The sequence below is a fragment of the Streptomyces sp. NPDC127177 genome (genome assembly GCF_042672475.1).
GTDB lineage: Bacteria > Actinomycetota > Actinomycetes > Streptomycetales > Streptomycetaceae > Streptomyces.
Map to the genome: position 1 here is coordinate 1 of NZ_JBHXUW010000015.1, position 56,842 is coordinate 56,842.

At 69.7% G+C, this 56,842-nt stretch carries 48 protein-coding genes, 1 tRNA gene and 5 pseudogenes (1 of these 54 cut by a window edge); 28 read left to right on the top strand and 26 right to left on the bottom strand.

All coding sequences use genetic code 11. The annotated features are described in order from the left end of the window. Positions 1-105: 105 nt before the first annotated feature. The gene (locus ACFVJX_RS11765) at positions 106-2,436 is read left to right on the top strand and encodes an ATP-dependent RecD-like DNA helicase (RefSeq protein WP_384127205.1); all 2,331 of its coding nucleotides are present in this window, start codon (positions 106-108) and stop codon (positions 2,434-2,436) included. 128 nt (positions 2,437-2,564) lie between these two features. Beyond that, positions 2,565-3,854, top strand: a complete 1,290-nt coding sequence (locus ACFVJX_RS11770; RefSeq protein WP_384127203.1) for a citrate synthase — start codon at positions 2,565-2,567, stop codon at positions 3,852-3,854. 567 nt (positions 3,855-4,421) lie between these two features. On the opposite strand, the gene ACFVJX_RS11775 is transcribed toward ACFVJX_RS11770, so the two are convergent. The 3 genes from ACFVJX_RS11775 to ACFVJX_RS11785 form a co-directional block, all read right to left on the bottom strand. Further along, positions 4,422-6,818 (bottom strand): heavy metal translocating P-type ATPase, encoded by a 2,397-nt coding sequence (locus ACFVJX_RS11775; protein WP_384127202.1) that lies wholly within the window; start codon positions 6,816-6,818, stop codon positions 4,422-4,424. 100 nt (positions 6,819-6,918) lie between these two features. Continuing rightward, on the bottom strand, positions 6,919-7,230 hold the full coding sequence (locus ACFVJX_RS11780) for a heavy-metal-associated domain-containing protein (protein WP_384127200.1): 312 nt from the start codon (positions 7,228-7,230) through the stop codon (positions 6,919-6,921). A gap of 132 nt (positions 7,231-7,362) precedes the next feature. After that, on the bottom strand, positions 7,363-8,196 hold the full coding sequence (locus ACFVJX_RS11785; RefSeq protein WP_384127198.1) for a TetR family transcriptional regulator: 834 nt from the start codon (positions 8,194-8,196) through the stop codon (positions 7,363-7,365). 181 nt (positions 8,197-8,377) lie between these two features. Here ACFVJX_RS11785 and ACFVJX_RS11790 point away from each other — a divergent pair, with 181 nt between their 5' ends. Together ACFVJX_RS11790 and ACFVJX_RS11795 are read left to right on the top strand one after the other, a co-directional pair. After that, positions 8,378-10,645, top strand: coding sequence for an MMPL family transporter (locus ACFVJX_RS11790; RefSeq protein ID WP_384127196.1), 2,268 nt, complete (start codon positions 8,378-8,380; stop codon positions 10,643-10,645). Between the two features lie 202 nt (positions 10,646-10,847). After that, positions 10,848-11,894 carry a zinc-dependent alcohol dehydrogenase family protein gene (locus ACFVJX_RS11795; RefSeq protein WP_384127195.1) on the top strand — a complete coding sequence of 349 codons (1,047 nt, stop codon included), beginning with the start codon at positions 10,848-10,850 and terminating at the stop codon, positions 11,892-11,894. A 22-nt stretch (positions 11,895-11,916) separates the two neighbouring features. On the opposite strand, the gene ACFVJX_RS11800 is transcribed toward ACFVJX_RS11795, so the two are convergent. After that, entirely contained in the window at positions 11,917-12,114 is a 198-nt protein-coding gene (locus tag ACFVJX_RS11800; RefSeq protein WP_384127193.1) for a helix-turn-helix transcriptional regulator, read from the bottom strand. 355 nt (positions 12,115-12,469) lie between these two features. Between ACFVJX_RS11800 and ACFVJX_RS11805 the strand changes: the two genes are divergently transcribed. Next, complete coding sequence (locus tag ACFVJX_RS11805) at positions 12,470-12,814, top strand: hypothetical protein (protein ID WP_384127191.1); 345 nt, start codon at positions 12,470-12,472, stop codon at positions 12,812-12,814. 179 nt (positions 12,815-12,993) lie between these two features. Beyond that, positions 12,994-13,821 (top strand): DUF3626 domain-containing protein, encoded by an 828-nt coding sequence (locus ACFVJX_RS11810; protein ID WP_384127257.1) that lies wholly within the window; start codon positions 12,994-12,996, stop codon positions 13,819-13,821. A gap of 45 nt (positions 13,822-13,866) precedes the next feature. Here the strand turns inward: ACFVJX_RS11810 and ACFVJX_RS11815 are convergent, their stop codons facing one another. Together ACFVJX_RS11815 and ACFVJX_RS11820 are read right to left on the bottom strand one after the other, a co-directional pair. Then, positions 13,867-14,238, bottom strand: coding sequence for a peptidoglycan-binding protein (locus ACFVJX_RS11815; RefSeq protein WP_384127190.1), 372 nt, complete (start codon positions 14,236-14,238; stop codon positions 13,867-13,869). 124 nt (positions 14,239-14,362) lie between these two features. Beyond that, a complete protein-coding gene (locus ACFVJX_RS11820; RefSeq protein ID WP_384127189.1) occupies positions 14,363-15,289 on the bottom strand; it encodes a sugar phosphate isomerase/epimerase family protein in 927 nt (308 codons plus the stop codon). A 148-nt stretch (positions 15,290-15,437) separates the two neighbouring features. Here ACFVJX_RS11820 and iolC point away from each other — a divergent pair, with 148 nt between their 5' ends. Genes iolC through mmsA form a run of 5 tightly spaced genes read left to right on the top strand, consistent with a single transcriptional unit; the run spans position 15,438 to position 21,938 of the window. Further along, complete coding sequence (iolC, locus tag ACFVJX_RS11825) at positions 15,438-16,643, top strand: 5-dehydro-2-deoxygluconokinase (protein WP_384127188.1); 1,206 nt, start codon at positions 15,438-15,440, stop codon at positions 16,641-16,643. Beyond that, a complete protein-coding gene (locus tag ACFVJX_RS11830; protein ID WP_384127187.1) occupies positions 16,640-17,641 on the top strand; it encodes a deoxyribose-phosphate aldolase in 1,002 nt (333 codons plus the stop codon). Before iolC ends, ACFVJX_RS11830 begins: the two co-directional genes overlap by 4 nt. Beyond that, complete coding sequence (gene iolB / locus ACFVJX_RS11835) at positions 17,638-18,519, top strand: 5-deoxy-glucuronate isomerase (RefSeq protein ID WP_384127186.1); 882 nt, start codon at positions 17,638-17,640, stop codon at positions 18,517-18,519. Before ACFVJX_RS11830 ends, iolB begins: the two co-directional genes overlap by 4 nt. After that, entirely contained in the window at positions 18,516-20,426 is a 1,911-nt protein-coding gene (iolD, locus tag ACFVJX_RS11840) for a 3D-(3,5/4)-trihydroxycyclohexane-1,2-dione acylhydrolase (decyclizing) (RefSeq protein ID WP_384127185.1), read from the top strand. The genes iolB and iolD overlap by 4 nt, the downstream gene beginning before the upstream one ends. Before the next feature lie 12 nt (positions 20,427-20,438). Next, positions 20,439-21,938, top strand: coding sequence for a CoA-acylating methylmalonate-semialdehyde dehydrogenase (mmsA, locus tag ACFVJX_RS11845; RefSeq protein ID WP_384127183.1), 1,500 nt, complete (start codon positions 20,439-20,441; stop codon positions 21,936-21,938). A 65-nt stretch (positions 21,939-22,003) separates the two neighbouring features. On the opposite strand, the gene ACFVJX_RS11850 is transcribed toward mmsA, so the two are convergent. Next, positions 22,004-22,717, bottom strand: a complete 714-nt coding sequence (locus ACFVJX_RS11850; protein ID WP_384127182.1) for a VC0807 family protein — start codon at positions 22,715-22,717, stop codon at positions 22,004-22,006. Positions 22,718-22,914: 197 nt separating this feature from the next. On the opposite strand from ACFVJX_RS11850, the gene ACFVJX_RS11855 reads away from it, so the two are divergent. After that, positions 22,915-23,508, top strand: a complete 594-nt coding sequence (locus tag ACFVJX_RS11855) for a DUF4291 domain-containing protein (RefSeq protein WP_384127180.1) — start codon at positions 22,915-22,917, stop codon at positions 23,506-23,508. Positions 23,509-24,369: 861 nt separating this feature from the next. Here ACFVJX_RS11855 and ACFVJX_RS11860 read toward each other — a convergent pair. The 3 genes and pseudogenes from ACFVJX_RS11860 to ACFVJX_RS11870 form a co-directional block, all read right to left on the bottom strand. Next, a complete protein-coding gene (locus ACFVJX_RS11860; RefSeq protein WP_384127179.1) occupies positions 24,370-25,233 on the bottom strand; it encodes an immunity 49 family protein in 864 nt (287 codons plus the stop codon). A gap of 168 nt (positions 25,234-25,401) precedes the next feature. Beyond that, positions 25,402-26,487 (bottom strand): hypothetical protein, encoded by a 1,086-nt coding sequence (locus tag ACFVJX_RS11865; RefSeq protein WP_384127177.1) that lies wholly within the window; start codon positions 26,485-26,487, stop codon positions 25,402-25,404. 44 nt (positions 26,488-26,531) lie between these two features. Continuing rightward, positions 26,532-26,636, bottom strand: a pseudogene (locus tag ACFVJX_RS11870) (EsaB/YukD family protein); the annotation flags it as partial. A 20-nt stretch (positions 26,637-26,656) separates the two neighbouring features. Between ACFVJX_RS11870 and ACFVJX_RS11875 the strand changes: the two are divergent. Together ACFVJX_RS11875 and ACFVJX_RS11880 are read left to right on the top strand one after the other, a co-directional pair. Beyond that, positions 26,657-27,073: a hypothetical protein gene (locus ACFVJX_RS11875; protein WP_384127175.1), complete on the top strand. Its 417-nt coding sequence runs from the start codon at positions 26,657-26,659 to the stop codon at positions 27,071-27,073. A 266-nt stretch (positions 27,074-27,339) separates the two neighbouring features. Beyond that, positions 27,340-27,477: pseudogene (locus tag ACFVJX_RS11880) on the top strand (DUF4291 domain-containing protein); the annotation flags it as partial. A 73-nt stretch (positions 27,478-27,550) separates the two neighbouring features. Here ACFVJX_RS11880 and ACFVJX_RS11885 read toward each other — a convergent pair. From ACFVJX_RS11885 to ACFVJX_RS11895, 3 genes are all read right to left on the bottom strand, one after another. After that, positions 27,551-28,009 carry a flavodoxin family protein gene (locus tag ACFVJX_RS11885; protein WP_384127174.1) on the bottom strand — a complete coding sequence of 153 codons (459 nt, stop codon included), beginning with the start codon at positions 28,007-28,009 and terminating at the stop codon, positions 27,551-27,553. A gap of 384 nt (positions 28,010-28,393) precedes the next feature. Further along, on the bottom strand, positions 28,394-28,861 hold the full coding sequence (locus tag ACFVJX_RS11890) for a hypothetical protein (protein WP_384127172.1): 468 nt from the start codon (positions 28,859-28,861) through the stop codon (positions 28,394-28,396). 200 nt (positions 28,862-29,061) lie between these two features. Continuing rightward, positions 29,062-29,604, bottom strand: coding sequence for an AAA family ATPase (locus ACFVJX_RS11895; protein ID WP_384127171.1), 543 nt, complete (start codon positions 29,602-29,604; stop codon positions 29,062-29,064). 339 nt (positions 29,605-29,943) lie between these two features. Here ACFVJX_RS11895 and ACFVJX_RS11900 point away from each other — a divergent pair, with 339 nt between their 5' ends. Both ACFVJX_RS11900 and ACFVJX_RS11905 read left to right on the top strand, forming a co-directional pair. Beyond that, the gene (locus ACFVJX_RS11900; RefSeq protein WP_384127170.1) at positions 29,944-30,348 is read left to right on the top strand and encodes an SgcJ/EcaC family oxidoreductase; all 405 of its coding nucleotides are present in this window, start codon (positions 29,944-29,946) and stop codon (positions 30,346-30,348) included. Between the two features lie 268 nt (positions 30,349-30,616). After that, positions 30,617-31,378, top strand: a complete 762-nt coding sequence (locus ACFVJX_RS11905; protein WP_384127169.1) for a hypothetical protein — start codon at positions 30,617-30,619, stop codon at positions 31,376-31,378. Positions 31,379-31,454: 76 nt separating this feature from the next. On the opposite strand, the gene ACFVJX_RS11910 is transcribed toward ACFVJX_RS11905, so the two are convergent. Beyond that, complete coding sequence (locus ACFVJX_RS11910; RefSeq protein WP_384127256.1) at positions 31,455-31,874, bottom strand: GNAT family N-acetyltransferase; 420 nt, start codon at positions 31,872-31,874, stop codon at positions 31,455-31,457. 182 nt (positions 31,875-32,056) lie between these two features. Here ACFVJX_RS11910 and ACFVJX_RS11915 point away from each other — a divergent pair, with 182 nt between their 5' ends. The 4 genes from ACFVJX_RS11915 (at position 32,057) to ACFVJX_RS11930 (ending at position 37,930) form a co-directional block, all read left to right on the top strand. Then, on the top strand, positions 32,057-34,717 hold the full coding sequence (locus ACFVJX_RS11915; RefSeq protein WP_384127167.1) for an alpha/beta fold hydrolase: 2,661 nt from the start codon (positions 32,057-32,059) through the stop codon (positions 34,715-34,717). Next, the gene (locus tag ACFVJX_RS11920) at positions 34,714-35,595 is read left to right on the top strand and encodes an ABC transporter permease (RefSeq protein WP_384127166.1); all 882 of its coding nucleotides are present in this window, start codon (positions 34,714-34,716) and stop codon (positions 35,593-35,595) included. Before ACFVJX_RS11915 ends, ACFVJX_RS11920 begins: the two co-directional genes overlap by 4 nt. Before the next feature lie 132 nt (positions 35,596-35,727). Next, complete coding sequence (locus ACFVJX_RS11925) at positions 35,728-37,314, top strand: von Willebrand factor type A domain-containing protein (protein ID WP_384127255.1); 1,587 nt, start codon at positions 35,728-35,730, stop codon at positions 37,312-37,314. A 106-nt stretch (positions 37,315-37,420) separates the two neighbouring features. Then, positions 37,421-37,930, top strand: coding sequence for an anthrone oxygenase family protein (locus ACFVJX_RS11930; RefSeq protein ID WP_384127164.1), 510 nt, complete (start codon positions 37,421-37,423; stop codon positions 37,928-37,930). Between the two features lie 108 nt (positions 37,931-38,038). Here ACFVJX_RS11930 and ACFVJX_RS11935 read toward each other — a convergent pair whose 3' ends face one another. From ACFVJX_RS11935 to ACFVJX_RS11955, 5 genes are read right to left on the bottom strand one after another with little or no spacing between them, the layout of a single operon-like run. Further along, positions 38,039-38,353, bottom strand: coding sequence for an L-rhamnose mutarotase (locus tag ACFVJX_RS11935; RefSeq protein ID WP_384127163.1), 315 nt, complete (start codon positions 38,351-38,353; stop codon positions 38,039-38,041). 31 nt (positions 38,354-38,384) lie between these two features. Then, positions 38,385-39,470, bottom strand: a complete 1,086-nt coding sequence (gene rhaS, locus ACFVJX_RS11940) for a rhamnose ABC transporter substrate-binding protein (protein WP_384127162.1) — start codon at positions 39,468-39,470, stop codon at positions 38,385-38,387. Positions 39,471-39,520: 50 nt separating this feature from the next. Next, on the bottom strand, positions 39,521-40,570 hold the full coding sequence (locus ACFVJX_RS11945) for an ABC transporter permease (RefSeq protein ID WP_384127161.1): 1,050 nt from the start codon (positions 40,568-40,570) through the stop codon (positions 39,521-39,523). After that, positions 40,554-41,609: an ABC transporter permease gene (locus tag ACFVJX_RS11950; protein ID WP_384127159.1), complete on the bottom strand. Its 1,056-nt coding sequence runs from the start codon at positions 41,607-41,609 to the stop codon at positions 40,554-40,556. The genes ACFVJX_RS11945 and ACFVJX_RS11950 overlap by 17 nt, the downstream gene beginning before the upstream one ends. Then, complete coding sequence (locus ACFVJX_RS11955; protein ID WP_384127158.1) at positions 41,606-43,147, bottom strand: sugar ABC transporter ATP-binding protein; 1,542 nt, start codon at positions 43,145-43,147, stop codon at positions 41,606-41,608. Before ACFVJX_RS11955 ends, ACFVJX_RS11950 begins: the two co-directional genes overlap by 4 nt. A gap of 402 nt (positions 43,148-43,549) precedes the next feature. On the opposite strand from ACFVJX_RS11955, the gene ACFVJX_RS11960 reads away from it, so the two are divergent. Then, the gene (locus ACFVJX_RS11960; RefSeq protein ID WP_384127156.1) at positions 43,550-44,083 is read left to right on the top strand and encodes a GNAT family N-acetyltransferase; all 534 of its coding nucleotides are present in this window, start codon (positions 43,550-43,552) and stop codon (positions 44,081-44,083) included. 23 nt (positions 44,084-44,106) lie between these two features. Here the strand turns inward: ACFVJX_RS11960 and ACFVJX_RS11965 are convergent, their stop codons facing one another. The 4 genes from ACFVJX_RS11965 to ACFVJX_RS11980 all read right to left on the bottom strand — a co-directional run bounded on the left by ACFVJX_RS11965 (position 44,107) and on the right by ACFVJX_RS11980 (position 46,522). Continuing rightward, positions 44,107-44,961: an ABC transporter permease gene (locus tag ACFVJX_RS11965; RefSeq protein WP_384127154.1), complete on the bottom strand. Its 855-nt coding sequence runs from the start codon at positions 44,959-44,961 to the stop codon at positions 44,107-44,109. Then, positions 44,921-45,790 carry an ABC transporter ATP-binding protein gene (locus ACFVJX_RS11970; protein ID WP_384127153.1) on the bottom strand — a complete coding sequence of 290 codons (870 nt, stop codon included), beginning with the start codon at positions 45,788-45,790 and terminating at the stop codon, positions 44,921-44,923. Before ACFVJX_RS11970 ends, ACFVJX_RS11965 begins: the two co-directional genes overlap by 41 nt. Then, positions 45,787-46,242: a MarR family winged helix-turn-helix transcriptional regulator gene (locus tag ACFVJX_RS11975; RefSeq protein WP_384127152.1), complete on the bottom strand. Its 456-nt coding sequence runs from the start codon at positions 46,240-46,242 to the stop codon at positions 45,787-45,789. The genes ACFVJX_RS11970 and ACFVJX_RS11975 overlap by 4 nt, the downstream gene beginning before the upstream one ends. Before the next feature lie 207 nt (positions 46,243-46,449). Then, positions 46,450-46,522, bottom strand: a tRNA-Arg gene (locus ACFVJX_RS11980). Positions 46,523-46,838: 316 nt separating this feature from the next. Between ACFVJX_RS11980 and ACFVJX_RS11985 the strand changes: the two genes are divergently transcribed. The 4 genes and pseudogenes from ACFVJX_RS11985 to ACFVJX_RS12000 all read left to right on the top strand — a co-directional run bounded on the left by ACFVJX_RS11985 (position 46,839) and on the right by ACFVJX_RS12000 (position 52,848). Continuing rightward, positions 46,839-48,491 carry a dynamin family protein gene (locus tag ACFVJX_RS11985; RefSeq protein WP_384127253.1) on the top strand — a complete coding sequence of 551 codons (1,653 nt, stop codon included), beginning with the start codon at positions 46,839-46,841 and terminating at the stop codon, positions 48,489-48,491. Beyond that, a complete protein-coding gene (locus ACFVJX_RS11990) occupies positions 48,488-50,434 on the top strand; it encodes a GTP-binding protein (protein WP_384127151.1) in 1,947 nt (648 codons plus the stop codon). Before ACFVJX_RS11985 ends, ACFVJX_RS11990 begins: the two co-directional genes overlap by 4 nt. 102 nt (positions 50,435-50,536) lie before the next feature. Continuing rightward, a pseudogene (locus tag ACFVJX_RS11995) lies at positions 50,537-50,923 on the top strand (single-stranded DNA-binding protein); the annotation flags it as partial. Positions 50,924-51,399: 476 nt separating this feature from the next. After that, positions 51,400-52,848, top strand: a complete 1,449-nt coding sequence (locus ACFVJX_RS12000; protein WP_384127150.1) for an LAETG motif-containing sortase-dependent surface protein — start codon at positions 51,400-51,402, stop codon at positions 52,846-52,848. A 166-nt stretch (positions 52,849-53,014) separates the two neighbouring features. On the opposite strand, the pseudogene ACFVJX_RS12005 reads toward ACFVJX_RS12000, so the two are convergent. Beyond that, positions 53,015-53,255: pseudogene (locus ACFVJX_RS12005) on the bottom strand (transposase family protein); the annotation flags it as partial. Between the two features lie 94 nt (positions 53,256-53,349). Here ACFVJX_RS12005 and ACFVJX_RS12010 point away from each other — a divergent pair. After that, the gene (locus ACFVJX_RS12010) at positions 53,350-53,901 is read left to right on the top strand and encodes a hypothetical protein (RefSeq protein WP_384127149.1); all 552 of its coding nucleotides are present in this window, start codon (positions 53,350-53,352) and stop codon (positions 53,899-53,901) included. Between the two features lie 59 nt (positions 53,902-53,960). On the opposite strand, the gene ACFVJX_RS12015 is transcribed toward ACFVJX_RS12010, so the two are convergent. Further along, positions 53,961-54,269, bottom strand: coding sequence for a hypothetical protein (locus ACFVJX_RS12015; protein WP_384127147.1), 309 nt, complete (start codon positions 54,267-54,269; stop codon positions 53,961-53,963). 1,194 nt (positions 54,270-55,463) lie between these two features. Here ACFVJX_RS12015 and ACFVJX_RS12020 point away from each other — a divergent pair. Further along, a pseudogene (locus tag ACFVJX_RS12020) lies at positions 55,464-56,009 on the top strand (UTRA domain-containing protein); the annotation flags it as partial. A 25-nt stretch (positions 56,010-56,034) separates the two neighbouring features. Here the strand turns inward: ACFVJX_RS12020 and ACFVJX_RS12025 are convergent. Beyond that, positions 56,035-56,508 carry a DUF4240 domain-containing protein gene (locus ACFVJX_RS12025; RefSeq protein ID WP_384127146.1) on the bottom strand — a complete coding sequence of 158 codons (474 nt, stop codon included), beginning with the start codon at positions 56,506-56,508 and terminating at the stop codon, positions 56,035-56,037. A gap of 311 nt (positions 56,509-56,819) precedes the next feature. Between ACFVJX_RS12025 and ettA the strand changes: the two genes are divergently transcribed. Further along, positions 56,820-56,842: the beginning of an energy-dependent translational throttle protein EttA gene (gene ettA / locus ACFVJX_RS12030; protein ID WP_384127145.1), read on the top strand. Its footprint extends 1,642 nt past the window's final position; 23 of the gene's 1,665 nt are visible here — the first part of the coding sequence; its start codon is at positions 56,820-56,822; the stop codon falls past the right edge of the window.

Below are 56,842 nucleotides of genomic sequence, written 5' to 3' on the forward strand. Positions count from 1 at the left end.
GCCCCCCCCGCGGGTGGCGGGGGACCCGGGGCGGCCACGGCGGGAGCCGTTGCGGTTTCCGGTGCGGCCCGCCCGGTGTCAGTGCCGCCGGGTACCGTCACGACCATGTCCACCAGGTCCACCACGACGTCCGCCACGTCGAACACGGCCGTCCTCGAAGGCGTACTCGAGCGGATCACCTACGCCAACGAGGAGAACGGGTACACGGTCGCACGCGTCGACACCGGACGCGGCGCCAACGACCTCCTCACCGTGGTCGGCTCGCTGCTCGGCGCGCAGCCCGGCGAGTCGCTGCGGATGGAAGGGCGTTGGGGTTCGCACTCCCAGTACGGCAAGCAGTTCACCGTCGAGAACTACACGACGATCCTCCCCGCCACCATCCAGGGCATCCGCCGCTACCTGGGCTCCGGGCTGATCAAGGGCATCGGCCCGGTCATGGCCGACCGGATCACCACCCACTTCGGCGTCGACACCCTAGACATCATCGAGCAGGAGCCGAAACGGCTGGTCGAGGTACCCGGGCTCGGCCCGAAACGGACGAAGATGATCGCCGCCGCCTGGGAGGAACAGAAGGCGATCAAGGAGGTCATGGTCTTCCTCCAGGGTGTCGGCGTCTCGACGTCCATCGCCGTCCGTATCTACAAGAAGTACGAGGACGGCTCGATCTCCGTCGTGAAGAACCAGCCCTACCGGCTGGCCGCGGACGTCTGGGGCATCGGCTTCCTCACGGCCGACAAGATCGCCCAGGCGGTGGGCATCCCGCACGACAGTCCGGAACGGGTCAAGGCCGGACTCCAGTACGCGCTGTCGCAGTCCACCGACCAGGGGCACTGCTTCCTCCCCGAGGAGCGGCTGATCGCCGACGCGGTGAAGCTGCTCCAGGTCGACACGGGACTGGTCATCGAGTGCCTGGCCGAACTGGCCGATGACCCGGAGGGTGTCGTACGGGAGAAGGTGCCGTCGCCCGAGGGCGGTGAGCCGGTCACCGCCGTCTACCTGGTGCCCTTCCACCGTGCCGAGATCGCCCTCGCCGCCCAGGTGCGGCGGCTGCTGCGGACGCCGGATGAGCGGATGCCGGCCTTCGGCGACGTGGACTGGGACAAGGCCCTGAAGTGGCTCGCGGGCCGTACGGGAGCCAAGCTGGCGCCCGAGCAGGAGGCCGCCGTGCGGCTCGCGCTCAGCCGGAAGGTCGCCGTGCTGACCGGCGGCCCCGGCTGCGGTAAGTCGTTCACCGTCCGTTCCATCGTGGAGCTGGCCCGCGCCAAGAAGGCCAAGGTGGTGCTGGCGGCGCCCACCGGCCGGGCCGCGAAGCGGCTCTCCGAGCTGACCGGGGCCGAGGCCTCCACCGTGCACCGGCTGCTCGAACTGAAGCCGGGCGGCGACGCCGCGTACGACCGGGACCGTCCGCTGGACGCCGATCTGGTCGTCGTGGACGAGGCGTCGATGCTCGATCTGCTGCTCGCCAACAAGCTGGTCAAGGCGGTGGCACCCGGTGCACATCTGCTGCTCGTCGGGGATGTGGACCAGCTGCCGTCGGTCGGCGCCGGCGAGGTGCTGCGGGATCTGCTCGCCGACGGCGGCCCCGTTCCGGCCGTCCGGCTGACCACGATCTTCCGCCAGGCCCAGCAGTCCGGCGTCGTCACCAACGCCCACCGGATCAACTCCGGCGTACCGCCCCTCACCCAGGGGCTCAGCGACTTCTTCCTCTTCGTGGAGGACGAGACCGAGGACGCGGGCGTGCTCGCGGTCGATGTCGCGGCCCGCCGCATCCCCGCGAAGTTCGGTCTGAACCCCCGCCGTGACGTGCAGGTACTCGCTCCGATGCACCGCGGTCCGGCGGGCGCGGGCCATCTCAACGGGCTGCTCCAGCAGGCCATCACACCCGCTCGCCCGGATCTGCCCGAGAAGCGGTTCGGCGGCCGGGTGTTCCGGGTCGGCGACAAGGTCACCCAGATCCGCAACAACTACGACAAGGGCGAGAACGGCGTCTTCAACGGCACGGTCGGCGTGGTCACCGCCCTGGACCCGGACGAGCAGAAGCTGACCGTCCTCACCGACGAGGACGAGGAGATCACGTACGACTTCGACGAGCTCGACGAGCTGGCCCACGCCTACGCCATGACGATCCATCGCTCCCAGGGCAGCGAGTACCCGGCCGTCGTCATCCCGGTCACCAAGAGCGCCTGGATGATGCTCCAGCGGAACCTGCTGTACACGGCTGTGACGAGGGCGAAGAAGCTTGTCGTGCTGGTCGGGTCCCGGCAGGCGATCGGGCAGGCGGTCCGCACGGTTTCCGCAGGCAGGCGTTGTACGGCGCTGGATTACCGGCTGCGGGGAGGTACGGAAGGAGGATCCCCCGAAAAAATGATCGATCAAATCGGTGGGAAACATCACGGAGGTCTTCCGGAACCGCAGTCAAGGGGGCAGGATGAATAAGTTCGCGGCACTCAGTGCCGCGAGTAGGTCCAATGGACGACCCCGAGTGCACTCTCCTGAGCCAAATGGGGGAGGGTGAGACAGTCAGGGAACCTCGAAGAAGAGGCACTACGTCGGTGAGGGATGACGTGAGCGACAACTCTGTAGTACTGCGGTACGGCGATGACGAGTACACCTACCCGGTGATCGACAGCACCGTCGGCGACAAGGGCTTCGACATCGGGAAGCTCCGGGCGAACACCGGCCTGGTGACGCTGGACAGCGGGTACGGCAACACCGCTGCGTATAAATCCGCCATCACCTACCTCGATGGCGAGCAGGGCATCCTGCGGTACCGCGGCTACCCGATCGAGCAGCTCGCCGAGCAATCGACGTTCCTCGAGGTCGCGTACACGCTCATCAACGGTGAGCTTCCGAAGGTCGACGAACTGTCGGCCTTCAAGAACGAGATCACCCAGCACACGCTGCTGCACGAGGACGTCAAGCGGTTCTTCGACGGCTTCCCGCGCGACGCCCACCCGATGGCCATGCTGTCCTCGGTCGTCAGCGCGCTGTCCACGTTCTACCAGGACAGCCACAACCCGTTCGACGAGGAGCAGCGTCACCTCTCGACGATCCGGCTGCTGGCCAAGCTGCCGACCATCGCGGCGTACGCGTACAAGAAGTCGATCGGTCACCCGTTCGTCTACCCGCGCAACGACCTCGGTTACGTCGAGAACTTCCTGCGCATGACCTTCTCGGTCCCCGCCCAGGAGTACGTGCCGGACCCGGTCGTCGTCTCGGCGCTCGAGAAGCTGCTCATCCTGCACGCGGACCACGAGCAGAACTGTTCGACCTCCACCGTGCGTCTGGTCGGCTCCTCGCAGGCGAACATGTTCGCCTCGATCTCCGCCGGTATCTCGGCGCTGTGGGGCCCGCTGCACGGTGGCGCCAACCAGTCGGTGCTGGAGATGCTCGAGGGCATCCAGGCCAACGGTGGCGACGTCGACTCCTTCATCCGCAAGGTGAAGAACAAGGAGGACGGCGTCCGCCTGATGGGCTTCGGCCACCGGGTGTACAAGTCCTTCGACCCGCGCGCCAAGATCATCAAGGCCGCGGCCCACGATGTGCTGTCCTCGCTCGGCAAGTCCGACGAGCTGCTCGACATCGCGCTCAAGCTGGAGGAGCACGCGCTCTCCGACGAGTACTTCGTCTCGCGCAACCTCTACCCCAACGTGGACTTCTACACCGGTCTGATCTACCGGGCCATGGGCTTCCCGAGCGAGATGTTCACGGTTCTCTTCGCCATCGGCCGGCTCCCGGGCTGGATCGCCCAGTGGCACGAGATGATCAAGGAACCGGGTTCCCGCATCGGCCGCCCGCGCCAGATCTACACCGGCGAGGTCCTGCGCGACTTCGTCCCGGTCGAGGGCCGCTGAACCCCGCAACACCCCCGCACGACCGGCATCACCAGCACAACCCGCGTCACTCGCTTCACCCGCACCACCCCCGGGCCTTCTCGGCCGGTTGCCTTCGCCCCGACTGCCGCGCTTTCGCACAGAGCGCGGTGTCCGGGGCGATTTGCTTTCCCGGACGAGGCGGGGCGGCGGTGAACCGAAGGCTGTCCGTACATGCGAGAAGCGCCTCGCCATCGATCCCCCCACGGGCCGACAGCGAGGCGCTTCCCATATCCCGGAGCGGATTCCCCCCACGGGATCCGGCCGGGCGTTCAGTGGGAGCCGAAGCTCCTGGGTTCCTCGGTACTGCGTGTCCTGCGCTTACCTCTCGTACAGCCTGCCTGCCTGCGGTCTGCCGGGGTACGTACCGACGGGAGGGCCGCTCAAAGCTCCCCGGTGCACGTGCCCCGGCCAACGCTTGCCCGGAGTGTCCCCCAAGACCCTCCGTCGGACGTCCCCCAAGACATCCTTTGGCATCGCACTCTTAGACTCGCGAACCCACCGAATGGTTACCCCTGAACCAGTGTGATCTAGATCTCTTTGTGGACGTTAGGTGAAGGACCGCAAGCGCAGGCTGTTCGTTACGACGAAGACCGATGAGAACGCCATCGCCGCTCCCGCAATCATAGGGTTGAGCAGGCCAAATGCCGCAAGGGGTAGAGCGGCAACGTTGTAACCGAATGCCCAGAAAAGGTTGCCTCTGATGGTGGCCAGGGTACGCCGGGAGAGCCGGATGGCATCGGCAGCCACCTTGAGATCTCCACGAACGAGCGTCAGATCGCTCGCTTCGATGGCCGCGTCCGTGCCCGTGCCCATCGCCAGACCGAGGTCCGCGGTGGCCAGTGCGGCGGCGTCATTGACCCCGTCGCCGACCATCGCCACCGCCCGTCCTTCGGCTTGCAACCGCTCGATGACGTGCGCCTTCTCCTCGGGAAGCACCTCGGCGACGACCTCGTCGATCCCGACCGCGCGGGCCACGGAATGTGCCACCGCCCGGTTGTCGCCGGTCAGCAGAATCGGTGTCAGGCCGAGGGCGCGGAGTTCGGCGACGGCTGCCGCGCTGGACTCCTTCACCGCGTCGGCGACCTCGATGACACCCCGCGCCTCACCGTCCCAGGCGACGGTGACCGCCGTACGTCCCTGGTCGGCGGATTCCGTCAGTGCGTCGGAGAGCATCCCCGATACGTCTATTCCGGCGTCCGTCAGGAGTGCGGGGCGGCCTACGAGCACCTTGTGCCCTTCGACGACGCCCTGGACGCCGAGGCCGGGGATGCTGGTGAAGTTCTCCGGGGTGGGGAGGGGGCCGGTGGCGCGTTCGGCGGCTCCGGTGGCCACGGCCCGGGCGATGGGGTGTTCGGAGGCGTGTTCCAGGGCACCGGCCAGACGCAGCGCGTCCTCCTGGGTGGTGCCGGGGGCGGTGTGGACGGCCTGGAGGGTCATCCTGCCGGTGGTGACCGTGCCGGTCTTGTCGAGGACGATCGTGTCGACGCGCCGGGTGGTCTCCAGGACCTCGGGTCCCTTGATGAGGATGCCGAGCTGGGCGCCGCGTCCGGTGCCGACCATGAGGGCGGTGGGTGTGGCGAGTCCGAGGGCGCAGGGGCAGGCGATGATCAGTACGGCGACCGCGGCGGTGAACGAGGCCGTCACGTCGTCCGTGACCAGGAGCCAGGTGACCAGGGTGGCCAGGGCGATCAGCAGGACCACCGGGACGAAGACCGCGGAGATCCGGTCGGCCAGGCGCTGCACCTCGGCCTTGCCGTTCTGCGCGTCCTCGACCAGCCGGGCCATCCGGGCCAGCTGGGTGTCGGCCCCGACCCGGGTCGCCTCGACGACCAGCCGGCCGGAGGCGTTCACGGTGGCGCCGGTGACGGGATCGCCTGTACCCACGTCGACCGGGACGGACTCGCCGGTGAGCATGGACGCGTCCACGGCCGACGAACCCTCGACGACCGTGCCGTCGGTGGCGATCTTCTCGCCCGGCCGGACCACGAAGCGGTCGCCCACGGACAGCCGGTCGACGGGGACGCGCACTTCTGTGCCGTTCCGCAGCACCGCGACGTCCTTGGCGCCCAGATGCATCAGCGCCCGCAGCGCGGAACCCGCCTTCCGCTTGGACTTCGCCTCCAGGTAGCGGCCGAGCAGGATGAACGTGACGACTCCGGCGGCCACCTCCAGATAGATCGTGGAGGAGCCCTCCGTGCGCGAGACGGTGAAGTCGAAGCCGTGCCGCATGCCGGGCATCCCGGCGTCGCCGAGGAACAGTGCCCAGAGGGACCAGCCGAAGGCGGCCAGGGTGCCGACCGAGACGAGGGTGTCCATGGTGGCCGCGCCGTGCCTGAGATTGGTCCAGGTCGCGCGGTGGAAGGGGAGCCCGCCCCAGATGACGACGGGTGTGGCGAGAGTGAGCGAGAGCCACTGCCAGTTGTCGAACTGGAGGGCCGGGATCATCGCGAGCACGACGACGGGGGCGGCGAGGACCGCCGAGACGACGAGCCGCTGACGAAGCGACGCGAGGGCGGTGAGGGCGCCGGTGGAGGGCTCGGGGGTGTCGGGAGCGCCGGGGGTGGTTGTGGTTTCGGACGCGGACGGGGCGGAGGGGGCGGCCGTCGCTTCCGGAGTGGTCGAGGCGGCGGCGGGGCTCGGGGCCTCCGGTGCCGGTTCCGGTGGCGTTGCCGGTGTCGGCGCCGCCGGTGCCGGGCGGTGCACGGGCTCTGCCGTGTAGCCCGTCTTCTCGACCGTGGCGATCAGGTCGGCGAGGCCCGTCCCCGGGCCGAAGGAGACGCGGGCCTTCTCGGTGGCGTAGTTGACGGTGGCGCTGACCCCGTCCATCCGGTTCAGCTTCTTCTCGACGCGGGCCGCGCACGAGGCGCAGGTCATCCCGCCGATCGTGAGCTCGGCCTGTGAGCTCTCCGCCGCCGGGGTCTCGGTCTCTGTCGCGCTGTGCATGTCCGAACTCCTGAAACGCCGACCGGGCCGTACCCCACCAGTATCTGCTGGTCGGTCCGGCCCGGCGGTGAGGGTGGTGCGGGAAGCGGTCCCGGGGTGCTCAGGCCTGGCCGGTGGCGAGCTCGTAGCCGGCCTCGTCGACGGCGGCGCGCACGGTCTCCTCGTCCAGCGGGGACCGGGAGGTCACCGTCACCTGACCGGTGGACGCCACGGCCTTCACCGAGGTGACGCCGTCGATCTCGGCGATCTCCTGGGAGACCGCGCCCTCGCAGTGGCCGCAGGTCATGCCGGTCACCCGGTAGACCGTGGTCACACCGCCCTGCTGCGCGTCGGCGTCGGCTCCGTCGTGGCAGGAGCCACTGGGCGAGCAGCAGGAGCCGGTCGCCTGGGGGAGCTGGGTCTCGGCGGTCATCGTGTTCTCCTCTTCGACGAGCACAAATGGGTGTGGAGCCTGCGGCCCAGGAGGGTTCCGGGAAGGCCGGTGCGCCTCCACACTCACGAGACTATACCCCTAGGGGGTATAAATGCGAGCGGCCCCCGACCGCTATCGGCCATTCGGCGGAGCGCTGGGGGCGGTCTCGTCGCACACCATCGGTTCGAGATAGCGGAAGAGGGCGGTCTTGAGCTCCTTGATGTAGGCCTCCCGCTCGGCCCCCTCGTGCGCCATGATCACGTCCAGTCCCGCCTTGAAGAGGGTGAAGATCATCGTGGCGCTGCGGGTGACCTCGGCGGGGGGCGCGTCGGGGAGGTAGCCCGCGAGGATCGTCTCGACCCGGCTGAGCATCGTCGTGTGGACGGCGTCGTGGTCCTGCGTGATCACCCCGGGGATCTCGGAGCCGTGCATCAGGACGGTGAAGGCCGGGTTCTCGCAGTTGAAAGCGATGAGCGGGTCCAGGGTGGCGTCGAGCAGCCGGTCCAGCGGGAGTTCCAGATGGCTGGGGAGGAACGCGGCCCCGTACGTCTCCTGCCAGCGGCTCAGGAGCTGGTCGCCGAGCTCGACCGCGATGGCTTCCTTGTTGGGGAAGAACTGGTAGAGCGTGCCGGGTGACACCCCGGCCTCCCGGGCGATGGCGTTGGTGCTCGCGGCGGTGTAGCCGGATGTGCAGAAGACGCTCGCGGCGGCCCTGAGGAGCTGGGCGATGCGCGCCTCGCCCCGGGCTTGGCGACGGCGCGGCCGGGCGGGGGCGGGGGTTGCCGCACCGCTCGCGACCGCCGGTGCGCCTTCCGTGCGCCCTGCGCCTTCTGTTCGCGCTCCGTCTTGTGTTCGCGCTCCGTCTTCTGTTCGCCGTGTGCCCGCCGGGACCTCCGTCCCTCCCGGGCCTTCTGTGGCCGACGTGGCCCCGGCGTCTCCTGTGCCTTCGGTTCTGGCCTCCGACACGGTTATCCCCAGCTTTCGAGCGCGGTTGACAAACACGAGTGCCCACTCGCATTCTTGTGAAACACGAGCGAGTACTCGTGTTTGCCAGTGTATGTGGCAACGACTGATCCATGCTGCCCTGTCCGGCCGCCTCGTGCCGCCGCCCGTGCGCCTGGATCCGGGGGAAAGAGGACACCGCACCATGCCTCAAGTCAACGGCCCGGAGCGCCTCGGGGGCTGGACCCGATTCGTCACCGCACGGCCACGGCTCGCACTGCTGGCAGCCCTGGTGATCACGGCGCTCGCGGTCTTCGCCGGCAGCGGTGTCGCGGACCGGATGGGCAGCGGCGGCTGGGAGTCCCCGGATGCCGAATCGACCTACACGACCCAGGCGCTGGAGCGCGAGTTTCCTGCCTCCCAGCCGAATCTGCTGCTCCTCCTGGACAGCGGCGACGCCTCCGTCGACGCGCCCGCCGTGGCCGCCGAGGCCGCGCGCCTCACCGAGCGGCTGGCCGCCGAGAAGAACGTCACGGGTGTCGGCTCGTACTGGCAGACCAAGTCACCCGCGCTGCGTGCCGAGGACGGCGGACAGGCCCTGATCGCGGCCCGGATCGAGGGCGACGACAAGGCCACGGGGGAGGTGCTTGACCGGCTCGCTCCGGCGTACCGCGGCACGCACGGCCCGGTGGACGTCTCGATCGGCGGCCCCGTCGCGGTACGGCACGAGATGCAGACGATCATCCAGGACGATCTGCTGCGGGCCGAGATGATCGCCCTGCCGGTCACGCTCGTGCTGCTCGTCATGGTCTTCGGCAGCGCGATCGCGGCCCTGCTGCCGCTGGGTGTCGGCATCGTCGCGATCCTGGGCACCAACGCCGTGCTGCGCGGCATCACCGAATTCACCGATGTCTCGGTCTTCGCCCAGAACCTCACCACGGCCCTCGGCCTCGGACTCGCCATCGACTACGCCCTGTTCATCGTCCGCCGGTTCCGTGAGGAGCTCGCGGCCGGTAGAGAGGTCCGCGATGCGGTGGGCGCGACGCTGCGCACCGCGGGGCGGACGGTGCTGTTCTCCGCGCTGACGGTCGCGGTCTCGCTCGCCGCGATGCTGGTCTTCCCGCAGTACTTCCTGCGCTCGTTCGCCTACGCCGGAATAGCCGTGGTGCTGCTCGCCGCCGCCGCCGCGCTCATCCTCCTCCCGGCCGCGTTGATGCTGCTCGGCCCGCGGGTCAACTCCCTGGACCTGCGCAGGCTGCTGCGCAGAGGAGGAGCCGAATCCTCCGCCGCCGCAGCGGATTCCGGCAGAGGGTGGGGCCGGTTCGCCGCGCTGGTGATGCGCAGGGCGCCGCTCTTCGCCGTCGTCACGAGCGTCGGGCTTGTGCTGCTCGGACTGCCGTTCCTGGGCGTGAAGTTCGGAACCGCGGACGACCGCCAGCTGCCTGCGTCCGCCGAGTCGCGCGTGGTCCAGCAGCACATCAGGGACGGTTTCCCCGGCAGCCCCGGCGGAGGGCTGGAAGTCCTCGCCGAAGGGCCCGCCACACCCACCCAGTACGCCGAGTACCGCAGCAGGATCGCAGCGCTTCCCGGCGCCCTGCGGGTCGACGGCCCGGTCGTCGAGGGAGATTCGGCCTACTTCAGCGTGCTTCCGAAGGAGGAGACGGTGGGGGAGCGGTCTCAGCGGCTCGTGAAGGACCTCCGGGCCGAGCCCGCCCCCTTCGACACATCGGTGACCGGGACGGCGGCCGTACTGGTCGACTCGAAGGCCGCCATAGCGGACCGCCTGCCGTGGGCGGTGGGCATCATCGCGGTGGTGACGCTGCTCCTGGTCTTCCTGCTCACCGGAAGCGTGCTGATCCCCCTCCAGGCGGTCGTGCTCAATGCCCTGAGCCTCACGGCGATGTTCGGGGCGGTCGTCTGGGTCTTCCAGGACGGGCACCTTTCCGGACTGCTCTCCTTCACCAGCACCGGAGACATAGAGACGACGCTGCCCGTTCTGATGTTCTGCGTCGCCTTCGGGCTCTCCATGGACTACGGGGTGTTCCTGCTCTCCCGGATCAAGGAGGAGTACGACCGGACGGGCGATCACGAGCGATCGGTCACGTTCGGGCTGCGGCACACCGGCGGGCTGATCACCGCGGCGGCCGTGATCCTGGCCGTGGTGATGGTCGCGATAGGTACGTCCAGGGTGACCAACACCAAGATGCTCGGCCTGGGCATCGCGCTGGCCGTCCTGATGGACGCCATGGTCGTGCGCAGCCTGCTGGTTCCGTCCGTGATGAAGCTGATGGGCCGGGTGACGTGGTGGGCCCCGGCACCACTGCGGGCTTTCCACCGAAGGTTCGGCCTGAGCGAAGGGGAATCCGCCCGGCCGGAGGCCGGGGAAACGCCGGAGTCCGGGGAGCCGGAGGAGACGACGAAGGAAATAACGGAGTCCGCCGACGACAGGGACAGAATCACCAGCGGAACGTAGCTCAAGGGCCCGGACGAGGCGGAGCGGACTGGGGAGCGGGCCCGGACGGTGAAGGAGCGGACCCTGAGGGGGAGGAGCGGACCCTGAGGGGGAGCGGCCCCGGCTGGGGAGGAGTGGACCGGCGTCACGTAGGCGGATACGTAGGTCGGCGGGCGTAGATTCGGTCGTCCGGAGGACGGGGCGCGGGCGAAGGGCGGGGCATATGAGGGCAGTGGTGTTCGAGGAGTTCGGGACGGAAGCCCGGGTCCAGGACGTGGCGGATCCCAGCCCCTCGCGCCAGGGAGCGGTGGTCCGGGTCGAGGCGACCGGGCTGTGCCGCAGCGACTGGCACGGCTGGATGGGCCACGATCCCGACATCACCCTCCCGCATGTGCCCGGCCATGAACTGGCCGGTGTGGTCGAGGCGGTGGGCAAGGACGTCGTCAACCACCGCCCCGGCGACCGCGTCACCGTCCCCTTCGTCTGCGCCTGCGGCCACTGCTCCGCCTGCGCCGCCGGGGCCCAGCAGGTCTGCGAGCGGCAGACCCAGCCCGGGTTCACCCACTGGGGTTCGTTCGCCGAGTTCGTCGCACTGGAACAGGCCGACGTGAATCTGGTCCCCGTTCCCGACGGGATGGCGTTCGGCACGGCCGCCGGTCTGGGTTGCCGGTTCGCCACGGCGTTCCGGGCCGTGGTGGCCCGGGGCCGGGTGGCGCCGGGCGAATGGGTCGCGGTGCACGGCTGCGGCGGGGTCGGGCTCTCTGCCGTGATGATCGCGGTGGCCTGCGGTGCCCGGGTGATCGCGGTGGATGTCTCGCCCGACGCCCTGCGGCTGGCCCGTAGGTTCGGCGCGGTGGAGTGCGTGGACGCCTCCGCGTACCCGGAAGGCGCGGGTGAGGCGGTACGTGAACTCTCTGGCGGCGGGGCCCACCTGTCGCTGGACGCCCTCGGATCGCCGCTCACCTGCGCCGCCTCCGTCGGGAGCCTGCGCCGCCAGGGGCGTCATGTGCAGGTCGGGCTGCTCCCGACGGCGGCCGGTGACCCGGTTGTGCCGATGGCGAGGGTGATCGGGCTCGAGCTGGAGCTCCTGGGCAGTCACGGAATGGCCGCGCACGCCTACCCGCCGATGATGGACATGGTCCGGTCCGGCAGCCTGCGCCCCGACCTGCTGGTGACCTCCACCATCGGGCTGGACGCGGCCCCGGCGGCGCTCGCGGCGATGGGCGCCGCGCGGGGGGCCGGAGTGACGGTCATCGAACCCGCGCGCTGACCCCCCGGGGCTCCGGCGGGGCTCAGTCGCGGCGGCCCCGGTTTCCGGGGCGGGCGGCGACCCAGGCGCGGATGGTGTCCGCGTACCAGTAGGGCTTACCGCTCTCGACGTGGTCCGGTGGCGGAAGGAGACCGTGTTTGCGGTAGGAGCGTACGGTGTCCGGCTGCACCCGGATGTGCGCGGCAATGTCCTTGTAGGACCAGAGCCTTCTGTCCGTCATAAGTGACACCTCTCTGCACCGCAGCGGCAGCCTGGGGGCCGTCGGGGGAGCTGCGGAACGGACGCTGACGATCACTCAGCCTGTGTCCGGTGAACGACGGCAGCGGGACACGGGCAGGGGCTGTCGAGCGCCTGTGACGGAAAACCCGCGTAATGGAGATATGTGTGACGAGGAGGTGATCTCCGTGACAGAAGGAGTGCATTGAGGTCATTGAGGTAATTGAGGTCATTGGGCGTGTTGAGCGTGTTGAGGCCGGGGGGTCGCGTACGGAGCGCGCGCCGCGAGCCGGTGGTCCCCACCTCAGATGTGTCTCAACTCCGGTGATACCGAAGCCTGCTCCGGGCAAGATCACTCCATGACCGTTTTCGGGAAGCAGGACATGACCGTGCTCGTACTGCGCGAGGCGGACGACATCAGCGCCGCGCTCCGGAGGGCTCTGGACACCGCACCGGCCGAGGAGCGTCCCGGTCTGGAAAGGGCCCTGGCCGTCGCGGCCGAGGCCGGCGATGTGCCGGACGCGGAGCTGCGCGGCCGCTGGGCGCTGCGACGGATGGCATCGGCGGGGTACGAGGGACCGGCCCGCGCCGTGGCCGGGATCAAGGCCCTGCGCACGGCCGAGCGGGGGCTGAGCCTGCTCCAGGCGGTGAACCTGTCGAAGGACGCCGAGGCGGTCCAGGAGGCGGGACCGGACGCCGGTTAAACCGGAGGCGACGGACGGCGGCGTTCTGCCAGACTGCGCCGATGACCGCTGATTCGCCGCCCGCGCCGCTGTCGCCGCCGCAGGTCCCGCTGTCGCCCGCGCCGCTCCCGTCACCCGTACCGGTCTCGTCGCCTCCAGCATCCCCGCCGACCCCGGCGATGGTGCGGGCCCTGCGGCACGTGGCCGCGCTCTCCTCCGGGCAGCCGATGGACCGCTCCGTAGCGCTGACGCTGAACTTCCATCCGGACCGGATGGTGGGCGGGCGCCCGATCCTGGCCGAGCTCGAGCGGGACGGTGTCTACCGGTCGCAGTTCGTCACCGGCACCAGTAACGGCGGACTGACGGCCCATCCTGGCGGTGACCGGTGGCGCTGGGAGAGCCGGATCTTCGGGGGCGCGTACGACGGCGCGGCCGGTGAGCAGCGCCCGGTGTACGGGGCGTTGAACTTCCGGCGTCAGGAGGTCGGGGCAGCGCCACGCTTCGGCTCGGCGCACTTCCGGCTGACCGCGGAGGTGCTGGAGCGTGCCACGTTCTGCTACCCGGACAGCGCCGCCGAGCCCTCGGACTTCGGAGTCGCCGACCGGATGGCGCTCATCGAGCTGGCGGAGGCCGACAGTCAGGACGCCCTCGACGACTACATCGAGGCGCAGGTGCACGGCCCGGTCCTGCTCGACCGTCATCCGGAGGCACTTGTCCTCGACCCGAGCTACCGCGGCACCGCCGTGGAGGAGGCCGCCCGTCGGCTGCCCTGCCGCACGGAGTGGCATGCCGGGTTCCGTCTGACAGTGACCGAGCTGCGCCGTCACGCGGACTACCGGGGCCAGGAGATCGTCGACCTCGGGGTGGAGATCTCCCGGGGCGGGCTGCTCGACCCCCGGATCATCGGGGACGCCGCCCGCACGGGCCGGTACGCTACGCAGTCGCTGAAGAAGGTCTGGCACTGCCTGGCCCGTTTCGGCGCCCCGCCCCGGGGCCGGGACTCGAACCCCGCTCCGGGCCCCGAGTAGTCCGATGCGCCGGGGCGCGGTGCGGGACGGATCGGGCCGAGGACGTCAGGCGTGCCAGAGCGCCGACCAGGTGCCCGGGCCGACGAGCCCGTCCGGTACGAGCGGCGGGTGCTCGGCCTGGAAGCGCTGTACGGCGGCGAGGGTCCGGGTGTCGAAGCTGCCGTTCACCGCCTCCCACGGAAGGTAGCGCCGGTTGGCCAGCATGCACTGCACCTGGGAGACCCGGTCGCCCTGCTCGCCGAAGGCGGTCAGCCCGTCGCCGTCGTAGAAGGCGCAGACCGGGCTGGAGCCGGCCGGGGGTGCGTTGCTCTCGTCGGCCGTGGCGCCCGGGGCCACGGCGAGTGCGGTGGCCAGGGCGAGTGCGGCGAGGGCCGAGGCCCCGGCCGCCCGGCGGAACGGCAGCGTCTTGCGGATCACGATGAGTTGCTCCTCGTGGGGTGTGGGGGCGGTGCCGGGGTGCGGCGGTGACCGAGCCCCGGCTTCTCACCGAGCACAACACCGCGTACCGCCGTCACGTCACTTTCCAGGAGGGCTCGGCGTGTCAGGGGTTCTGCCGCGGGGCGCCGCAGGAGCGCAGGAATTCCCGGGTGCGGCGGGCGATGGGGAGCGGTTTGTCGGGCGGGCACGGATACATGTCCTGCTCGACGATCGCGAACAGGTCGACATCCAGCCGCCGCGCCGCCTCCAGCACGGGTTCCAGGGCCGGGACTCCGCCCGGCGGTTCGCACATCACACCGCGTGCCACGGCGGGGCCGAACGGCACCCCGTTCGCGACCACTTCGGCCAGGACCTCCGGATCGACCTGCTTGAGGTGCAGATAGCCGATCCGCTCCCCGTAGGTCTCGATCAGCTTGACGCTGTCGCCGCCGCAGTAGGCGTAGTGCCCGGTGTCGAGGCAGAGCGAGACCAGCTCCGGGTCGGTGGCGTCGAGGAAGCGGCTGACGTTCTCCTCGGTGTCGATATGGGTGTCCGCGTGCGGGTGGACGACGATGCGCAGACCGAAGCGGTCCCGCACCTCACGTCCCAGCCGCTCCGTCTGGGTGGTGAGGTCGCTCCACTGTTCCGCAGTGAGCGTGCGGTCCTCGATGACCTCGCCCGTCTTGTCGTCGCGCCAGAACGACGGGATCACCACGAGATGGTCGGCGCCCATCGCCCGGGTGAGTGCCGCGATGTCGGCGACATGCGCCCAGGTCCGTTCCCAGACCCCCGGGCCGTGGTGCAATCCGGTGAAAACGGTGCCGGCGGAAACGGTGAGCCCGCGGCTGCGGGTCTCGTCGGCGAGGCGGGCCGGATCGGTCGGGAGGTAGCCGTACGGGCCGAGCTCGATCCATTCGTAACCCGCCGCGGAGACCTCGTCGAGGAACCGGTGCCAGGGGACCTGCTGCGGATCGTCGGGGAACCACACCCCCCACGAGTCGGGCGCGGAGCCGATGCGGATGCGGGCCGGAGCGGATGCGGAGGAGGTCATGCGGTCAAGCGTCACCACCCCGGGAGACGGGTGTCAAGCATTAGTCCGTATGTCCGGACCAATCATTGACAGCGTTGTGGGGAGGAGTTAGACCGGGGGCGGCAGTTGCGGTCGGCCGGCTGCCGTGCGGGCCGTCGAAGGGATACAGATGCCTGAGCCGTACGACGTGATCACCATGGGCCGGATCGGAGTGGACCTCTACCCGCTGCAGACGGGTCTGCCGCTCGCCCGGGTCGACGCCTTCGGGAAGTTCCTCGGCGGTTCACCCACCAACGTGGCCGTCGCGGCGGCCCGCCTCGGCCGACGCGCCGCGGTGGTGACCCGCACGGGGCAGGACGCGTTCGGGGAGTACCTCCACCAGCAGCTCAAGGAGTTCGGGGTGGACGACCGATGGGTGACGGCGGTCGCCGAGTACCCGACCCCGGTCACCTTCTGCGAGATCTTCCCGCCCGACGACTTCCCGCTCTACTTCTACCGGCAGCCCAAGGCCCCCGACCTGGAGATCCGTGCGGCGGAACTGGACCTGGAGGCCGTCAGGTCCGCCCGGGTCTTCTGGATGACCGGCACCGGGCTGTGTGCCGAACCCAGCTGTTCGGCGACGCTCGCCGCGCTGCGGGCCAGAAACCGTTCGGGCATCACGGTGTTCGACCTCGACTGGCGCCCGATGTTCTGGGACGCCGCGCCGGACGAGGCCGGCTCGCCACCGGGCACCGGGCCCGACGCCCCGTCGCACGAGGCCGGCTCCCCGCCCCACCCGGCCGACCCCACACCCCGCCCGACCGATACCCCGCCGCACGAGGCCGGCTCCCCGCCCCGCCGTACCGATCCGACACCTCACCGGACCGGCCCCTCGCCCCACCCCGTCGCATCCGCGCGTTACCGCGAGGCGCTCGCACACGCGACCGTCGCCGTCGGCAACCTCGACGAGTGCGAGATCGCGACCGGCGAACGCGAACCGTACGCGGCGGCCCGCGCCCTCCTCGCCGCCGGGGCCGAACTCGCCGTCGTCAAGCAGGGGCCCGGCGGCGTCCTCGCGGTCCACCGCGACGGCACGGTCGCCGATGTCCCGCCGCTGCCCGTCGAGGTGGTCAACGGCCTCGGCGCCGGCGACGCGTTCGGCGGCGCGCTCTGCCACGGACTGCTCGCCGGCTGGGAGACCGCCCGCGTGATGCGCTACGCCAACGCGGCGGGCGCCATCGTCGCGTCCAGGCTCGCCTGCTCCTCCGCGATGCCGTTCCCGCACGAAGTCGAAGAGGCCCTGGCCGCGGGCGCCGTCACGGCCACGACCCCACCGGCCGACGTGCCACGCTCCGGCGCCCGCATCACCCCAACCGATTCCGGAGCGGCCTCATGACGGCCCCGGCCTCCTCCCTCTCCGATCTCGTGCAGCTGCGCATGCACCACCCCGAGGCCGTGGCCGAGAGCGCGGCCCGGCGCCGCAGACGGCCGCTCGTCGGCAGCGGCGGGCGGCTGATGATCATCGCCGCCGACCACCCGGCCCGCGGCTCGCTGGCCGTCGGCGAGCGCGAACTCGCCATGGCCAACCGGTTCGAGCTGCTGGACCGGCTCTGTCTGGCGCTCTCCAGGCCCGGCGTCGACGGAGTCCTCGCCACCGCCGACATCCTCGACGACCTGCTGCTCCTGGGTGCCCTGGAGGACAAGGTCGTCATCGGCTCGATGAACCGGGGCGGACTTGCCGGGGCCGCCTTCGAGCTCGACGACCGGTTCACCGGCCACCGCCCCGAGGACCTCGCCCGGCTCGGCTTCGACGCGGGCAAGCTCCTGCTGCGGATCGACTACCACGATCCGGGCTCCCTCGACACGATGCACACCACCGCCCGCGCGATCGACGCGATGGCAGCGCACCGGCTTCCTGTCTTCGTCGAACCGTTCCTGTGCCGCCGCACCGGCGGCAAGGTCCGCAACGACCTGAGCGCGGCAGCGGTGAGCACGTCCATCGCCATCGCCTCGGGACTCGCCGGCACCTCCGCGTACACCTGGCTCAAGGTTCCCGTCACCGAGAAGCCCGAGGACATGGCGCGGGTCATGGAGAGCTCCACACTGCCCGCCGTGCTGCTGGGCGGCGAGGTGGGCGAGGACCAGGACGCCGCGTACGAGAGGTGGCGCACCGCCCTGCGGCTGCCGACCGTACGGGGTCTCGTGGTGGGCCGGTCGCTGCTCTACCCGTCCGACGGAGACGTGGCCGCCGCGGTCGACACCGCCGTATCACTGCTCGAACCGGGCGCGACGGGCACGGAAACGGGTCGGGCGAGGGAGAGGAAGACGGGCGGGGAAACGGGTCCGGCGAGTGGCCGGGAGACGGGTAGGGAGACGGGTAGGGAAGGAGCATGACGATGCACGGAGAACCGAGGCACCACCTGCCCGCCGGCAGCACGGCAGGTGGTCCCTACGCCCTGGACGTCGACCCGGAGAGGGCCGGCTGGGAACGGTCCGCCCTGCGTGTGGTGGAGCTCGAACCGGGAGGTGTTCACACACTTGTCACCGGAGAGAGCGAGTGGATCGTGCTGCCGTTGACGGGTGCCTGTACGGTGCACATCTCAGATGAGATCTTTGAACTGCTGGGCCGGAAAAGCGTGTTCAGCGGGGTATCCGACTTCGCGTACGTACCGCGTGACGCCCATGCACAGATCGCCTCCGGCGCAGGCGGCCGCTTCGCCCTGGCAGGAGCGAAGTGCGAGCGACGACTCCCCGCTCGCTACGGCCCCGCGCCGGAGGTACCCGTCGAGCTGCGCGGCTCCGGCAACTGCTCCCGCCAGGTCAACAACTTCGCCGCAGCCGACACCTTCGAGTGCGACCGGCTGATCGCCGTCGAGGTCCTCACACCCGGCGGCAACTGGTCCTCCTACCCGCCGCACAAGCACGACGAGCACCACCCCGGCGAGGAATCCGTGCTGGAGGAGATCTACTACTTCGAGGTGGCGGACGACGGAGTCGGCTACCACCGGGTGTCCCCGTCCCGCCCCGGCGGTACGGACGTCCTGGCCGAGGTCCGCACCGGCGACACGGTCCTCATCCCGGACGGCTGGCACGGCCCGTCGATCGCCCCGCCCGGCCGCACGCTGTACTACCTCAACGTCATGGCGGGCCCGGGGGAGGAGCGGCAGTGGCTGATCCGCGACCACCCCGACCACGGCTGGATCCGCGACACCTGGCCGGCACAGCCCATGGACCCGCGACTGCCGTTCTACGGACCGGAGGCGCACGCATGACCACGCGCAGGCCCCCCGTACCGCCCCGCACCCGCCGGCTCACCACCGCCCAGGCGCTGGTGGCCTTCCTCGCCCGGCAGTACACCGAACGCGACGGCAGCCGCCAGCGGCTGATCGGCGCCACCTGGGGGATCTTCGGCCACGGCAACGTCGCGGGCATCGGCCAGGCGCTCCTGGAGAGCGGGGCCGGCATGCCCTACCTCCAGGGCCGCAACGAGCAGGCCATGGTGCACGCCGCGGTCGGATACGCCCGCCAGTCCGGCCGGCTCTCCACGCACGCCGTGACCACCTCCATCGGCCCCGGCGCCACCAACCTCGTCACCGGCGCCGCCCTCGCCACCATCAACCACCTCCCGGTCCTGCTGCTGCCCGGCGACACCTTCGCGACCCGCCCCGCCGACCCCGTACTCCAGCAGTTGGAGGCACCGTCCGACGGCGATGTCTCCGTCAACGACTGTCTGCGGCCCGTCTCCCGCTACTTCGACCGGATCTCCCGCCCCGAGGCGCTGATTCCGGCCGCGCTGCGGGCCGTGCGGGTCCTCACCGACCCGGCGGAGACCGGTGCCGTCACGCTCGCGCTGCCGCAGGACGTGCAGGCCGAGGCGTACGACTGGCCCGAGGAGTTCTTCGAAGAACGCGTCTGGCACGTACGCAGGCAGGCACCCGACCCGGACGAGCTCGACCGGGCGGCAGCGGCGGTACGGGCCGCCCGCCGGCCGCTGATCGTGGCAGGCGGCGGAGTCCGGCACAGCGCGGCCGAGGACGCCCTGGCCGGGTTCGCCGCCGCCACCCGCATCCCCGTCGCTTCCACCCAGGCGGGCAAGGGCTCCCTGCGCCACGACCACCCCGCCGACGTCGGCGGCATCGGCCACACCGGTACCGCCACCGCCGACAACCTGGCGCGCACCGCCGACCTGGTCATCGGCATCGGCACCCGCTACAGCGACTTCACGACCGCGTCCGCCACCCTCTTCGAGAACCCGGCGGTCCGCTTCCTCAACCTCAACGTCACCGGCTTCGACGCCCACAAACTCGCCGCGCTCCCGCTCGTCGCCGACGCCCGCACATCGCTCGAAGCGCTCACCTCCGCGCTGACCGGAGACGAAGGCCACCGCACCGAAGCCGCGTACGAGAGGGAGTACACCGACGCCAAGGCGGCCTGGGAACAGCGTGTCGACGCCGCGTACGCCACCCCCGACCCGGACGCCCGTCCCACCCAGGCCCAGGTACTCGGCCTCCTCGACGAGCTGGTCACCGACGACGACATCCTGATCAACGCGGCCGGCTCGCTCCCCGGTGACCTGCACAAACTCTGGCGGACCCGGTCATCGCGGCAGTACCACGTCGAGTACGGCTACTCCTGCATGGGATACGAGATCCCCGCCGCGATCGGTGTCCAGCTGGCCGCCCCCGGCCGACCGGTCTGGGCGCTCGTAGGCGACGGCACCTACCTCATGAACCCGACCGAGATCGTCACCGCGGTGCAGGAGGGGCTCCCGGTCAAACTGGTCATCCTGCAGAACCACGGGTACGCGTCGATCGGCGGACTCTCCGACTCCACCGGCGGCGAACGCTTCGGGACGGCCTACCGCCACCGGGCGCCGGACGGCGGCTTCACCGGACCGCCGCTCCCCGTCGATCTCGCGGCGAACGCCGCCTCCCTCGGCATGCAGGTGCTGCGCGCCGGGACCGTGCGTGACCTGCGTGAAGCCCTCGCCCAAGCACGTACCGCCGACCGCCCCACTTGTGTCTACGTCGAGACCGAAACGGCAGACACAGTGTCGGGCCCCCCTCCGGCACAGGCGTGGTGGGATGTTCCCGTAGCCGAAACGGCCACTCGCCCGTCGGCGGTAGGAGCCCGGGAAGAGTACGAACGTCACCTCGCCGACCGACGCCGCCACCTCTGAAGGAGTCACAGCATGAAGACCGTCAACCACTGGATCGGTGGCAAGACCGTCGAGGGTGCGTCGGGCAACTACGGCCCGGTCACCGACCCGGCCACAGGCGCCGTCACGACACAGGTCGCGCTCGCCTCCCCGGACGAGGTCGACGCCGCGGTGGCCGCCGCGAAGGACGCGTACGCGACATGGGGCACATCCTCGCTGTCCGCCCGCACGGCGGTCCTCTTCCGCTACCGCGCGCTGCTGGACGCCCACCGGGACGAGATCGCCGCGCTGATCACCGCCGAGCACGGCAAGGTGCACTCGGACGCGCTCGGTGAGGTCGCCCGCGGTCTGGAGATCGTCGAGCTGGCCTGCGGCATCACCACCCAGCTCAAGGGCGAGCTGTCCACCCAGGTCTCGACGAAGGTCGACGTCTCCTCGATCCGCCAGTCGATCGGTGTCGTCGCCGGCATCACGCCGTTCAACTTCCCGGCCATGGTTCCGATGTGGATGTTCCCGCTCGCCATCGCCTGCGGCAACACCTTCGTCCTCAAGCCGAGCGAGAAGGACCCGTCGGCCGCCAACCTCCTTGCCGCACTGGCCTCCGAGGCCGGTCTGCCGGACGGCGTGCTGAACGTCCTGCACGGTGACAAGATCGCCGTCGACGGCCTGCTGAACCACCCGGACGTCTCCGTCGTCTCCTTCGTCGGATCCACCCCGATCGCCCGCCACATCCACGCCACCGCCTCCGCCAACGGCAAGCGCGTCCAGGCGCTCGGCGGCGCGAAGAACCACATGCTGGTGCTGCCCGACGCGGACCTCGACGCCGCCGCCGACGCCGCCGTCTCCGCCGCGTACGGCTCCGCCGGTGAGCGCTGCATGGCCATCTCCGCGGTCGTCGCGGTCGGCTCCGTCGCCGACGACCTGGTCGCCCGGATCAAGGACCGCGCCGAGAAGATCAAGATCGGCCCCGGCAACGACCCGACGTCCGAGATGGGCCCGCTGATCACCGCCGCCCACCGCGACAAGGTCGCCTCCTACGTGACCGGCGCCGCGGCCCAGGGCGCCGACGTCGTCCTAGACGGCACCGGCCACACGGTCGAGGGCTTCGAGGACGGCCACTGGATCGGCCTCTCCCTCCTCGACAACGTCTCCACCGACTCGGACGCGTACAAGGACGAGATCTTCGGCCCGGTCCTGTGCGTGCTGCGCGTCGACACGTACGAGGAGGGCGTCGCGCTGATGAACGCCTCGCCGTTCGGCAACGGCACGGCGATCTTCACCCGCGACGGCGGCGCGGCACGCCGCTTCCAGCTGGAGATCGAGGCCGGCATGGTCGGCATCAACGTTCCGATCCCGGTGCCGGTGGGCTACCACTCCTTCGGCGGCTGGAAGGACTCGCTCTTCGGCGACCACCACATCTACGGCAACGACGGCGTGCACTTCTACACCCGCGGCAAGGTCACCACCACCCGCTGGCCGGACCCGGCCGACGCCCCGGCCGGCGTCGACCTGGGCTTCCCCAGCAACCACTGATCCAGCACGCGACTGCAGGGCCGCTCCCCCGGGAGGCGGCCCTGCAGTGGTTCAGGTCCGGCCGCTCAGCGCTCCGCGCCGGCCGCCTCCTCGATCATCCGCTCCATCGGAACGACCGCGGTCCGCCCCGAGACGACGAACGCGATCAGCATCGCGGCCACCAGGACCACCTGGCCGCCCCACACCATCGTCTCGACCGGCACGGTGTACGCGCCCACGGCCCGCACCGCGCACTCACCGAGCAGCGCCACACCCCACACCACCGAGAACCGCGTCTCGGCCCGCCGGAACGAGTCGTCCGGCCCGGTGGAAAGCCGCTGCCAGGCAGCGGACTTGGCCACCTCGCCCCGGGTCAGCCACGGCCGCAGACCGGCCGTCATCATCGGCCGCCCCCGCAGCGCGGACACCAGGATCACCAGCCCGATCGTGCTGCTCACCCCACTGTCCTTGAGCAGCATCAACCGCGGGTCACCCGCCACCAGACTCAGCAGCAGCCCGACCGCGTTGACCGCCACCATCAGTGCCGCAAGGGCGTTGAGCCGCCGCTCCCGCGCCACCCCCCACACGGTCCGCAGCGCCGGCACCACACTGCTCCAGGCCAGCGCCCCGAACGTGCCCAGGCCCGCGGCCTTCAGCACGTAGTACGAGACGAGCGGCACCGCCACATCCACGAGCAACGGCGCCAGGCTCTCCAGCATCGCCCTGCGCGGCGAGAACGGAACGGCGACGACCTGAGCGTCGGCGACAGGTGCGGTGACAGCGGCGGCCGGGCTGCTCATGACGGGTTCCTCCCGTATCGGCGGCGCCCTCGCGGCTCCCGCTCTCGATACGTACAGACTGGCCGCCCGGCCCCGGTGCGCGGCAGAGCCGGGTGTCCTGACCTCCGTATGACGAATGTCAGGGCCCGCGGATGACAAGGACACGGGAACCGGAAACCCGTTCGCGCCCCGCGGACCACCGGTGCTGGGATGTCCACATGACCCAACCGACCCCACCGACCCCGCCCCAGCAGCAGATCCGCGCCCTCCACACCGACACCACCATCACCGTCTACCAGGCATACACCCCGTCCCTCGGCCTCCCCGCCGCCCGCGACGGACGCTTCCCGCCCGCCTGGAAGCGGGACCGCATGACATGGATCAAGCCCAGCTTCCTGTGGATGATGTACCGCTGCGGCTGGGCCCTGAAGGAGGGCCAGGAGACGGTCCTGGCCGTAGAGATCACCCGCGAGGGCTTCGACTGGGCGCTGGCGAACGCCGAACTGTCGCACTACGAACGGGACGTGCACCCGGACCTCGCCACCTGGCAACGCGCCCTGCGCCGTGCCCCGGCCCGCGTCCAGTGGGACCCCGAACGCGACCTCCACCTGAACCGCCTCCCGTACCGCTCCCTCCAACTCGGCCTCGCGGGCGAGGCGTCGGGGCGTTACGCGGACGAGTGGACGGTGTCGATCCGCGATGTCACGCCGCTGGCCCGGGAGATCCATGAGCTGGTGCGGGAGGGGCGGGACGAGGCGGCGGCGCGGTTGCTGCCGGAGGAACGGTGCTACCCGGCACGGCCGACAACCTAGGGGACGTCGGCCCGCCAAAAGCGGGCAGGGGCACCCGGTGGTTCGACAGAGCCGAACGAACGGCTGAGGTCGGCACCCCCGAAGAGGGGACTTGGGCACGTAAAGGGTGTTCCTGTTCACCCCAATGAGCCCGATGTCTCAAACTTTATTAGCTCCGCATTTTACGCCGATCTCGTTGAACTTGGCGACCTCGCTCCGGCGATTCGGCGCATCGCCGAGAGGAATGGGATCGAAGCGGGCTTCATCTCGCCGCCGTCTCAGCATGGATACTCTCGGTTCGGGACCGCTGAGGCTACATCCGACCGAGGGGGATTGTCGTCCTGCTGTCGGCAGAGGTGCGGAGCTTTTCCATTACCTTCGAGGGGAAGGTGATGCCGTGGGCGTACGGAAGTATGGACAGTATCCTTGCTGCAGCTCAATCCATCGGGTTGTGGCGCAGTGGGGTACCCCTCCAGGGATTTCGCGACGAATTCCCGTTCATCGTTTATACTGAACTTGCGCAGGCGTTGGAGTGCGGGGGCCCTGTTGGGACTCAATTGGGAAACGCTCTTGGATGATGAAATATATGTCGAGTGCGTGGATCGGCGTCTGATCCCCTATTCAGGGTGTTTTTTTCGGCACTGTGTTGCTGTCGTCACTTTCCCAGAAAGATCAGCCACCCAGGAGTGCGTCGCCAATTCTCGGAGTCAGGTGCAACATTGCTTCCGAATGTGCGATTACTCGCCCGATCTTGATGGGCTCTACAGGGCTCGACGGCCACTGAGAACGGCTAGGCCAACCTCCGCGCTCCCTGCAGAAAAGGGGTAGCGGGGAAACAGTGGCGATTAATGCTCTTCTCCTCAGGAGGCCGTCAGGAAGGTATCAGACGGGGAACTCCCCGACCCGGCTACGCTGGAGGAGGTGCTGGGGGAGGTATTCGGTTTCGACGTCGATGGGGAAGTCGCCGTCGTAGGCGAGGCATGCGATGGCCAGCGGGCCGACGGCCCAGAGACCGTTAATGTCTTTCTCGCGGTCTTCGTTGTTTGTCCAGTATGTTTTGTGGAGTTCAAGTGCTTCTAGGAGGGCGGTATTGAAGCTGTCCTGGTCGTGTTTGACGAAGTGGTAGAAGAGGTTGATCGGCGGGTACGAGATCTTCTGCAGCCAGTCTCGCGGGGCGATTTCGGTCATGTCCGGGTGGGAGGTCTGCAAGGATGCGGTGAGGGAATCAACCATTTCGGGTTGCTGGCGCAACCAGTACGCCTGCAGGGTGGCTACCCAGTGGTAGAGGTATTCGTCGTGCTGTGCACCGGAGGCGCGCAGCACGACCATCGGCACCTGGCACAGTTCGGTCATCCGCTCCTGGTCGCGGCAGATGACGGCGAAGAAGAAGGCATCGATCCATGCCGGTGCGTTGATGAAGGCCCTGGGGCCGGTCACGGGCAGTGTGCGCATTTCGTGATGGATGCGGCACTCGACGGTGCTGCCGGTGGCAGTCGCGGTCCGGAAGATCGCCGATCCGACTTGCATGGCGTTGACCACGGCTTCCCAGGTTTCGATGCCCGAGCATGTGGGGTCGACAGTTGAGCGGGCGTGGACGCACGTCTGTACGGAGTTCCATAGAGCGTCGAGCATGTGCGGTGACTGTTCGATTGAGCAGATCTCGTCGATAGTTTCTTGGGTCAGGTCACGCGCAAAACCCTCATCGTCGGGCCCAGGTGCGCCGTGGCGAGGGATGGTCATGGTCACGAAAGCTCCCTGATATCGAACTTCTGAGTGGAATATCCAGTGTATGTGCCTGCGTTGTCCTGGCCCCTCACGACGACGTAATCGACCCGACCATCCCGAAGAGCATCTCGCAGATCGGTCGACAATATCCCTTCACTGGGAAACTCGCGCTTTCTCTTCTTCATCTGGTCAAGAATATCGAGGAAGTACGTTCGAGACCCCTGAGAGTAACGTGATCCTTTGACGAGGCGTTCCCCTGGTTTGGTATCCACGTGACTCTTTGCCTCTACGGCGATGAGTCGATCGCCATCCCTGTATACCTGATCGAACTGATCGTTGCCGTTCGCGGGCCCGTGCAGGCGGAAATCGCGTGCAGGCGTGCAACTTCCTCGCCGTACGTTCGCTGGCTTTTGTGGATGTGCTGTGTGGACCCCGGTGCCTTTCAGTCGCTTCATCCAACGCTGCGCGCAGTTCGTCGGTTTGGTGGAGCTTGTACTCTCTCCTGGCATTGCCGTGTTCCACGTGGAACGGGCGGTCTGCGGCGATGGCGTCATGTCTGGCCTTCGCCAATTCGTCGAGCTTCGCGCGCGCCTCTGGGGTGGCCGCCTTGCGCCCGCTTTCCGCCGGGATGTCGTCAAGATAGTCGGGGTGCAGCGGAGGCGCGAGATTCGACTTCGCCACCCAGGTCCCATCGGGCATTTTAACGAGCTGCGGAGGGACGAGGTTCGTCCAGTCGGTGCGAGTATCGCTGAGGCGGTAGCCGTTTTTGCGGTAGTACTCCTTGCGGTACGCGGGGTCGGAATTCGCGCGCTCCACTTGATGTTCCATGATCGCTTGGCGTTCAGCCGGGGTGTATGTGCGTGGATCCCGGGGCTCGGGCAGTCCGCGCCCCGCGGCGGAACCGTGACCTGGTCCGCTGCCGTTGCCCCCACCGTGGTTGCCGCTCTGGTGAGGGATGGCAGGGCCAGTTCCGCCTCCGTGGCCGCCGCTTGTCGGCGTGACGTCGACCCGGCCGCCGGTGGTGGCGTTGTCCGGTGCGCTGAAGCCGGGTGACTGGTGACCGGCCGAGTTCTGAGCGGAGTGCCCCTTGATGACGTCGCTGACCTTCGTCGCGGCCATGCCCGCGCCCTTGGAGACGTACGTCATCGGGTCGACGAACCGGCCCACCTTGCCCGCCGTGGACAGGGCCTTCGCGGCGATGGCGGCTTTCCCGGCGCCGGAGGCCGCGCTGCCCGTGCCGCCGGTGAAGACCGTCGTCAGGACGTTGAACGTCACCCCGCCCGCGGCGCGGGACGGGTTCTCGCCCCACTGGTCCCAGGCGCCCGGTCGTCCAGCAACTGCAGAATGTCCGGCAGGAGCTGTCCGATGGGAGTGTCCGAGGGCAGAACGATGTCGGCCCGGCGTCGCTCGCGGATGAGGGTCACCGTGTTATGGAGATGCGAGGGTGGTCGTGATCGAGCAATCGGCAAAATTCTACCCAGAATGTGGCACTTGTCATCGCGATTGCGATGGCTGGGTTGTGCAGCTGGTCAGGGATGGCAGGCTTCGCTGGGAGGCGGAATGGGTGTGTGGGAACTGCGGATACATCGTCGACGACGATGGTTGGGGTCCAGCCCCGGAAGGTATTCGTGAAATTCTTTTGAATCAATATGGATTCGGCTGTATTCAAGTTTACGCATATGCCGACCATGGCGGGAAACTACTTAAAGCGTTTCGCGACTCTTTTGGTTATTCGATTCAGGAGGCTAAGGGGGCGGCGCAAGATCTCACTAGTGCAGGTTGGCGGGGGACTCAGGTCGAGGCTGCATTTATCTCGAAAATTCTCAGGGGGTCGGGCATTGAAGTGGGGGCGTGCGCGTGATTGATCTCCTCTGTTCGTGCATCAGGTGGGTCTACGTGATCTGCACCTCCCGCGACTACTCAATGGGAAATTTTGGCGACGATGGGGGTGGTGATCAATTCGCTCTTCAAGTCGGAGTGCCGGGGAGGCAGTGGGTGTATCGGCGCTTTCGCTCCCGATCTATGTCTAGTGAGCCCTGGATTTTGACGGAGGAGATTGGTGCCGCTGAGGTAGCTGCTTCCAGAAAGTCCTTGCAACCTGTACGGCTGCGCCCAATACAGCACCCGGTGTCGATCCGCGATGTCACGCCGCTGGCCCGTGAGATCCATCAGCTGGTGCGGGCAGGCGCGGACGACGCGGCGGCCCGGTTGTTGCCGGAGGAGGCGCCGTACGTGGCGCTCGGGTACTGGCCGCGCCCCTGGTAGCCCAGCTACAGATCGTGATCTTGCTGGTCGGGGATGTGGGAAGTCTCCGGAGTGGCATGTATCAGGACACCGGCTACCGCCCGTCCCGCAGTCGCGTGGCGAACGCCCGCGCAGCGGCCAGGTCCCCGTCGTTCGGCCGCTGTTTCTGGATACCGCCGATCAGCTTGAAGGGCATCATGGTGTCCAATGCACGGCACGAGAAGTTGCCGTCCACCTCGAAGCCCTTGCCTTCGAGGAGCCGGACCAGGGAGCGGGTGAAGGGCGCCAGGGGCAGCTCGGGAAGCCCGCTGGTGGCGAACACGAACGCCCGGCCCCGCCCGGTGGGCAGGGCCTTGACGAAGTCGGTCAGGCGGGGGTGGAGCCTCTGATAGAAGACACCCGAGCCGAATCCCACGAGGTCGGCAGCGGCCAGCTCCGCCGGGTCAGCCTCTTCAGGGGAGACGACCTTCGCGCCCAGCACCTGGGCCATGCTGTCGGCGACACGACGCGTATTTCCGTGCGACACGGAGGCGCACACGATGACGACCTTCATCCTCGCGATCCCTTCTTTGGCTTCTATGAAGAAGACAGGGCAGCGGCGTCGGATCTGACACCATCCCAGTGTGATGGCGGTCACATCATGTGGGGATCAGTGTCAATCCTTCGTGATCTCGCTGGTGAGGGTCGTGAAGGTGATGGGGCCGGGGCGCGGGTACGGCCGCCTGTGAAGGGCTCGATATCGGATCTGCCGCGCAGGAGCTGCCGGACCATCGCGGAGCGGGCCGGGGAAGGAAGGCAGGGAGGCGGGCGGGCAGGTGAGCGCTCCCGAGTGCGACCGTCACCGGCGCGCTCGGCTGCGACTACCCGGGGCGGCCACGCCTGCCTGGTCGCCGACTCCGAGTTACCTCACACGGGGCGACAGCCAAAGGGCTGCGGATTACGGCGGCCCGGGCCGGGACTCCTCGCCGTCGTAGGCGGCCAGCGCAGCCTGGCGACACTCCAGTAGATGGCCGAGGTCCTCGTAGGACGCGTTCTCCTGGGCCAGTGCCAGCATGGCCCTGGCCTCGACCGAGGCCCATGCGTGCCGGGCACGTTTGTTGGCGCGGCGCCTGGTGTCGCTGCGCAGAAAGCCCGCTCCCGCCGCGAACCCGGCAGAGGCCAGAGCGGTGAGGGCGGCGGGAACACGCACGTCCGCCGAGGCCAGTCCTGCCGCTCCTGCCGTGCCCGCGAGCAGCGCCGCGGGGAAGCCGAGGACGATGTCCGTCCTGGCCCAGAACTCGGCCCGGCGGTGGGCGAGTTTCCTCTGGCGTGTCGCTTCGTCTCTCATCCGCTCGATTTCGGCACGCAGGCGGTGTCCGAGATCGTGCGGGCTCTGGCGCGTGGTTCCGTCAGTGGAAGTGGCCATGATGGTATTGCAACACGCCTGCCCCAGAAGGTACTTGGTGAGCACGGACAGCCTTCGGCCGTGACGGGCGTGAGCTTCCCACAATGATGTGGCGCCAAGTCGTTCAGAGTTCGCAGGAGGGCCGGGAGACGTCCTGGCAGTCGAGACCACTCGCGTGGGCGACGTCGCCTCTGCCGCGCCCCTCAACAGCTGGGCCGCGGTCACGCCGTCCGCGCCCCCCACTCCGCAGCCATCACGATCTCCTGGGCGATGTCCACCACCGTCCGGCCGTCCGTCGCCACTCGGAGCGTGTCCGCCGGGGCCCGTGCGTCGAGAAGGCGGGCCTTACGGGTGCTGGCGCGGAGTTCGTGCTCCAGCTCGGAGCCGATCTCGCGGCCTGCGAGGCGGTGGGCCGTCGTCTCGTCGGACGCGGTGAGCAGGATCCGTACCATCCGCACGTCCGCGCCCATCGCGCGCTCGAACATGGCCGCCGACTCGGCCAGCACGCTCACCGTGTTCGTGTAGATGAGGCGGCTGTGTCCCAGGTCCGCGAAGTTGGCCCAGACCGCTGCCAGGTTCCTCGCGGTGATCTGCGCGCAGTGAGGGTCGTCCTCCGGAGCCGGGTGGACCTGGCCCATGAAGTCGCCCTCGATGACGGTGTGAGGGGTCCCCGCCTCCCGCAGCCGTGCCGATACCTCCCAGGCCACGGTGGACTTCCCCACGCCCGCGCGCCCGCCGATGAGCAGTACCTCTGGATGAGTCATGGGGGCAGGGTGCCAGCCCTGTCCGGCGTGGCGCGACGCGATTTCCGGGGCCGGGCGGCGCGTCAGCCCGTCGTGCTGAACGGCCCCGGTATATGGCGAATGCGCCGTCCCCCGGCGCCTTGACGCGATTGTGCCGGGTTCCCGAGTGATCGATTCCCAGGTGCCAGGTGCCAGGTGCCAGGTGCCCGGCCGCAGGCGGCGAGTGGGCGAAGGGCGGGTTGTCCGGTGTGGTCGTTGTGCCGGACGGCGGCGGTCAGCGCGAGAATTCGCCATGAGACGCGGGCGATGGCCTCGCCGGGTCTTGATCTCAACCGTGCTTGAGGTATCACGATGGTCCGCATGAACACGGATTCCACGGCGCGCGCCGAAGACATCGAAGCCGTCAATCAGGTCGTTGCCGCCGTCGAGCACTCCCAGCAGCACAAGGACCCCGACTCGTTCCTCGCGCTCTTTCACCCCGACGCGGTCTGGACGACCGCCCACGGCAAGGTCCTCATCGGCCTCGACGCGATCTCGGAGTTCACCCGGAAGGTGCTCCCCGCGGCCAACTGGGAAGGCAAGGTCAGCTACGAGGTGGTCCACGTGTTCTTCATCCGCCGCGACGTCGCGGCGGTCAAGGTTCGTCAGCGCTACCTGTCCCCGGATGACGAGAGTGAGGGGGCTCCGTTGTACGTGATGAGCAAGCAGGACGATGGCAGCTGGCTGCTGACCGCCTGCCAGAACACGGAGGTCCTCGTCGGCTGATCGATTCGGGAAGATTGGCTGTACGTACGAGGGAAGGTCGTCCAACGGCATTGCTTGAAGCCGGAGTTGGGTGCCCACGCAACCGCACTCCAGGTGGAGACCACCGTGGAGGGCGCCGCCGTTGCCTGGTCGGCGGTCAAAGGGTCCCCAGCCCCGGACTCCACCCTGGGTGCTGCAAGCTGGACCGAGCGCAGCCTCGACACCGGGAGCGCGTACGGCGCGTGTCGTCCCGAGACGCGGCTCAGGGGACGAGCTAGGGGGAGCAGGGATGATTTCCGAACCGGAAATGGCCGGGGAGTTCGACGCGGCGGGCGAAACCGACGTGCTGGACGTGTGCGCCCCGCCGACCCCGCGCCCGCGGGAGCCGCTGGCCCGGGGGCCGTGGACGCGATGGTGGTGGGCGCTCGGCGGGGCCCTGGTCGCGTCGGCACTGTGGGCGACATCCCTGGTCGTGTACGCGCAGGCCGACCGGTCGCCGGACCTGCACGGGTACCGGCTGGACAAGGATCCCTGCCCGGACGTACGGCTGAAGTCGATCGGTGCGGCGATCGCGCCGAGGGAGCCCGCGGGTTCTTTGGACGCGGGCATACTGCGTCACGCCGCGCTCGACCGGGCGCGGTGCTACATCAGTCTCCGGTCGGATAGGGACGGAGGGTCGGACAAGGACGGCTCCCACCAGTACTCGGTGGCCGTCACGATCGCCCTGCACAAGAGGACCGACCCGCGCGAGGAGTTCGAGGCCGAGCGGAACGCGACCGAGCTCGGTGTGGACCCGCAGACCCGGGTGGACGCCGTTCCGGACCTCGGCGACAAGGCCTATCTGCTCTCCCTGGACAACGGGGAGACCGAGCTGCGCGTCCTGGACGGCGGCGCGGTTCTCAGCCTGCGGCTCTCCGTCTTCTTCGTGTACGACCGCACCGACGGCGGCGGCCGGCCTGCCGACGGCGACGAGAAGACCCCGGACCTGAGCGCTTATCAGTCGGCCCTGATCAGTGACATGCGGGATCTCATGTCCACGCTCAAGCACTGAGCCTGTCCACGCTCAAGCACTGAGCCTGTCCACGCTCAAGCACTGAGCCTGTCCACGCTCAAGCACTGAGCCGCACTCACCCCGACGCGTCGAACGCCCACGTCAGCATCGCGAATCCGCCGTCGTCCCCCGCGCCCGCCGAGCGGTACGTCGCCAGCGCGGCCTCGTTGTCGAGGTCGACGCCGACCCACATGTCGTAGCAGCCCCGCTCACGGGCCACCGCGGCCAGGGCACGGGTCAGGGCGGTGCCGATGCCGCGGCGGCGGTAGGGGGCGGCGACCGAGAGTTCGTACAGGCACATCTCCGAGCCCTTGTCGGGGTGCAGCATCTCGATGCCGGACACGAAACCGGCCGGGGCGCCCGCCACGTAGGCGATCACCATCAGGTGGCCGTCCGCGGCGAGGAAGCGGGCCGCCCAGTCCGCGCGGGCCGGTCCGTCGTAGAGGTGCTGGGCGGCCTCCAGCTCGGCGACGGTCGTGGCGCGGCGGATTTCCACCGGGTTGTCCATGCGGGCCTCTCGGAGGTCGGGTCGGGCCGGGTCGAGCCGGGATGGGCCGGGGCGGGGGCGTACATACCGCAGGCGGAGTACGTCCGGGGAGCGCCGTACGCCTTGAGGAGGCCGGAGACCTCCCCCGGGGGGCAGCGTAGACGGGGTCGTGTCCCGCTTAGGGTCGACACATGGACACCCCTCAAGCGCGTACGCCCCGGTGGCGGCGCCTGCTGCCCCGTAACCGAGGCCGGTGGGCGGCCGGTATCGCCGCGCTCGTCGTGCTGGCCGGGGCGGGCACCTGGACCGCCACCGCCGACGACAGCGCGCCGGCCGTGCACCGACAGGACCGGACGATGCGCATCAACGGGGTGACCCTCGACACCTCGTACTTCACCACCGGCGGGACCAAGCGCAGGCCCGCCGTACTGATCGGGCACGGGTTCGGCGGCAACAAGGGCGACAACCGGTCGCAGGCGCAGAATCTGGCCGCCGACGGGTACGCCGTGCTGACCTGGTCCGCCCGTGGCTTCGGCAAGTCCGGCGGGAAGACCTCGATCAACGCACCCGACAAAGAGGTCAAGGACGTCTCCGAGCTGATCGACTGGCTGGCGGACCGGCCCGAGGTGCAGCTCGACGCCGCCGGTGACCCGAGAGTCGGGGTCACGGGCGCCTCCTACGGTGGTGCGCTCTCGCTGCTCGCCGCCGGGTACGACCCGCGCGTCGACGCCATCGCCCCGGAGATGACGTACTGGAACCTCGCCGAGGCCCTCTTCCCCGACGGGGTGTTCAAGAAGCTCTGGGCCAGCCTCTTCGTCACCACCGGCGGTGGCTGCCGGAACCTGGAGAAGCAGCTCTGCGACATGTACCAACGGGTCGCCGTCAGCGGGAAGCCGGACGCAGCCGCCCGCGCGCTGCTCACCGAGCGCTCGCCCAGCGCCGTGGCCGACCGCATCAAGGTGCCCACGCTGATCATGCAGGGGCAGTCCGACTCCCTCTTCACGCTCGGCCAGGCCGACGACATGGCGAAGGCCATCAAGGCGAACGGCGCGCCCGTCTCCGTGGACTGGGTCACCGGCGGGCACGACGGCGGCGACAAGGAGTCCCACCGGGTGCGGCAGCGCGTCGACAACTGGTTCGACCGCTATCTCAAGGACGACAAGGGCGCCGACACCGGCCCCGCCTTCCGCGTCACCCGGACCGGCGGCATCGACTCCACGGACGGGGCCGCTCTCACACGCGGCGCCAGCGATGACACCTACCCGGGGCTGAACAGCGGGGGCGAGAAGATCGAGCTGCGGGGGCGGACACAGACGTTCGCCAACCCCGCCGGGGCCACCCCGCCGTCCATCTCGGCCGTTCCCGGCACCGGCGGTGGGCTCGCCCAGCTGTCCACCCTGGGCGTCGGGCTCTCCGTCGACTTCCCCGGCCAGTACGCCCGCTTCGAATCCGCCCCGCTGAAGACCTCACGCCACATCACCGGCTCGCCGACCGTCCGCGTGAACGTGAAGGCGGCCGAGGGCGACGCCGTGCTGTTCGGCAAGGTCTACGACGTATCGCCGGACGGCAAGCAGCAGGTGCTGCCCCACCAGCTCGTCACCCCTTACCGGATCACCCCCGACCAGCAGGGCAAGCCCCTGGAACTCACGCTGCCCGCCGTCGACCACGAAGTCGACTCGGGCCACCGGCTCCGGCTCGTACTGGCCTCCACCGACCTCGGTTACGCCTCCCCGGCCGCGCCGACCACGTACACCGTCTCCCTCGACGGCCCCCTGACCATTCCCACCGCCCCCGGACTCACGACCGCCTCGGCCGCCCTGTCCTGGTGGACCTGGGGGCTGCCGGCCGCCGCCGTCGTGATCGCGGCCGCCCTGCTGCTCACCATGCGGCGCCGCACCGCCACCCCCGCACCGGACCCGGCGCTCGTCGACGTGCCGCTCCAGATCACCGGGCTGTCGAAGAAGTACGCCAAGTCCGCCGACCGGTACGCCGTGCGGGAGCTGTCCTTCCGGGTGGAGAAGGGGCAGGTGCTCGGGCTGCTGGGCCCCAACGGCGCCGGGAAGACCACCACGCTGCGCATGCTCATGGGGCTCATCACGCCCGACGACGGAGAGATCCGGGTCTTCGGACGGGCCATCCGTCCCGGGGCGCCCGTGCTGTCCAGGGTCGGCTCCTTCGTCGAAGGGGCCGGGTTCCTGCCGCACCTGTCCGGCCGCGCCAACCTGGAGCTGTACTGGCAGGCCACCGGGCGGCCCGCCGAGGACTCGCACATCGAGGAGGCCCTGGAGATCGCCGGACTCGGGGACGCACTGGCCCGAGCGGTCCGCACGTACTCGCAGGGCATGCGGCAGCGGCTCGCCATCGCCCAGGCCATGCTGGGCATGCCGGACCTCCTCATCCTCGACGAGCCGACCAACGGCCTGGACCCGCCCCAGATCCGCGAGATGCGGGACGTGATGATCCGGTACGCGGCCGGCGGCCGGACCGTCATCGTCTCCAGCCACCTCCTGTCCGAGGTCGAACAGTCCTGCACCCACCTGGTGGTCATGGACCGTGGCCGGCTCGTCCAGGCGGGCCCGGTCGCCGAGATCACCGGCTCGGGCGACATGGTGCTCGTCACCTCGGCCGACGAGCTCACCGAACCCCTCGTGGAGAAGATCGCCGCACTGCCGGGCATCGGCTCCGCCGTCCGCGCGGACGACGGGCACGGGCTCCTCGTCCGCCTCGACGGGGCGACGTCCCCCCAGCTGGTCGCCGAACTGGTGCGGCTGGACGTGCCGTTGACGGGTGTCGGTCCGCACCGCCGCCTGGAGGACGCGTTCCTCACCCTGATCTCCGGAGGCTCCGCATGAGTACCGCAGCAGAAGTCACCGAGGCCCCGGAGGCCCCCGGATACCGTGCCCGGCGCACCCTTCCCCTGCGGGTGGAAGCGATGCGGCAGCTGCGCCGGCGGCGCACGATGCTCATGGGCGGCGTGCTGGGCGCGCTGCCGTTCATCCTGATCATCGCGTTCGCGATCGGCGGCACCCCGGGCGGCGGCGGGCAGGGCGGCAGCGACCGGCTCACCCTGATGGACACCGCGACCCAGTCCGCCGCCAACTTCGCCGCGACCTGCCTGTTCGTCTCGGCAGGTTTCCTGCTCGTGGTCCCGGTGGCGCTGTTCTGCGGCGACACCGTCGCCTCCGAGGCCAGTTGGTCCTCGCTGCGCTATCTGCTCGCGGCGCCCGTGCCCCGGTCACGGCTGCTGTGGAGCAAGCTCGTCGTGGCGCTCGGTTTCAGCCTGGCCGCGATGGTGCTGCTACCGCTCGTCGCGCTGGCGGCGGGAGCTGCCGCGTACGGCTGGGGGCCGCTCCAGCTGCCCACCGGCGGTGCGCTCGCCACAGGGGACACCGTGCCGCGGCTCGCGCTCGTCGTCGCGTTCATCTTCGTCTCCCAACTCGTCACCGCGGGGCTGGCGTTCTGGTTGTCGACCAGGACGGACGCCCCGTTGGGCGCGGTCGGCGGCGCGGTCGGGCTGACCATCGTCGGCAATGTGCTGGATGCCGTCACCGCCCTCGGCTCCTGGCGCGAGTTCCTGCCCGCCCACTGGCAGTTCGCCTGGGCGGACGCACTCCAGCCCGGGCTGGAGTGGGGCGGCATGGTGAAGGGCGCGGCGATCTCGGTGACGTATGCCCTGATCCTGTTCGCTTTCGCCTTCCGCGGGTTCAGTCGTAAGGACATCGTGTCCTGACCCTGATATTCCGCTGAACTCCCGTCCCGCGTTGTCGCATCGAGATGCTTCCGCAACGTCCTCGTCGGCTCCGGTGTCCTCGTTCGCACGTCACATTCACACGTGGTGATACGACGACACTGGGGGTACGGGATGGAACGCCGGACACGGATGTACCGCGGGGCAGTGGGGCTGCTCCTGGCGGGCGGGGTGCTGCTGACCGGCTGCACGGGGGAGGGCACCGGCAGCAAGAGCTCCGCCTCCGACCGCCGGGGAGGGCCCGCCCCGGCTCCGGCCGCGACCGGCGGAGGCGCCGAGTACGGGGCGAAGGAGCCGGGCGCGGCGAAGGGCGCGGACCGGCTGAAGGAGCCCGCGCCCGACTACCTGTCCACCTTCGCCCTGGACGTGGACACCGCCTCCTACGGATACGCCCGCCGCACCCTCGCCGACGGGCGCCTGCCCGAGCGGGAGACCGTACGGCCCGAGGAGTTCGTCAACAGCTTCCGCCAGGGCTACCGGCGGCCGAAGGGCAACGGCTTCTCGGTCTCCGTCGACGGGGCGCGGGCCGGAGCCGGAGCCGGCGCCGGGGACTGGTCGCTGGTGCGGGTCGGTCTGGCGACCAGGGCCGCGCCGAGCAGCGCCGAACGGCCGCCCGCGGCCATTACCTTCGTCGTCGACATCTCGGGCTCGATGGCCTCGTCCGACCGCCTCGGCCTGGTCAAGAGCTCGCTCGGCATCCTCACCGACGAACTGCGCGACGACGACTCGGTATCCCTGGTCACCTTCAGCGACGCGGCGCGGACCGTCCTGCCGATGACCCGGCTGCGCGACCACCGCGGAAAGATCCACGACGCCGTCGACTCCATGGAGGCCACCGACTCCACCAATGTGGAGGCGGGCGTCCGGCGCGGTTACGACGAGGCGGTGCACGGCCACCGCAAGGGAGCCAACAACCGTGTCGTCCTGCTCTCCGACGCGCTCGCCAACACCGGTGAGACCGACGCCGACGCGATCCTCGACCGCATCGACTCCGCCCGCCGCGAGTACGGCATCACCCTGTTCGGCGTCGGGGTCGGCAGCGACTACGGCGACGCCCTGATGGAGCGGCTCACCGACAAGGGCGACGGTCACACCACGTACATCGCCGACGAGGAGCAGGCCCGCAAGGTCTTCGTCGACCAGCTGCCCGCGCACCTCGAACTGACGGCGCGCGACGCCAAGGCGCAGGTGGCCTTCGACCCGAAGACCGTGGAGAAGTTCAGGCTGATCGGCTACGAGAACCGCAAGGTCGCCGACGAGGACTTCCGCGACGACGGTGTGGACGGCGGCGAGGTCGGTCCCGGGCACACCGTGACGGCGCTGTACGCCGTGCGCCTGCGGGACGGCGCATCGGGCCACGTGGCGACCGCGACGGTGCGCTGGCTTGACCCCAAGTCCCGTGCCGCGCACGAGGAGACGGGGTCCGTGGAAACCGGAGCGGTCCTCGGGAAGCTGTGGGGTGGCCGCAGCGAACGGCTTCAAGTGGCCGCCGTCGCAGCCTACTTCGCCGACATTCTGCGCGGCGGAGAGCTTCCGGGGGCGCCCGGACTCACCGAACTCGCCTCCAGGGCAAAGACGCTGGCCTCGCGGACGGAGGACGAATCGGTGACGAAGCTGGCCACGGCGATCGGTCGCGCGGACCGGCTCAGGGGTGGCCGCGAGGACACCGGGACCGGTTCGGGAGAGGGCGAGATGGACTGACCACCCCGGTCGCCGGCACGGAGAGGGGAACCGGCGGAGGCCCTTCGGTCGCACAGCCGTACGGAATTGGGCTGTGCGGCCGGACCCGTTGGGTCAGGATGGGCCCATGGCCTCCTTGTTCCTCAATCTCGCCGTCATCACGACCGGCCTCTACGCGGGCTTCCTGCTGACGTTCCTCATCGCGGTGATGCCCGGTCTGGCCGCGCTGCCGGACGACCGGTTCACGGCCGCGATGCGCCGCTTCAACGAGAAGGTCCCCGGGCCCGCGTTCCTGATCCTCTTCCTCGGCGCGATCGTCTTCCCAGGCATCGCGGTGTTCACGGAGAACGGCGAGAAGTGGTGGGGGCTGGTGGTCATCGTGCTGGCCTGCGCCGTCGTCTCCCATCTGGTCACGATCGGCGGCAACATCCCGCTGAACAAGGCACTTGCCGAAGCCGAAGCCGAAGCCGAAGCCGAAGCCGAAGCCGAAGCCGAAATCGGGGACGGAGGAGGCGTTGGAGGCGGCGACGAAACGGCGGCCCGTACCGCCTTCGAGGCCAGGTGGAACGCCTTCCACCGCTTCCGGACCGCGCTCTCGCTCCTCGCCTTCGTGCTGCTGGTCGTCGCCGCGCACTGAGGGCTGTCCGGTGCCCCTGGCGGGCGGGCCTCGCCCCTCGCGACGGCTCCAGGACGAGGACGGCGCCCGGCCCGGACCCCCAGGGGAATCCGGGCCGGGCGCCGCGCCTCACGCCAGGTGGAACACCTCGGTGAGCGGCACCATGGCGTCGTCCGCCGCCCCGGTCTGCTCGAAGAAGCCGGCCATGTCGCGCTGCCACCGCTCGTTCACCTCGGTGGCGGCCATCGCCTCGCGTGCCGCGTCGAAGTCCTCCGTCTCCAGATAGCCGACGAGCAGCCCGTCCTCGCGCAGGAAGAGCGAGTAGTTCCGCCAGCCTGCCGCGGAGAGCGCCGCGAGCATGTCGGGCCAGACGGCGGCATGGCGCTCGCGGTACTCGTCGATCCGGTCCCCGCGCACGTTCAGCAGAAAGCAGACACGCTGCATGGGAAGTCCCCTCCGTACCAGGTGAAGCGGCTCAGAAGTCGAACTTGTCGATGTTCTTCTTGTCGAAGACGGTCGGCTTGCCGAGGATGACCTCGCCGTCCTTGCCGATCGTGTACTCGCCGAGTTTGCCCGCCTTGAACTTCTCGCCCTCCGCACCGGTGATCTGACCGGAGGCCAGCGCGGCGGCGGCGTACGACCCGAGGTAGCCGAGCTCCTCGGGGTTCCACAGCGAGAACTGCTCGACGGTGTCGTCCTTGACGTACTTGCGCATCTGGTTCGGGGTACCCAGACCGTTCAGCACGACCTTGCCCTTGTACGAGGAGTCGCTCAGGTAGCGGGCGGCCGCCGCGATGCCGACCGTGGTGGGCGAGATGATGCCCTTCAGGTCGGGGTAGGCCTGCATCAGGCCCTGCGTCTGCTGGAAGGACTTCTGGTCCGCGTCGTCCCCGTAAGCCACCTTCACCAGCTTCATGCCCTTGTACTTGGGCAGCTTCAGCTCGTCCTTCATGAACTCGATCCAGGTGTTCTGGTTCGTCGCGTTCTGAGTGGCCGAGAGGATCGCGATCTTGCCCTTGTACCCGATCTGCTCACCGAGGTGCTGCACCAGGCTGCGGCCGATCTCCTCGGAGCTGGCCTGGTTGATGAAGAGCTGGCGGCACTCCTTCGCGGTGTCGGAGTCGTACGCCACGACCTTGATGTTCTTCTTCATGGCCTGCTTCAGCGGACCGCACACCGCGTTCGGGTCGTTGGCGGCGACCAGGATCGCGTCCTGGCGCTGCTGGATCAGCGTGTTGATGTAGCTGACCTGCGAGGAGGCGCTGGCATCGGACGGGCCGACCTCCTTGCCCGTGCCGCCGTACTCCTTGGCCGCCTCGATCCCCGCGTCGTCGACGATCTTCTCGTACGGGTTGTTGATCTGCTTGGGCAGGAAGGCGAGCTTCAGCCCCTTCTTCAGCGCCGCACCCGGATCGGCCTTCGCCGTGGACCCGGCCTTCGTGGACTCCTTGTCGGAACTGTCCTTCGTCGTACCGGAACAGGCGCTGAGGGCGAGAGCGAGCGAGAGCGCGGTGGCGGCGGTGGTGACGGCGCGGCGCCCAGCGGCATTGCGGAGCATCATGGCTGCGGTGTGCCTTTCGAGGAGTGCGGGAGAGGACGGGGGAGAAGGGGTCAGGGGCGGGCGCCGGCAGCGCGCCGGTGCCGTCGTTCGACCACGGCCGCGATGACGCGTGGGGTGAGGACGGAGGCCACGAGCAGCAGACCGGTCACGATGACCTGCACCTCGTTGGCGATGTCGTTGAGCGTCAGCAGGTTCTTCAGGACTCCGATGAGCAGTACCCCGGCGACCGCGCCGAAGAGCGTGCCCTTCCCGCCGTCGAAGTCGACGCCGCCGAGCAGTACGGAGGCGATGACGAGCATTTCGAAGCCGAGTCCGTTGTCGGCGCGGGCACTGCCGTAGCGCAGGGTGAAGACGATGCCGGCGAAGGCGGAGAACAGTCCGGTGACCACGAACAGCAGCAGCTTGATCCGCTTGACCCGGATGCCCGCGAAGTACGCGGCCTCCTCCTGCGCCCCGATCGCGAACAGGGAACGCCCCAGACCGGTCGCGTGCAGCACGATCGCGGTGACCACGGCGAGCACGATGAACAGCAGGACGGGATACGTGAGGAAGGTGCCGGGCACCGTGGTCGTGTCGACGGCCCAGTCCGCGTACGTCTGCGGGAAGTCGGTCACCGCGTCGCTGCCGAGCGCCACCGAGGCCAGACCCCGGTAGAGCGCCAGCGTGCCGATCGTGACGGCCAGCGACGGCAGCCCGACCTTGGTGACCAGCCAGCCGTTGAGCAGCCCTCCGGCGACGCCCACCAGCAGCACCACCGGCACGATCGTCTCGAAGGCCCACCCCGCGTCCCACAGCGAACCGGTCAGCGCGCTGCCCAGACCCAGCATGGAGGCGACCGACAGGTCGACCTGTCCGGCGACCACCAGAAGCGTCATCGGCAGTGCGATGAGGGCGACTTCCGCGATGTCGTTGAACGCGAACGCGAGGTTCTCACCGGAGCCGAAGCCGTCGGTCGTACCGAGTCCGATCACGAAGACCGCCACCAGGAGCGCCCCGACCGCGGTGTCCCAGCGCAGTGCCAGGCCGCGCAGCGAACCCTTCGGCCTGGCGGACCCCCGCGGGGTGGGGGCTGCCTTCTCGGTCTCAGGCGCCGTTGTCATGCCGGGCGCTCCTCTTCCTCAGTGCGGCGGTCATCCGCAGGTTCACGATTCGGTCGATGCTGATGGCCAGGAGCAGCAGTGCGCCGGTGATGGCGCCCTGCCAGAACGAGTCGACCTTCAGGACCACCAGCACACTGCCGATGGTGGTGAGCAACAGGGCGCCCAGGGCGGCGCCCCACACCGTGCCCGTGCCGCCGGTGATGGCGACACCGCCGACGACGACGGCGCTCACGACGGTCAGCTCCCAGCCGTGTGCGTTGTCCGCGACGACCGTGCCGAACCTGGCGAGCCACAGGGTGCCCGCGAAACCGGCGACGGCCCCCGAGAAGGCGTACGCGGCCAGGATCCGACGCCGTATCGGCACTCCGGCGAGCACCGCGGCCTCCGGGCTCGACCCGATCGCGTACAGCTCGCGCCCCGAGCGGTAACTGCGCAGGAAGTACGCCGTCGCGGCGAGCAGCACCACGGTGATCAGCGGGAGGTACGGCACGCCAAGGACGCTTCCGCTGCCGAGCCCGAGGATCTGGTCGGGGACCTCGGCCGCGCCGATCTGGTCGCCCTGCGCCCACCAGTAGTCGACGCCCTGGATGATGTAGAGCATGCCGAGCGTCACGACGAGCGCCGGCACCTTGCCGAAGCTGACGAGCGCGCCGGAGACCAGCCCGCAGACCACCCCGATGGCGATGCCCAGCAGCATGACGGTGAGCACGCCGTGATCGGTCCCGGCGACGAACTTGCCGCAGGCGAAGGCGGAGAGCCCGACGACGGAGCCGACCGAGAGGTCGATGTTGCGGGTGATGACGACGGCGGACTGGCCGACCGCGAGCAGCACCAGGATCGAGGAGTTGAGCAGCAGGTCCTTGATGCCCTGGTCCGACAGGAAGCGCGGATTGGCCAGATAGGTGCCGAGGATCAGCAGGACCAGCGCCCCGGCGATGGAGATCTCGCGGGCCCGGAAGACCGTGTCCACGAGCGAGGCCGCGCTGCGGGACGGCGCCTTCGGACCGCTGTCCGGCGGGCTTACGACGGTGGTGGTCATGCCGCTGTCCTTTCGCCGAGACCGGTCGCCGCCGCCATGACGGTCTCCTCGGTGGCGTCCGCGCGCGGGAGTTCGGCGACGAGCCGGCCCTCGTGCATGACGAGCACCCGGTCGGCCATGCCGATCACCTCGGGCAGATCGGAGGAGATCATCAGCACGGCGAGCCCTTCGGCGGCCAGTGCGGAGAGCAGCCGGTGGACCTCGGCCTTGGTGCCGACGTCGATGCCGCGGGTGGGCTCGTCGACGATGAGTACGGAGGGTTCGGTGGCCAGCCACTTGGCCAGCACCACCTTCTGCTGGTTGCCGCCGGAGAGCACTCCGACGGTGTCGGCCAGCCGGTTGTACTTGAGCTGGAGGCGCAGCGCCCAGTCGGCGGCCCGGTCGTGCTCCAGGGCCCGGCTGACCAGCGCGCCGCGACGGACCTCACCGAGCCCGGTGAGGCCGATGTTGCGCTCGATCGACATCTCCATGACGAGCCCGCGCTGCCGGCGGTCCTCGGGTACGAGGGCGAGACCGGCGGCCATCGCGGCGGTGGGCGAACCGGCGCGCAGCGCGGTGCCGTTCACCCGCACCTCACCGGCGTCGGCACGGTCGACGCCGAAGACGGCCTGGGCCACCTCGGTACGGCCGGCCCCGACGAGTCCGGCCAGTGCGACGATCTCGCCCCGGCGCACCTCGAACGACACATCGCGGAAGACGCCCTCCCGGGTCAGCCGCCGCACGGAGAGCGCCACTTCGCCGACGGTGGCGTCCTGCTTCGGGTAGAGGTCGTCGAGGTCACGGCCGACCATGAGCCGTACGAGCCCGTCCTCGGTGAGCCCTTCCAACGGCTCGGAGGAGATCCACCTGCCGTCGCGCAGGGTGGTGACGCGCTGGCAGAGCTCGAAGATCTCGTCGAGCCGGTGCGAGATGAACAGCACGGCCGCACCCTCGGCGCGCAGCGCCCGTACGACGGCGAACAGCCGCGCGGTCTCGCTGCCGGTGAGCGCGGCGGTCGGCTCGTCCATGATCAGGACGCGGGCCTCGAAGGAGAGCGCCTTGGCGATCTCCACGATCTGCTGGTCGGCGATGGAGAGGCCGCGGGCCGGCCGGTCGGGGTCCAGTTCGACGCCGAGCCGGCGCATCAGCCCCGCGGTCGTGTCGTGTACCGCCCTGCGGTCGATCCGGCCGAAGGAACGCCGGGGCTGGCGGCCCATGAAGATGTTCTCGGCGATCGACAGATCGGGGAAGAGCGTCGGCTCCTGGTAGATGACGGCGATACCGGCGTCCCGGGCGGCGGCGGGGCCGTTGAACACGACGGGTTCCCCGTCGAGCAGCACGACACCGTTGTCAGGGCGGTGTACCCCGGCGAGCGCCTTGATGAGGGTGGACTTTCCCGCGCCGTTCTCCCCGGCGAGCGCGTGCGCCTCACCGGGGAAGAGTTCGAGGGACACGTCCTGCAGGGCACGTACGGCACCGAAGGACTTGCTCACACCCTTCAGCGCCAGGACCGGCGCCGGCTCCGGGGCCGAGTCCGGGCCCTTGGCGGACTTGTTCATGAGGGGCTCCTGAGCGGTGGACCCAGCCGGCGGGGAGCCGCAGGGGCCCACACGTCGTGAAAGGTTTCAATCGGGCTCCTCGGAAGCTAGACGGGGTTTGCGGGCGTAGTCAATGGGTGGGCAGCGGGAATTTGCTGAGGTTGGGAGGGAGAGTGAGTGGAAGGAGGGTGGGGTGTGGTCGTGTGCGTGCGCGGCCCGGGTGTCACCCTGATGGGGCGGTCGGCTCCTGTTGCGATGAATCGATTCACATACATGGTCGCCATGCGCCGGCCCGGTGCCGGACGGAGTCGCCGCGAATATCACCGGGCGCTGTACGGGGCCCCGTTGGTAGCGTCGGCGCGACCAGCGGCAACGCGAAGGACGGAGCGAACGATCACAGCCCACAGGTTTCCGGAGACGGTCGTGCACACAGCGGATCTGACGCTCCGGGCGTTCACCTCCGAGGACATCGAGGACACCCGGTCCGCGTGCTCGGACGAACTGACCCAGCGCTGGCTCCCGCTCCCGCACCCGTACACCTCCGAGGACGCCAGGTCCTGGTGCACACGGGTCGCCCCCGCGCTGCGCGAGTCGGGCGACGGCGTCCACTTCGCGATATCCGCCCGGTCCGGGGGCAGGCTGCTGGGCACCGTGGGCCTGAAGAAGACCGACTGGCGGGTCCTGGTCAGCGAGGTCGGATACTGGGTGGCGCCCTGGGCGCGGGGCCGCGGAGTGGCGTCGGAGGCCACATCGGCCCTCGCCCGATGGCTCCTGGACGAGCAGGGCTTCGAACGGATGGAGCTCAGGGCGGCGGTCGGCAACACCGCCTCGCAGCGCGTGGCGGTCAAGGCGGGGATGCACTACGAGGGCACGCTGCGCAACGCCGGCCTCGTGCACGGCGGCCGGATCGATCTCCGCCTCTACTCGGCGACCAGGCCGATCGATTCAACGCGCTGAACCGGGCTGTCCGTCGCCGCCCGTCAGCGGGCGAGCCGGCCGAGCAGCGACCCGGCGGTCACGATGCCGACCGCCGCGGCGAAGGCCAGCACGCCGAAGTCCAGGCCGAGATGCGACGGGGTGCCGATGAGCAGGCCGCGCAGGGCGTCGACCTGGTAGCTCAGCGGGTTCACCTTGCTGACCGCCTGGAGCCAGCCGGGCATCAGGGCGACCGGGTAGAGCGCGTTGGAGGCGAAGAACAGCGGCATGGTGATGGCCTGGCCGATGCCCATCAGCCGGTCACGGGTGAGGACTATCCCGGCGATGGACATCGACAGGCACGAGAAGAACGCCGAGGCGAGCACGACCACCACGGCCACCCCGAGCAGATGCAGGGGGTTCCAGCTCATGCCGACCCCCAGCAGGGCGGCGATCACGATGACGACGACGGCCTGGATCACGGCCTTCACCCCGGCGGCGAACGCCTTGCCGGTCACCAGGGCGGACCTCGGGGTCGGGGTCACCATGAGTTTGGTGAGGACGCCGGAGTCGCGCTCCCAGATGATCATGATGCCGTAGAAGATCGCGATGAACATGGCCGACTGGGCGATGATCCCGGGCGCCAGGAAGTCGAGATAGGGGACGCCGCCGGTCGGGATGGCGTGGATGCGGGAGAAGGTCGTGCCGAAGATCAGCAGCCAGAGGGCGGGCTGGACGGCACGGGTGTAGATCTCGGTGCGGTCGTGCAGCAGCTTCTGGAGCTCGACCGCGCACATCGCGCCGACCCGTGCCGGTACGACCCGCCAGCCGGTGCGGGGCGGTGGCGGGGTGAGCAGCAGGGCGAAGCGCGGATCGGGCTCAGCCGCGGCGGGACGCGGTGCGGCGGGTGCGGCGGACATCGTTGAACGCTCCTTTCTCCTCCGCGGCCCCGGGATCGTCCAGTCCGCTTCCGGAGTGGTGGCGGAAGACGTCCTCCAGGGACGGCGGCGGGGACTGCGCTTCGCCGGTTTCCCGGCGGTGGGCGACCAGTTCACTCCTGAGCTCGGTGGGGGTACCGAGCGCGCGGAGCCTGCCGAGGTGCATCAGGGCGAGCCGGTCGCAGCGGCTGTCGGCCTCGTCCATGGAGTGCGTGGTCACCAGGACGGTCATCCCGGTGCCGGTCCGGATCTCGTTGATGCGGTCCCAGACGCTGTCGCGGGCGATCGGGTCGAGCCCGATCGTCGGCTCGTCCAGGATCAGCAGGCGCGGCGCGCTGACCAGGGCCTGGGCCAGTTCGAGGCGGCGGACCATGCCGCCGGAGTACGTGGCGGCGAGTCGGCCCGCGACATCGCCGAGGCCGACGGCGTCCAGGGCCTGGGCGACCCGGGCCGCGCGCTCGCGGCGGGGCACGTCGTAGACGCGGGCGAACAGCTGGACGTTCTCCACGCCGGTCAGCCCGGCGTCGGCCGACAACTGCTGCGGTACGTAACCGAGCAGGCGGCGCACTTCCATCCGCTGCCGGGCCGCGTCGTGGCCGAACACCTCGACGACCCCGGCCGGCACCGGCAGCAGGGTGGTGATGGCGCGCATGGTGGTGGTCTTGCCCGCGCCGTTGGGGCCGAGGAGTCCGAACACCTCTCCGGGGTGCACCAGCAGGTCCAGGCCGTCGACGGCCTTCGAACCGCCGAAGCTGTAGGTCAGGGCGGTGCAGCGGACGGCGGGTGCCGTGGGTGCCGTGCGGGTGGTCACGTGGTCTCATCCTCCTCGCGCAGTGATGCGGCGAGCCGGCGCAGGGCCGGGAGGGCGGCGGTGAGTGCCGCCCGGTCCTCGTCGCCGAGCCCGGCCAGGTGCGAACGGAAGAGCGCCTCGCGGGCGGCGTGCCACTCGCGCAGCCGCTCCGCCCCGGCCGGGGTGGGGTACAGCAGCGCGGCTCGCGCGTCGCCGGGGTCCGTCTCCCGCCGCAGCAGCCCCTCCGCGACCAGGTGGTTCACCAGGGTGCTCACCGAGTTCGCCGCGAGGCACAAGCGGTGAGCGGCCGTCGAGACCCGTATACCGGGATCCGTGGCCACCAGCCGCAGCAGTTCGGCATGGGCTCCGCGCAGCCGGGGGGTGGACAGGCCGCTCCACAGCCTGCGCCGGGCCAGCCGCTGGATGCGGGGCAGAAGTCCGGCGAGCTCGTCGGGGAGATCACTCGCCTTCACGGGTCCATTTTAGCTCTGCATAAGAGCTAATGTCATCGTTCGCCCGCCCGGATCTCGGCCGCCGGCTCCGTGCGCGCGGGGCCAGCCACCTTCCCCACCAGGGGGTCCATGCGGCCTTACGTCGTCACTACGCGGCGCCCGCTAGCGTCCCTCCGGCCGACAAAAAGGCCCTCCCGAGGGAGGGCCTGACAACGGCTGGGCTGAAAGCGCCCCCGGCAGGACTCGAACCTGCGGCCAAGCGCTTAGAAGGCGCCTGCTCTATCCACTGAGCTACGGGGGCCGGGTGGTGGCCTCGGTGGCCTGGAGCCCCGGGATCCGGGCAGTACGTGACCTGCCGGGACAAGGATAGGGCTCCGATCGCCTGGACCCGGTTGCTTCACCTGCGTGGCACGATGTGGAGGTTCGGTGAAGCGAAACGATAATCGCAGGTAGGTGCGATTCATGCATCGCTTTTGGCGCCTCACGCCCCGGGTGTTGTGCACTCGTTATGCCTGCGCCCCACTCGTCCCCTCTGTCCTGAGGAGGAACCGCCGCGCAGAGGGGTCTATACGCTTCAAAAAGGCGCCAAAATTGGGCATTCTTCGCATGTGGTGACCTTGGACGTACGGCCTCAGCTCATCGACGCACTCTCCGCCCTGCGCGACCGTGTCGCCGCCGTGCGTCTTCCACTCCCGCTGCCGGGCGCTCCACGCGCCAGGCAGACCAGGATCGAGCTGCTCGCCCAGCTCGACGACTACTTGCTGCCCCGCCTCAAGGACCCCGAGGCGCCCCTGCTCGCCGTCATCGGCGGGTCCACCGGCGCGGGCAAGTCGACGCTCGTCAACTCCCTTGTCGGGCGCCGGGTCAGTGAGGCCGGGGTGCTGCGGCCGACCACCCGGACCCCGGTGCTCGTCTGCCATCCGGATGATCATCACTGGTTCGCGGACATCCGGGTGCTCCCGCAGCTGACCCGGGTCTGGCTCTCGCCCGAGGAGTCCGCGAACCCCGGCCAGTGCGACGACCTCGACGGACCCGACGGGAACGCGGCCGAGGAAGGGACCGCGCTGCGCGTCGAGACCGCCACCGGACTGCCGCGCGGACTCGCCCTGCTCGACGCCCCCGACATCGACTCGCTCGTCGTGCGCAACCGCGTACTGGCCGCCGAACTCGTCTGCGCGGCGGACGTCTGGGTGATGGTGACCACCGCTGCCCGGTACGCCGACGCCGTGCCGTGGCATCTGCTGCGTACCGCCAAGGAGTACGACGCCTCGCTCGTCACCGTCCTCGACCGGGTGCCGCACCAGGTGATCGCCGAGGTCTCCCGGCAGTACGGGGCGCTGCTCACCAAGGCCGGTCTCGGCGAGGTGCCGCGCTTCACCATCCCCGAGCTGCCCGAATCGGCGGGCGGCGGCAGCGGATTGCTGCCCACCACGGCGGTCGCCCCACTGCGCGCCTGGCTCACCCACCGCGCACAGGATCCGGCGGCCCGTCAGCAGGCGGTGGGGCGTACGGCGGCCGGGGTCATCGACTCGCTCGACGTCCGGATGCCGGCGCTGGCCGGGGCCGTCGCGGCACAGTACGCGGCCGCCGTACGGCTGACCGGTGTGGTCGAGGACGCGTACCGCAAAGAGGGTGCGCGCGTACGGCGGCGGCTGCAGAACGGCGGCGCGCTCGCCGGGGACGCCCGGACCCGGTGGCGCGGATACCCCCTGTACAGCACCTCGGAGGAAGTCCTCGAAGCCCTGGTGGAGAGCCTCGCCGCACTCCTCGAGTGCGCGGTGGCGGCCGCCGACGAACAGATCCGGACGACCTGGCAGCGGGAGCCCGCGGCAGGGGTGTTCGGCTTCGAGGCGGTGGGCCGCGAAGAGGGCGGCTGGGGACCGGCGGAGGACATCCGCGGCCGGATCGCCATGGCCGTAAGGCGTTGGCGCCGGGTCCTGGAGGAGCTGGCCGAGGAGGAGGTGCGGCTCATGGAACGCAACGCCGCGCCCGACGCGGAGACCGTCGCCGCCCTGCTGGCCGCCGCCCTGCTCGGCGGGCGCCGGGCCCGTACCGCCGGGGAGCAGCTCGCCGAACGCATCGGCGCACAGGGCGCGCTGAGGCTCCGTGACAAGGGCGGGGCACTGCTCACCAGCTATCTCGACCAGGTGCTGGGCGGCGAACGCGACCGGCGCCTAGCCCCACTGGACGCCCTCGACGTGGCCCCCGAACCACAGGCCGAACTGATCGCCGCGCTGTCCGTACTGCAGAAGGAGAGGTGGCAGCGATGACTGCCGTCACTGACGAAGGTCCGGGCCGGGGCAGTGGACCGGAACCGGATCCGGAGCGGACTCCGGACGAGGGTCCGACACCTAGCGAAGGACTGGAGAACGACCGGGACAGGCCGGGCGACGGCTGGGATGATGGACTCATCGCCCGCCGTGCCTCCGCCACCGCCGGAGCCGCGCCCGAGACGGAACCGGAAGCCGTTCCGGAGGACGATGTACGCCCCCAGGTAGAGGCGTACATCCCCTCCGGCAGCCCGCTCAGCCCCCGCCTCGACGCGCTGCGCGAGCTCGTCGGGCTCTCCAGGGCCCGGCTCGACCGGACCGACCTCGCCGAGGCGGGCCGGGTGCTGGACGAGGCCGCCGCCCGCCAGCGGCTCTCCTCCCGGCACACCGTCGTCGCCATCGCCGGGGCGAGCGGGAGCGGCAAGTCGACGCTCTTCAACTCCCTCGCGGGCGCGCAGATCTCCGAGGCCGGGCTGCGCAGGCCGACCACCGCCGCGCCCATCGCCTGCTCGTGGACGGACGGCGCGGCGGGACTGCTGGACCGGCTGGCGATCCCGGGCCGGCTCAGGCGCAGGCCGCAGCAGATCGGCGCGGGGGCCGACGAGGCGCTCCAGGGACTCGTCCTCGTCGATCTGCCCGACCACGACTCGGCTGCCGCGGGCCACCGTGAACAGGTGGACCGGGTCCTCGCGCTCGTCGACGCGGTGGTCTGGGTGGTTGACCCGGAGAAGTACGCGGACGCCGCACTTCACGAGCGCTACCTGCGGCCCCTCGCCGGACACGCGGAGGTCACCTTCGTGGTCCTCAACCAGATCGACCGGCTGCCCGGGGAGGCCGCCGACCAGGTCCTGGACGACCTGCGCAGGCTGCTCGACGAGGACGGCATGGCCCTCGGCGAGCACGGCGAACCGGGCGCCACCGTGCTGCCGCTGTCCGCGCTCACCGGCGAAGGGGTGGGCGAACTGCGGGAACTCCTCGGCCGGTTCGTCCAGGAACGCACCGCCGCGACGCGCCGCCTCTCCGCCGATGTCGACGCCGCGGCGGCAAGGCTCCGTCCGGTGTACGTCGCCGAAGGACGGCCGGGACTGGGCGAGCAGGCCCGGGAGGAGTTCGCCGACCGGCTCGCGGAGGCCGTCGGCGCCGCGGCGGCCGGCCAGGCGGCAGAGCGTGAATGGCGCCGCAACGCGGGCCGGGCCTGCGGGACGCCGTGGCTGCGGCTGTGGCGCTGGTACGAGTCCACCAGGCAGCCGCGCGGCCTGGACCGTACGCCCCTGACGGCACCGCCGGAGGAACAGCTCACCGCACGCCAGCGGGTCGAACAGGCGGTCCGCACGGTCGCGGACGACGCCGTCGACGGACTTCCCGGACCGTGGGCGCAGGCGGTGCGTGAGGCCGCGGTGCACGGGGCGCAGGGGCTCCCCGAGGCGCTCGACGAACTGGCCGAGCGGGCGGGCGCGGCGCCGGTGCGGGGGGAGGCCGAGAGCGACGATGCGGTGGACCATACGGCGGACCCGGGCGGACGGGCGGCGGATCCGGCCGCACAGCCGGGGGCGCAACGGGGACGCGGGGGCACCAGGCCGCCGCGGCCGGCCTGGTGGCCGGCGGCCGTGCTGGCGCAGGTCGCGATGACGCTGCTGCAGATCTTCGGTGGCCTGTGGCTGATCGGTCAGATCGTCGGCTTCATCGAACCCGGGCTGCTGACGCCCGCTCTGGTGATGCTGGCCGGGATCGTCGGGGGGCCGCTGGTGGAGTGGTCGTGCGCGGCGGCCGCCCGGGGGCCCGCGCGGCGGTACGGCCAGGAGGCCGAGCGCCGGCTGCGCGAGGCGGCGGCCGCCTGCGGGCGGGCCAGGGTGCTCGACCCGGTGTCGGCGGAGCTGGTGCGCTATCGCGAGGTGCGGGAGCGCTTTGTGGCGGTGACGGAGTTTTCCACAATGGGTCGTTAGTCCACAGGCCCCAGCGGGAATTCCGCCTCCCCTTCAGCATGGGATCAGTGACCGGACGCAAGGGTGCGAGTCACTGAATCCGACCGAAGGGGAGGCGGAGCCATGAACGAGACCTTGGTGACGCTGGTGGGCAATGCTGCCACCGGCGTGGAGTTCCGGGAGACGGCGAGCGGGGGAATGGCGCGATTCCGGTTCGCCGTGACGCCCCGGCGGTGGGACCGGGAGAAACAGCTCTGGGCGGACGGTCACACCAGCTTCTACACGGTATGGGCTTGGCGGACCCTGGCATCGAATCTGACGGGTTCCGTTTCCGTCGGGGAGCCTTTGGTGGTGCACGGCAGGCTGAAGGTGCGTGAGGAGGAACGGGAGGGGCAGCGCCGGACGTTCGTGGACATCGAGGCGATGGCGGTGGGCCACGATCTGACCCGGGGGACGTCGGCGTTCCGGCGGGTGGTCAGGGGCGAGCCGGGGCTGGTGAACCGCACCGAAGTCCCGGCGGCGGCCGAGCCGGACCGGTGGGCGGTGCGGGAGGTGGCCGGGGCAGGTCCCAGGACAGGTCCCGGGTCCGCGCAGGACCAACGGGAACAGCAGGACCAACGGGAACAGCCGGCCCGGCGGAAGCAGTCCGTCCGGCGGGACGACCAGGACCCGGTGGATCGCCGCGAACAGCCGGACCGGAGCGACGAGCCGGTGCCTCCCCCCGCCGCCGGGCGTCGGTCGGTTCGCCGGAAAGGCGCGTCCGAGCTCGTGTCCGCTCCATGACCCTCACCTCGCCAACCACCCCTGGCTCAGGCGTAACCGGTGATAACGATTCTGAGTCGGAATGGTTGTCCGACGGTATGACGGGGGACTGTGCTTCGCTTCGTCCTTAGGATTCCCCAGTACTCACAGGGCACTTGAGTCGGCTGGCGGGACATTCCCCACACGCGCACCAGGCGCGAGGGTCTCGCCCGGAGGGGAATTCTGTGTTTTCTGCTTCTTCAGCGACCGGTTCGTCATCAAGGACGACGGTCAATTCCCGACGGATCCGGGGCATATCCCGGCTGACGGCGTCGGTGGTGGCGTCCGGTCTGGTCGTGGCCGGCGCCCTCGCCGGAGCCGGCGGCGCGGCCGCCGACGAGGCGCCCCAGCATCAGGGCGGTGCGAGCGCGGTCCTGGACGGGTTGAAGACCTTCGACACGGCGGAGCTCCACGCGGACGGCAAGGATCAGAAACTGCCTGCCGGTCTCTTCGAGATGACCGTCGACGGCGGCGGCAAGCTCAAGACGTACTGCATCGACATTCACAACCCCACCCAGGACCAGGCGAAGTACCTGGAGACCCCCTGGGCCCAGACGTCGCTGGGCAGCAACAACAACGCGGGACGGATCCGCTGGATCCTGGAGCACTCCTACCCGCAGGTGGACGACCTCTCGGCGCTCGCCGAGGCAGCAGGCACCGGGCCGCTCACCGAGAAGACCGCGGCGGCGGGCACCCAGGTCGCCATCTGGCGCTTCTCGGACAACGCCGACGTCGACGCGTCGGACGGAGCGGCGGAGAAGCTCGCCGACTGGCTGGAGAAGAGCGCCACGGACACGGCCGAGCCCAAGGCGTCGCTCGCCCTGGACCCGGCCGCGGTGTCCGGCAGGTCCGGTGAGCGGCTGGGCCCGGTCACCGTCCGCACCAACGCCGGTCAGGTCTCGGTGGCCCCGCCCGCCGACTCCGCCAGCGGCGTCAAGGTCACCGACAAGAGCGGCAAGCCGGTCACCACGGCGGCCAACGGTTCCGAGCTCTACTTCGACGTTCCGGAGGGTTCGTCGGACGGTTCCGCCTCGCTGACCCTCCAGGCCACCACCTCGGTGCCCGTCGGCCGGGCCTTCGCCGGAGTGACCAGGAGCCAGACCCAGATCCTGGCCGGCTCCAGCGAGTCCACGGTCTCGGCGAGCGCCACCGCGACCTGGGCCAAGAAGGGCGCGATGCCCGCGCTCTCCGCGAAGAAGAACTGCGCCAAGGGCGGCGTCGACGTCACCGCGAGCAACAAGGGCGACGAGGCGTTCACCTTCGAGCTCGCCGGGGCGAAGCACACCGTCGAGGCCGGCAGCTCCGAGACCGTCACCGTGCCGGTCGCCGAGGACCAGGCGTACGACTTCACGATCACCGGTCCGGGCGGGTTCTCGAAGACGTTCAAGGGCGTGCTGGACTGCAAGACCAGCGGCAGCACCACCGGCGGCCTCGACACCCAGACCGCCGACCAGCCCAACACCACCACCGCCACGGCGGGCGGCAGCACCACCGGAGCCGAGGGCGACCTCGCCGAGACCGGCAGCTCCAACGCCACCCCGATCATCGCGGGAGTCGCGATCGCCCTGGTAGTCATCGGCGGCGGCGCGGTCTTCTTCCTCCGCCGGCGCAAGGGCCAGACCTCCGGCGAGTGATGAACGGCGGGCACACGGAAACGATGTGCTGATGACGGCCCCGGTACGCAGCGGCGTACCGGGGCCGTCGCGTACCCCGAGGGCCGTCACCCACCGCGGTCCAGCCCGGCGGTCGTACGTGGAGTGCGCGGCGGTCGTACGAGGCGCGAAACCGTGGAATCGGCCGTGCGGAGGATTTCGAGACGCCGAACAGCGGAGCGAGCTGCCGTAACGTCAGATTGGTACGCCAATAGGTCGTGACCAGCAACACCCGGTCCTCGAGCGGCAGACTCCACGGCCGGCCTCGGTGGACCACATCTGCTCCATCGCGGCGCAGCGTGGTCAGCAGTTTGCCGAAGCAGCGCGGGGCTCAGCCCCGCGAACGGGGTTATCCAGGACGGCTCCGATGCCGTGATCACACTCGCCACATCATGATCATCACTCAGGCTGGCTCAATGCCGAGACCATCTCACAGCTACGCTGATCGGGGCAGTCCACAGTGCGCAAGACCCGGGGGAAACCGTGAACCGACCACTGCTGTTCCTCGACGTGGACGGGCCGCTCAACCCCTATGCAGCCAAGCCGGAGAGGCGTCCCGCCGGCTACACCACACTCAGAGTCCCCCGGAATGATGCCCATGAGGACGACAGGGGCCTCTCCTCCCGACGACGCCCCCTGCGTGTCTGGCTCAACCCAGAGCACGGACGACTCCTGCTCAAGCTCGGCTTCGAATTATGCTGGGCCACCACTTGGATGGAGGACGCCAACCGGTGGATCGCACCGGTCCTCGGGCTTCCGGAAATTCCCTTCGTGGACTTCGGCGATGTCCTGCTCCAACAACGCCCTGATGGAGTCCACTGGAAGACCGGACCGCTGGTGGACTACGCAGACGGCCGTCCTTTCGCCTGGGTGGACGACGAGCAGAGTGAGCTGGATCAGACGTACGTGACCGCCCATCATCAAGGCCCCGGACTCCTCCACCACGTCAACCCGCGGATCGGCCTACGGGAAAACGACTTCCGCACACTCGCCGACTACGCCCGGTCCCTGAGCACCTCACGAACCACCGGCTGAGCACTTCACCGGCTCTTCAGGCTGCTCCGTACTCAGAGCGAGATCTTTGCGGGACAGTCCTAGCCGTAGGCTGTCGCCGAGAGCGGGGGGCCCTCGTAGTCTCCCTCACCCGAGGGGTGCGATGCCGGTAGGCGGTGGCCGCGGGTTGTTGCCACGCGGAGCACCTGGTGGAGGGCTTCCGTCAGGTCCGTCGCCGGGTGGCGCAGTTCTTCTGGCTCGGCGTCCTCGTCTCCGAGTGCTTCGGCTGCGCACTCCAGGAGCTCTGTTGCCATGCCGAGTTGTGTCGCCTCGATGTTGTCTGCCAGGCGAGACAGGTAACCCTTGTGGTCGTCGGTGCTCAGGTAGCAGGGCTTGTCCTCAGGGCCCAACCATGGGAGGAGCCGAAGTTCGTTGTGAGGGGATCATCCTTCTGTCCTCCGGTCTCCGCTCATCCGCAGGGCTGACTCGCTTGGACCGTCGGCCGGCGCCAAATCGCGGGGGACGTAGATCCTGGCCAGGCTATGCAGTGACGTCTCCGCGTGGCTGATGCAGAGGAATTCGGTCAGTGGGCTGCTCGCGGACACCCTCAGAAGAGCGGTCAGATCCCCCCGCGCCGGGAGATGCGTAGTGCGTAGCGCCGCATCGGTTTGAATCACCTCCGCCTCAGGATCCGAAGAGCCACGAATCGACTCTGGGCGTGCATGGGCAGCAGCTCTCCCGACTCGAAACGAAGTCGTTTTGCCGCACCCGAGAGTTGGAGGAGGTCGGCCACACAGCACGGCTGACCTCCGATCTGGATCACATCGCCCCGCTGCACGCTGGTCGCAGTGATCTCGACGGTTGTGGCAAGTGCACTACTGGGCGTCCATCTGCTCACTGGGGACCTCTCCTGAAGCGGAAGGGTGACAGGGGCAGTCGCAGGCTTCGTAGACCACAGGAATGCCGACAGGTGCCACGGCGGGGCAGGAGTGCGCGCACTGGCGGTGCGTGCCAATGAGGCACGAGCTCGACCTGTAGGGCGTGGCTTTCGCGTTCGTCACACCTGGCCGCTTATGGGTTGGCATCAGTTCGTCCCCCTCGGTGCGAGCCGGGCTCGCGCGAGCGGTGTGTGAGCTACGGGTGTTGGTTGCTGCTTCGCGCCTTCGCGGCGGGTCAGCACGTACGGGCGCACGAGCTGGCTGTCCTCGTCTGCGAGGACGTCCATTCCGTGCCGAAGGTGCCCCATGTGCAGCGTGGGGGTGTTGGCGAGGTTGAGCAGGACGGCCCGCGGGCAGAGCGCGGTTAAGGTGCGGCGGTGCCGGCCCCTCGGGAAGTGCAGCTCACTGGTGCGTGAGACGGCACCGCGGATACACGTGAACACGCTGATCAGCCCCTAACGCTGATGGCCAGGTCCCGGACATTGCCCGTCGCGGGGACCTCTTTGCGTACGGGGGCCCATAAGACGAGGCCGTCCGAATTGCTCGCGACGAGGCCGAATCGATCGGCTGTCACCACTGCGTCTAGGACGTCCCGCCATGAGTCGGCGGGGAAGTCGTCCGGCACCTCCGCTCTGATCGATGTGCAGTGCGCGTGCTGCACCACGTGCGCGGCCCCGGCGCGTCCGGGTGGTGCGTTCCTCAGCCCGCGAGCAGCGGGACGATTCCCCGTTCCGTGCGGACATGCAGGCTGTGGGCAGGCATGGGGACTGGGAGAGCCGGACCGAGGCCAAGGTCCCGGCCCCAGCGGAGATCGCGGCGCGGCTCGGTGCCGCCGAAGGCGATCTGTGCGTCCGGACCGTTTACGAGTTCCTGGCCGATGGCAAGCCGGTGCAGTTGTCGACGAGCTGGGAGCCGTACGACCTCACCGCCGGCACGCTCGTCGTCCTTCCCGAGGGAGGGCCGCACGCCGGGGCAGGCGTCGTGAACCGCATGGCTGCGATCGGCATCACGGTCAGCCATGCCGTCGAGCAGCCGGAGCCGCGGCAGGCGACTACCGAGGAGGCGTCTCTCCTCGGCATCCAGAAGGCAGCTCTCGTTACTCACATCAGGCGGACGTACTACAGCGACCAAGGCCGCCCCGTGGAGACCGCGGACATCGTCGTGCCCGCCGCCCTGTGCGAGATCGTTTACGAGATTCCCACCGGGCGATAGCAGTGTGGCTGAGGCTGTGCGGACCTCAGTCCTGCAGGTGCGGCCAGCCGTCCTTGTTGGAAAAGGTCTCGTAGCAGTACCGGGTTGAGCGATCCCACTCCTGGCCGGTGGCTAGCTCGTATGCCTTGTCCGGTACGTAGAGCAGCCACTCGGCGTCGTATTTGGTGGAGGTGTATGGCGCGAACTTGTCGACGTCGAAGAAGACGCTTTCCCAGACGGCTCGGCCGGCGGCGACCACGGCGCAACGCGTGTACAGGAACTGGTCGGTCGACATAGGGAACGGACTCCCGTCGCGATCCGTCAGGTTGACGACCGGCAGGACACCGAATCTCTCTTGGTCCAGACGGTAGAGAGCCTCGGCATGGCGTTCAGCGAAGCCCACGATGTCTGCGACCGGGCGACGGCCCAGTTCTTCAGCGAGCCGCTGGCAGTTCAGCTCGCTGGCCTCACCGTTCAAGGTGTCTATACGTGCCCAGAAGTCGGCCCATGTGATTCTCACGGACGCAGGATGCCAGGTGGGAAGCCGACTGTCCCGGGCCGGCCGAGAAGTTGGCTGCTGAAGACGGGCTTGAGCCTTTCCGCTCCGGGCGATCTTGGTGCTCCTCCCAGTGATCGTTCCCGGGCCGTCCCTGGGCCGTGCGAGGGTGCTCAACAGCGATCGGCGGCGACAGCCAGTGACAGATCACCTACAAGCGCAGGCACGCGTACGGCCAGCTCAGGCCCACCCACCGATACGGGTTTCCGTCAAGGGGTGGCCGTCAGGCAAGATGGGGTGTATCTGCCCACTCATCGATTGCCGGACGGTTTCTCTTGGCTGAGTACATCTACACGAT

Excerpts from the sequence above, each read along its gene's own strand:
- ACFVJX_RS11915 (WP_384127167.1), top strand. The coding sequence starts at position 32,057 with ATGGACACCCCTCAAGCGCGTACGCCCCGGTGGCGGCGCCTGCTGCCC.
- iolB (WP_384127186.1), top strand. The coding sequence starts at position 17,638 with ATGACGATGCACGGAGAACCGAGGCACCACCTGCCCGCCGGCAGCACG.
- ACFVJX_RS11885 (WP_384127174.1), bottom strand. The coding sequence starts at position 28,009 with ATGAAGGTCGTCATCGTGTGCGCCTCCGTGTCGCACGGAAATACGCGT.
- iolD (WP_384127185.1), top strand. The coding sequence starts at position 18,516 with ATGACCACGCGCAGGCCCCCCGTACCGCCCCGCACCCGCCGGCTCACC.
- ACFVJX_RS11990 (WP_384127151.1), top strand. The coding sequence starts at position 48,488 with ATGACTGCCGTCACTGACGAAGGTCCGGGCCGGGGCAGTGGACCGGAA.
- ACFVJX_RS11765 (WP_384127205.1), top strand. The coding sequence starts at position 106 with ATGTCCACCAGGTCCACCACGACGTCCGCCACGTCGAACACGGCCGTC.
- ACFVJX_RS11925 (WP_384127255.1), top strand. The coding sequence starts at position 35,728 with ATGGAACGCCGGACACGGATGTACCGCGGGGCAGTGGGGCTGCTCCTG.
- ACFVJX_RS11830 (WP_384127187.1), top strand. The coding sequence starts at position 16,640 with ATGACGGCCCCGGCCTCCTCCCTCTCCGATCTCGTGCAGCTGCGCATG.
- ACFVJX_RS11775 (WP_384127202.1), bottom strand. The coding sequence starts at position 6,818 with ATGCACAGCGCGACAGAGACCGAGACCCCGGCGGCGGAGAGCTCACAG.
- ACFVJX_RS11855 (WP_384127180.1), top strand. The coding sequence starts at position 22,915 with ATGACCCAACCGACCCCACCGACCCCGCCCCAGCAGCAGATCCGCGCC.
- ACFVJX_RS11945 (WP_384127161.1), bottom strand. The coding sequence starts at position 40,570 with ATGACAACGGCGCCTGAGACCGAGAAGGCAGCCCCCACCCCGCGGGGG.
- ACFVJX_RS11920 (WP_384127166.1), top strand. The coding sequence starts at position 34,714 with ATGAGTACCGCAGCAGAAGTCACCGAGGCCCCGGAGGCCCCCGGATAC.
- ACFVJX_RS11780 (WP_384127200.1), bottom strand. The coding sequence starts at position 7,230 with ATGACCGCCGAGACCCAGCTCCCCCAGGCGACCGGCTCCTGCTGCTCG.
- ACFVJX_RS11955 (WP_384127158.1), bottom strand. The coding sequence starts at position 43,147 with ATGAACAAGTCCGCCAAGGGCCCGGACTCGGCCCCGGAGCCGGCGCCG.
- ACFVJX_RS11930 (WP_384127164.1), top strand. The coding sequence starts at position 37,421 with ATGGCCTCCTTGTTCCTCAATCTCGCCGTCATCACGACCGGCCTCTAC.
- rhaS (WP_384127162.1), bottom strand. The coding sequence starts at position 39,470 with ATGATGCTCCGCAATGCCGCTGGGCGCCGCGCCGTCACCACCGCCGCC.
- iolC (WP_384127188.1), top strand. The coding sequence starts at position 15,438 with ATGCCTGAGCCGTACGACGTGATCACCATGGGCCGGATCGGAGTGGAC.
- ACFVJX_RS11935 (WP_384127163.1), bottom strand. The coding sequence starts at position 38,353 with ATGCAGCGTGTCTGCTTTCTGCTGAACGTGCGCGGGGACCGGATCGAC.
- ACFVJX_RS11890 (WP_384127172.1), bottom strand. The coding sequence starts at position 28,861 with ATGGCCACTTCCACTGACGGAACCACGCGCCAGAGCCCGCACGATCTC.
- mmsA (WP_384127183.1), top strand. The coding sequence starts at position 20,439 with ATGAAGACCGTCAACCACTGGATCGGTGGCAAGACCGTCGAGGGTGCG.
- ACFVJX_RS11965 (WP_384127154.1), bottom strand. The coding sequence starts at position 44,961 with ATGTCCGCCGCACCCGCCGCACCGCGTCCCGCCGCGGCTGAGCCCGAT.
- ACFVJX_RS11805 (WP_384127191.1), top strand. The coding sequence starts at position 12,470 with ATGACCGTTTTCGGGAAGCAGGACATGACCGTGCTCGTACTGCGCGAG.
- ACFVJX_RS11795 (WP_384127195.1), top strand. The coding sequence starts at position 10,848 with ATGAGGGCAGTGGTGTTCGAGGAGTTCGGGACGGAAGCCCGGGTCCAG.
- ACFVJX_RS11820 (WP_384127189.1), bottom strand. The coding sequence starts at position 15,289 with ATGACCTCCTCCGCATCCGCTCCGGCCCGCATCCGCATCGGCTCCGCG.
- ACFVJX_RS11905 (WP_384127169.1), top strand. The coding sequence starts at position 30,617 with ATGATTTCCGAACCGGAAATGGCCGGGGAGTTCGACGCGGCGGGCGAA.
- ACFVJX_RS11800 (WP_384127193.1), bottom strand. The coding sequence starts at position 12,114 with ATGACGGACAGAAGGCTCTGGTCCTACAAGGACATTGCCGCGCACATC.
- ACFVJX_RS11950 (WP_384127159.1), bottom strand. The coding sequence starts at position 41,609 with ATGACCACCACCGTCGTAAGCCCGCCGGACAGCGGTCCGAAGGCGCCG.
- ACFVJX_RS11850 (WP_384127182.1), bottom strand. The coding sequence starts at position 22,717 with ATGAGCAGCCCGGCCGCCGCTGTCACCGCACCTGTCGCCGACGCTCAG.
- ACFVJX_RS11895 (WP_384127171.1), bottom strand. The coding sequence starts at position 29,604 with ATGACTCATCCAGAGGTACTGCTCATCGGCGGGCGCGCGGGCGTGGGG.
- ACFVJX_RS11790 (WP_384127196.1), top strand. The coding sequence starts at position 8,378 with ATGCCTCAAGTCAACGGCCCGGAGCGCCTCGGGGGCTGGACCCGATTC.
- ACFVJX_RS11900 (WP_384127170.1), top strand. The coding sequence starts at position 29,944 with ATGAACACGGATTCCACGGCGCGCGCCGAAGACATCGAAGCCGTCAAT.